The sequence below is a fragment of the Ensifer sp. LC11 genome, from assembly GCF_001695835.1.
In the GTDB taxonomy this organism is placed as follows: domain Bacteria; phylum Pseudomonadota; class Alphaproteobacteria; order Rhizobiales; family Rhizobiaceae; genus Ensifer.
This window is the reverse complement of record NZ_MBSO01000023.1, coordinates 230,687-288,357: the sequence shown is the minus strand read 5'-3', so window position 1 is coordinate 288,357 and position 57,671 is coordinate 230,687. Positions and strand designations below refer to the sequence as shown.

46 protein-coding genes (2 of these 46 running past the window's edge) are annotated in these 57,671 nt (G+C 61.4%); 21 read left to right on the top strand and 25 right to left on the bottom strand.

Annotated features, from left to right (window positions below):
- The 4 genes from BBX50_RS17555 to BBX50_RS17540 all read right to left on the bottom strand — a co-directional run.
- Positions 1-327, bottom strand: partial view of an adenylate/guanylate cyclase domain-containing protein gene (locus BBX50_RS17555; RefSeq protein ID WP_161490882.1) — the beginning only. Its footprint begins 1,494 nt before the window's first position; 327 of the gene's 1,821 nt are visible here — the first part of the coding sequence; it begins with the start codon at positions 325-327; the stop codon falls past the left edge of the window.
- Positions 328-444: 117 nt separating this feature from the next.
- Entirely contained in the window at positions 445-1,629 is a 1,185-nt protein-coding gene (locus BBX50_RS17550) for a cellulase family glycosylhydrolase (protein WP_065776604.1), read from the bottom strand.
- Positions 1,630-1,788: 159 nt separating this feature from the next.
- Entirely contained in the window at positions 1,789-4,176 is a 2,388-nt protein-coding gene (locus BBX50_RS17545; RefSeq protein ID WP_065776603.1) for a 1-deoxy-D-xylulose-5-phosphate synthase N-terminal domain-containing protein, read from the bottom strand.
- A 49-nt stretch (positions 4,177-4,225) separates the two neighbouring features.
- A complete protein-coding gene (locus BBX50_RS17540) occupies positions 4,226-5,245 on the bottom strand; it encodes a 1-aminocyclopropane-1-carboxylate deaminase (RefSeq protein WP_065776602.1) in 1,020 nt (339 codons plus the stop codon).
- Positions 5,246-5,388: 143 nt separating this feature from the next.
- Between BBX50_RS17540 and BBX50_RS17535 the strand changes: the two genes are divergently transcribed.
- Positions 5,389-5,865 carry an Lrp/AsnC ligand binding domain-containing protein gene (locus BBX50_RS17535; RefSeq protein ID WP_065776601.1) on the top strand — a complete coding sequence of 159 codons (477 nt, stop codon included), beginning with the start codon at positions 5,389-5,391 and terminating at the stop codon, positions 5,863-5,865.
- A gap of 83 nt (positions 5,866-5,948) precedes the next feature.
- On the opposite strand, the gene BBX50_RS17530 is transcribed toward BBX50_RS17535, so the two are convergent.
- Both BBX50_RS17530 and BBX50_RS17525 read right to left on the bottom strand, forming a co-directional pair.
- Positions 5,949-7,784 carry an ABC transporter ATP-binding protein gene (locus tag BBX50_RS17530; RefSeq protein WP_065776600.1) on the bottom strand — a complete coding sequence of 612 codons (1,836 nt, stop codon included), beginning with the start codon at positions 7,782-7,784 and terminating at the stop codon, positions 5,949-5,951.
- A 49-nt stretch (positions 7,785-7,833) separates the two neighbouring features.
- Positions 7,834-9,033, bottom strand: a complete 1,200-nt coding sequence (locus tag BBX50_RS17525) for an aminotransferase class V-fold PLP-dependent enzyme (protein ID WP_065776599.1) — start codon at positions 9,031-9,033, stop codon at positions 7,834-7,836.
- Positions 9,034-9,316: 283 nt separating this feature from the next.
- Between BBX50_RS17525 and BBX50_RS17520 the strand changes: the two genes are divergently transcribed.
- Positions 9,317-10,054, top strand: a complete 738-nt coding sequence (locus BBX50_RS17520) for an IclR family transcriptional regulator (RefSeq protein ID WP_083213733.1) — start codon at positions 9,317-9,319, stop codon at positions 10,052-10,054.
- Positions 10,055-10,069: 15 nt separating this feature from the next.
- Here BBX50_RS17520 and BBX50_RS17515 read toward each other — a convergent pair whose 3' ends face one another.
- The 5 genes from BBX50_RS17515 to BBX50_RS17495 all read right to left on the bottom strand — a co-directional run bounded on the left by BBX50_RS17515 (position 10,070) and on the right by BBX50_RS17495 (position 15,284).
- Complete coding sequence (locus BBX50_RS17515) at positions 10,070-10,561, bottom strand: RidA family protein (protein ID WP_244513193.1); 492 nt, start codon at positions 10,559-10,561, stop codon at positions 10,070-10,072.
- A 46-nt stretch (positions 10,562-10,607) separates the two neighbouring features.
- On the bottom strand, positions 10,608-11,819 hold the full coding sequence (locus tag BBX50_RS17510) for an amidohydrolase/deacetylase family metallohydrolase (RefSeq protein WP_065776596.1): 1,212 nt from the start codon (positions 11,817-11,819) through the stop codon (positions 10,608-10,610).
- Between the two features lie 3 nt (positions 11,820-11,822).
- The gene (locus BBX50_RS17505; protein ID WP_065776595.1) at positions 11,823-12,692 is read right to left on the bottom strand and encodes an ABC transporter permease; all 870 of its coding nucleotides are present in this window, start codon (positions 12,690-12,692) and stop codon (positions 11,823-11,825) included.
- Positions 12,692-13,633 carry an ABC transporter permease gene (locus tag BBX50_RS17500; protein ID WP_065776594.1) on the bottom strand — a complete coding sequence of 314 codons (942 nt, stop codon included), beginning with the start codon at positions 13,631-13,633 and terminating at the stop codon, positions 12,692-12,694. The genes BBX50_RS17505 and BBX50_RS17500 overlap by 1 nt, the downstream gene beginning before the upstream one ends.
- 121 nt (positions 13,634-13,754) lie before the next feature.
- Positions 13,755-15,284, bottom strand: coding sequence for an ABC transporter substrate-binding protein (locus tag BBX50_RS17495; protein ID WP_065776593.1), 1,530 nt, complete (start codon positions 15,282-15,284; stop codon positions 13,755-13,757).
- Positions 15,285-15,552: 268 nt separating this feature from the next.
- On the opposite strand from BBX50_RS17495, the gene BBX50_RS17490 reads away from it, so the two are divergent.
- Entirely contained in the window at positions 15,553-16,254 is a 702-nt protein-coding gene (locus tag BBX50_RS17490) for an aspartate/glutamate racemase family protein (RefSeq protein WP_065776592.1), read from the top strand.
- A 76-nt stretch (positions 16,255-16,330) separates the two neighbouring features.
- Here BBX50_RS17490 and BBX50_RS17485 read toward each other — a convergent pair whose 3' ends face one another.
- Positions 16,331-16,624, bottom strand: coding sequence for a hypothetical protein (locus BBX50_RS17485; RefSeq protein ID WP_065776591.1), 294 nt, complete (start codon positions 16,622-16,624; stop codon positions 16,331-16,333).
- Between the two features lie 261 nt (positions 16,625-16,885).
- Entirely contained in the window at positions 16,886-17,803 is a 918-nt protein-coding gene (locus BBX50_RS17480) for a LysR substrate-binding domain-containing protein (protein ID WP_065776590.1), read from the bottom strand.
- A gap of 147 nt (positions 17,804-17,950) precedes the next feature.
- Between BBX50_RS17480 and ycaC the strand changes: the two genes are divergently transcribed.
- Positions 17,951-18,577 (top strand): isochorismate family cysteine hydrolase YcaC, encoded by a 627-nt coding sequence (ycaC, locus tag BBX50_RS17475; RefSeq protein WP_065776589.1) that lies wholly within the window; start codon positions 17,951-17,953, stop codon positions 18,575-18,577.
- A gap of 75 nt (positions 18,578-18,652) precedes the next feature.
- Here ycaC and BBX50_RS17470 read toward each other — a convergent pair whose 3' ends face one another.
- Positions 18,653-19,831: an MFS transporter gene (locus BBX50_RS17470; protein ID WP_065776725.1), complete on the bottom strand. Its 1,179-nt coding sequence runs from the start codon at positions 19,829-19,831 to the stop codon at positions 18,653-18,655.
- 327 nt (positions 19,832-20,158) lie between these two features.
- Complete coding sequence (locus tag BBX50_RS17465; RefSeq protein WP_065776724.1) at positions 20,159-20,578, bottom strand: DUF2000 domain-containing protein; 420 nt, start codon at positions 20,576-20,578, stop codon at positions 20,159-20,161.
- Between the two features lie 128 nt (positions 20,579-20,706).
- Here BBX50_RS17465 and BBX50_RS17460 point away from each other — a divergent pair, with 128 nt between their 5' ends.
- Positions 20,707-21,192: an Lrp/AsnC family transcriptional regulator gene (locus BBX50_RS17460; protein ID WP_065776588.1), complete on the top strand. Its 486-nt coding sequence runs from the start codon at positions 20,707-20,709 to the stop codon at positions 21,190-21,192.
- A gap of 17 nt (positions 21,193-21,209) precedes the next feature.
- Here the strand turns inward: BBX50_RS17460 and BBX50_RS17455 are convergent, their stop codons facing one another.
- A complete protein-coding gene (locus BBX50_RS17455) occupies positions 21,210-22,115 on the bottom strand; it encodes a LysR family transcriptional regulator (protein WP_065776587.1) in 906 nt (301 codons plus the stop codon).
- 131 nt (positions 22,116-22,246) lie between these two features.
- Here BBX50_RS17455 and BBX50_RS17450 point away from each other — a divergent pair, with 131 nt between their 5' ends.
- From BBX50_RS17450 to BBX50_RS17435, 4 genes are all read left to right on the top strand, one after another.
- Positions 22,247-22,726, top strand: a complete 480-nt coding sequence (locus BBX50_RS17450; protein WP_065776586.1) for a carboxymuconolactone decarboxylase family protein — start codon at positions 22,247-22,249, stop codon at positions 22,724-22,726.
- Between the two features lie 58 nt (positions 22,727-22,784).
- Positions 22,785-23,537, top strand: coding sequence for an SDR family oxidoreductase (locus BBX50_RS17445; protein ID WP_065776585.1), 753 nt, complete (start codon positions 22,785-22,787; stop codon positions 23,535-23,537).
- Between the two features lie 51 nt (positions 23,538-23,588).
- On the top strand, positions 23,589-23,993 hold the full coding sequence (locus BBX50_RS17440) for a cupin domain-containing protein (RefSeq protein WP_065776584.1): 405 nt from the start codon (positions 23,589-23,591) through the stop codon (positions 23,991-23,993).
- Between the two features lie 79 nt (positions 23,994-24,072).
- Positions 24,073-25,083: a mechanosensitive ion channel family protein gene (locus BBX50_RS17435; protein ID WP_065776583.1), complete on the top strand. Its 1,011-nt coding sequence runs from the start codon at positions 24,073-24,075 to the stop codon at positions 25,081-25,083.
- Here the strand turns inward: BBX50_RS17435 and BBX50_RS17430 are convergent.
- Positions 25,066-25,554, bottom strand: coding sequence for an Rrf2 family transcriptional regulator (locus BBX50_RS17430; protein ID WP_065776582.1), 489 nt, complete (start codon positions 25,552-25,554; stop codon positions 25,066-25,068). The two genes, BBX50_RS17435 and BBX50_RS17430, sit on opposite strands and share 18 nt — an antisense overlap.
- A gap of 120 nt (positions 25,555-25,674) precedes the next feature.
- Between BBX50_RS17430 and BBX50_RS30285 the strand changes: the two genes are divergently transcribed.
- On the top strand, positions 25,675-25,815 hold the full coding sequence (locus BBX50_RS30285) for a hypothetical protein (protein ID WP_161490883.1): 141 nt from the start codon (positions 25,675-25,677) through the stop codon (positions 25,813-25,815).
- Positions 25,816-25,927: 112 nt separating this feature from the next.
- Here the strand turns inward: BBX50_RS30285 and BBX50_RS17425 are convergent, their stop codons facing one another.
- A complete protein-coding gene (locus BBX50_RS17425) occupies positions 25,928-27,199 on the bottom strand; it encodes a GGDEF domain-containing protein (RefSeq protein WP_065776581.1) in 1,272 nt (423 codons plus the stop codon).
- 199 nt (positions 27,200-27,398) lie between these two features.
- Here BBX50_RS17425 and BBX50_RS17420 point away from each other — a divergent pair, with 199 nt between their 5' ends.
- Positions 27,399-27,962, top strand: coding sequence for a methylated-DNA--[protein]-cysteine S-methyltransferase (locus tag BBX50_RS17420; protein ID WP_065776580.1), 564 nt, complete (start codon positions 27,399-27,401; stop codon positions 27,960-27,962).
- A 215-nt stretch (positions 27,963-28,177) separates the two neighbouring features.
- Here the strand turns inward: BBX50_RS17420 and BBX50_RS17415 are convergent, their stop codons facing one another.
- Positions 28,178-29,167, bottom strand: coding sequence for a sugar-binding transcriptional regulator (locus BBX50_RS17415; protein WP_065776579.1), 990 nt, complete (start codon positions 29,165-29,167; stop codon positions 28,178-28,180).
- Between the two features lie 340 nt (positions 29,168-29,507).
- Between BBX50_RS17415 and BBX50_RS17410 the strand changes: the two genes are divergently transcribed.
- Positions 29,508-31,556, top strand: coding sequence for a bifunctional aldolase/short-chain dehydrogenase (locus tag BBX50_RS17410; RefSeq protein WP_065776578.1), 2,049 nt, complete (start codon positions 29,508-29,510; stop codon positions 31,554-31,556).
- A gap of 479 nt (positions 31,557-32,035) precedes the next feature.
- Here the strand turns inward: BBX50_RS17410 and BBX50_RS30830 are convergent, their stop codons facing one another.
- Positions 32,036-32,338, bottom strand: coding sequence for a hypothetical protein (locus BBX50_RS30830; protein ID WP_065776577.1), 303 nt, complete (start codon positions 32,336-32,338; stop codon positions 32,036-32,038).
- A gap of 313 nt (positions 32,339-32,651) precedes the next feature.
- On the opposite strand from BBX50_RS30830, the gene BBX50_RS30280 reads away from it, so the two are divergent.
- The 3 genes from BBX50_RS30280 to BBX50_RS17390 all read left to right on the top strand — a co-directional run bounded on the left by BBX50_RS30280 (position 32,652) and on the right by BBX50_RS17390 (position 36,197).
- A complete protein-coding gene (locus BBX50_RS30280; RefSeq protein ID WP_065776576.1) occupies positions 32,652-33,065 on the top strand; it encodes a TolC family protein in 414 nt (137 codons plus the stop codon).
- 288 nt (positions 33,066-33,353) lie between these two features.
- Positions 33,354-34,478, top strand: coding sequence for a hypothetical protein (locus BBX50_RS17395; RefSeq protein WP_065783791.1), 1,125 nt, complete (start codon positions 33,354-33,356; stop codon positions 34,476-34,478).
- A 402-nt stretch (positions 34,479-34,880) separates the two neighbouring features.
- Complete coding sequence (locus BBX50_RS17390) at positions 34,881-36,197, top strand: hypothetical protein (RefSeq protein WP_065776574.1); 1,317 nt, start codon at positions 34,881-34,883, stop codon at positions 36,195-36,197.
- 247 nt (positions 36,198-36,444) lie between these two features.
- Here the strand turns inward: BBX50_RS17390 and BBX50_RS17385 are convergent, their stop codons facing one another.
- Entirely contained in the window at positions 36,445-38,055 is a 1,611-nt protein-coding gene (locus BBX50_RS17385; RefSeq protein ID WP_065776573.1) for a pentapeptide repeat-containing protein, read from the bottom strand.
- A 527-nt stretch (positions 38,056-38,582) separates the two neighbouring features.
- Here BBX50_RS17385 and BBX50_RS17380 point away from each other — a divergent pair.
- The 6 genes from BBX50_RS17380 (at position 38,583) to BBX50_RS17355 (ending at position 51,562) form a co-directional block, all read left to right on the top strand.
- Positions 38,583-41,060, top strand: coding sequence for an N-acetylmuramoyl-L-alanine amidase (locus BBX50_RS17380; protein WP_065776572.1), 2,478 nt, complete (start codon positions 38,583-38,585; stop codon positions 41,058-41,060).
- 41 nt (positions 41,061-41,101) lie between these two features.
- A complete protein-coding gene (locus tag BBX50_RS17375; protein ID WP_065776571.1) occupies positions 41,102-43,804 on the top strand; it encodes a serine protease in 2,703 nt (900 codons plus the stop codon).
- A gap of 283 nt (positions 43,805-44,087) precedes the next feature.
- Entirely contained in the window at positions 44,088-45,980 is a 1,893-nt protein-coding gene (locus tag BBX50_RS17370; RefSeq protein WP_244513177.1) for a cytochrome c, read from the top strand.
- 59 nt (positions 45,981-46,039) lie between these two features.
- Positions 46,040-48,034 carry a hypothetical protein gene (locus BBX50_RS30825; protein WP_244513178.1) on the top strand — a complete coding sequence of 665 codons (1,995 nt, stop codon included), beginning with the start codon at positions 46,040-46,042 and terminating at the stop codon, positions 48,032-48,034.
- 162 nt (positions 48,035-48,196) lie between these two features.
- Positions 48,197-49,822: a peroxidase family protein gene (locus tag BBX50_RS17360; protein ID WP_065776570.1), complete on the top strand. Its 1,626-nt coding sequence runs from the start codon at positions 48,197-48,199 to the stop codon at positions 49,820-49,822.
- 192 nt (positions 49,823-50,014) lie between these two features.
- Positions 50,015-51,562: a DUF2235 domain-containing protein gene (locus BBX50_RS17355; RefSeq protein ID WP_065776569.1), complete on the top strand. Its 1,548-nt coding sequence runs from the start codon at positions 50,015-50,017 to the stop codon at positions 51,560-51,562.
- 300 nt (positions 51,563-51,862) lie between these two features.
- Here the strand turns inward: BBX50_RS17355 and BBX50_RS17350 are convergent, their stop codons facing one another.
- From BBX50_RS17350 to BBX50_RS17335, 4 genes are all read right to left on the bottom strand, one after another.
- Positions 51,863-52,744 (bottom strand): hypothetical protein, encoded by an 882-nt coding sequence (locus BBX50_RS17350; protein ID WP_065776568.1) that lies wholly within the window; start codon positions 52,742-52,744, stop codon positions 51,863-51,865.
- Positions 52,745-53,088: 344 nt separating this feature from the next.
- Positions 53,089-54,354 carry an alkyl sulfatase dimerization domain-containing protein gene (locus BBX50_RS17345; RefSeq protein WP_065776567.1) on the bottom strand — a complete coding sequence of 422 codons (1,266 nt, stop codon included), beginning with the start codon at positions 54,352-54,354 and terminating at the stop codon, positions 53,089-53,091.
- Between the two features lie 104 nt (positions 54,355-54,458).
- Positions 54,459-57,515: an AsmA family protein gene (locus tag BBX50_RS17340; RefSeq protein WP_065776566.1), complete on the bottom strand. Its 3,057-nt coding sequence runs from the start codon at positions 57,513-57,515 to the stop codon at positions 54,459-54,461.
- 141 nt (positions 57,516-57,656) lie between these two features.
- A protein-coding gene (locus BBX50_RS17335; protein WP_065776565.1) for a DUF817 domain-containing protein crosses the window boundary here: on the bottom strand, positions 57,657-57,671 show its end. It continues 933 nt past the right edge of the window; the window shows 15 of its 948 coding nt (coding positions 934-948); the start codon falls outside the window, past its right edge; it ends in the stop codon at positions 57,657-57,659.

The window sequence follows — 57,671 nt, the reverse complement described above, 5'->3', positions numbered from 1 at the left end:
TGCCGCCAGCGCCCCGGACATCACACGCTCCAACGCCAGCGGATCGGCCGGGTCGAGACGTCCGGCCGCCACCTCCCGCGCGAGGTAAGCGAGCTGATCCTCGACCGGCGTGAAACGGCTGCCGATCCTCGTCTGGACGGCGTCCAGCCCAAGGCGGGCGGATTTGGCCAATAGGTCGCGGGTCGCTCCCGCCGACATGTACCAGACGACGGAGAGGATGACGGCAGCCGTCAAGGCCACCAGCCCGGCCATCACGACGGCGAGCGTTCGCGACAGGCGTATGGTTCGATTTCGTGTGCCGGCGTCAGCCGCCTTGGTCGTCTGCACGAGCATGCCTCATGTTGCAGCGGGTGCTCGCAATTCGCGTAGCCCCGCAAGGAATGCACCGTCTTCTAGCCGTTTTGGACTTTTTTCCAAGCGCGTGGCGACCTTTCCCGACATGCGTCAATCTGTCCCCTGCAGCCGCTTGCTGATCGGGGCGAACTCCGGCGTCGCTTTTCGCGGCGTCGTGTCGCGCTCGTTGGCCTCCATCTGCTGCCAGTACTTCCAACCGACTTTCTTCGATCCGAGTTCGTAGTCCATACCGTCCCACGCGTCCTCGCGGAAGCTGTAGAAGGCCCAGTGCAGATCATCCTTGTCGAGCGCGGTCAGCACATCCTCGAGATAGGTCTTGCAGCCGGACCAGAGGCGCATGCAACCGAATTCGCCGGCGACGAGGCGGTTCAGCGGCACGCCCTTGTCCCTGGCCCATTGCACCGGCGCTGCGAGATAGCCTGTGACCCGCGTCCGGTCCCAGGTCTCTTCGCCTTCGCCGAACGGCACCCTGCCGGGGTAGGCGTATGGCCTGTCGCGTTTCATGTTGGGCGCGCTCGTCGCCGCATAGGGCTCGTACATGTGGAAACTGTAGAGCACTTTCTGGTCGGTGAGACCCGATGGCCAATAGGAAAAGGCATCGGCCGCTGCATACCAGCCGGCATCCACCATAATGGGGGTTGCCGCGTCGACCTCGCGAATGGCTGCGATGACTTCATCGTAGAAGGCTCTGAGGTCCGAAGCGCTGCCTGTCTTTTCCTCGTACCAGGCCTGCATCGCTTTCGCATCGGCGTGTTCCGCGAGGCCGTTCTTCTTTTCAGGCGCAGGTTCGTTGACGATGTTGTAGGCGGCGACCGCCGGATGGTCCTTCAGCTCGCGCGCCAGATCCCGCCAGAAGCGTGCCGCCTGGCCCCACCAGGCCTTGTCCTGCCAGAGCCGGCCGTCGAACCTGTTGCCGTTGTTCTGGGCCCAGCGCATGCCGGGCAGCGACAACGGCGCGATGACGACCTTGAGGCCGGCCTTGTCAGCCCGGTCGAGGGTTTCGCGGAGCGTCTTTATATCTGCGGCCGGAATGCCCTCGTATTTGTCGGCGTCGCCGATCAGATAGTCGCGCTGGGCCGGCTTCCATTTGTCATAGGAAAGGCGCACCCAGGTGGCGCCGTAGCCCGCCAGCGCCTTGAAGTAGGCTTCGTCCGGCGGAAGCCTGTTGAAGCTGTTTCCGCCATGCTGCGGCGTGTCCCAGAAGGAGATGAGATCGGCGGCACTGGCTGAGCCCGCAAGGCTGAAAGCGAGGAGGGCGGAGGCAATCAGGCGCATGCGGTCGGTCCTTCTGGGTTCCTGGCCATTCGGGCCTTGGTTCGGCGCGGCCAACCTACCGGCGCATTGCGTCGCGGATGTTCCCTGGGGAACAGCTTCAGGGTTAACGGGTAACAGCTGCAGCTTCTGCATGATTTGATGCGGGGCTGCGGACCGTCGTTACGGAAAGAGCAGCGCTTCCTGTTCTGTCGGGGCACGCCTGCCGGCCGTCAGCGCCGCGACCGAGGCCGCGATGGCGTTGCGGTCGAGCCGGAAGTGGCGATAGAGGTCGCCGATCGTGCCGGTCTGGCCGAAATGCTCGACGCCGTGCGGAATGGTGCGGTGGCCGGCGACCGCGCCGAGCCACGAAAGTGTGGCCGGGTGGCCATCGAGCACGGTGACGATGGCGCAATAGTTGGGCAGCGGATCGAGCAGCCGTTCGATGTGGCTGCAGGCCCGTGGGTTGCCGCGGGCGCGCTCGCGCTGCGCCGCCGTCCAGCCGGCGTTCAGGCGGTCGGCCGAGGTGACCGCGAGCACGCCGATGTCGCGGCGGACCTCTCCGATCATGCCGGCCGCCGCGATCGCCTCGTCGGCGACAGCCCCTTGGTAGGCGATGACGACGGCGCAGTTCGGTCCGGGCTTCTTCAGCCAGTAGGCGCCATCGATCGCGCCCTGGCGAAAGTCATTGTCGACCCGCTTCAAGGGTTGCTCGAGCGGCTTGGTGGTGAGCCGCAGATAGACCGAGCCGCCGGTCTCGTCGCGCAGCCAGGTGCGCTCATCCGGATCGTTGTCGCCATCGCGCTGCAGGTAGTCGAAGGCCCATTCCATGATGACGGCAAGCTCGTCGGCAAAGGCAGGCTCGAAAGCTGCGAGACCATCCTGGCTCATGCCGATCAGCGGTGTGCCGATCGACTGGTGCGCGCCGCCTTCCGGCGCCAGCGTCACGCCCGAGGGCGTGCCCACGATCATGAAACGGGCATCCTGGTAGCAGGCATAGTTCAGCGCATCGAGGCCACGGCAGACGAAGGGGTCATAGACGGTGCCGATCGGGATCAGCCTTCTGCCGAACAGCGAATGGCTGAGGCCGGCGGCCCCCAGAAGCAGGAACAGGTTCATCTCGGCAATACCGAGCTCGACATGCTGGCCTTCCGGCGTGAATTCCCACTTTGCCGTCGAGGCGATGCGGTGCTCGATGAAGGCGTCGGCGAGCGGCTGGCGCGCAAAGAGCTTTCGCCGGTTCACCCAGGCGCCAAGGCTGGTGGTGCCGGTGACATCCGGCGACGTCGTCAGGATGCGTTCGGCGAGGTCTGACCTGCCCTTGGCGAGATCATCGAGGATTTTGCCGAAGGCCATCTGTGTCGAGATTTCGCGCTGCGTCTCGACGGCGATCTGCGGTACTTCCAGCTGGCGATCGCCATGGCGGCGTGTACCTTCGGCAAAGAAGGGCACCGTGGCGAGAAACGCCTCCAGCGCCTGGGGATCCGCCACGCCGGCGAGCGGCTCCCATTCCTCGCCGGGTGCAACACCCATATGCGCCTGCCATTCGGCGAACTGCGCCGTCGTCATCAGGCCGCCGTGATTGTCCTTGTGGCCGGCAATCGGCGTGCTCCAGCCCTTGATCGTGTAGGCGAGGAAGCAGGTCGGCCGATCGTGGTCGATCGCGGCGAAGGTCTCGGCCATGGTCTCGACGCAGTTGCCGCCGAGGTTCTCCATCAGCGCGGAGAGCTCGGCGTCGCTGCGCCGGTCAATGAGCGCCGAAACGTCGCCCTGGTCGCCGAGGTCATCGGCAAGCCGCCTGCGCCAGACGGCACCCCCCATGAAGGTCAGCGCCGCATATTCCTGGTTGGAGCAGCGGTCGATCCAGTCACGCAGCTTCTGGCCGCCGGGCTCGGCAAAGGCCGCGCGTTGCAGGACGCCATACTTGACCCGCACGACGTCCCAGCCGAAGGCGTCGAAGATCTTTTCCACCCGTTCAAACAGGCCTTCGCGAACGATGCCGTCGAGCGACTGCCTGTTATAGTCGATGATCCACCAGCAGTTCCTCAGATCGTTCTTCCAGCCCTCCTGCAGCGTCTCGTAGACATTGCCCTCGTCAAGCTCGGCGTCGCCGACGAGCGCTACCATGCGGCCGAGCTTGCCGCGGCCCCAGTCCTTGGCGCGGACGAAATCCTGGACGATCGAGGCAAGCGCGGTGATGCCGACGCCGAGTCCGACCGAGCCGGTCGAAAAATCCACGTCGTCGACATCCTTGGTCCGGCTCGGATAGCTCTGCGCCCCGCCAAAGCCGCGGAAGTTCAGGAGCTTCTCGCGCGTCTGGCGGCCCATCAGATATTGCATCGCGTGGAACACCGGTGCCGCGTGCGGCTTCACCGCGACACGATCCTCGGGCCGAAGCGCCGAGAAATAGAGCGCGGTCATGATCGAGACGACCGAGGCCGAGCTTGCCTGGTGCCCGCCAGTCTTGATGCCGTCGATCTTCGGCCGGATGTGATTGGCGTGATGGATCATCCAGTGCGAGAGCCAGAGCAGGCGCTGTTCGATGGTCTTGAGATGGCTTGTGTCGGTCATCGCCGGGTTCCGATGGAGAGGACGAAAGGTGACAGATTGTGGCCGGGACTCAGCCGTCCTTGTAGTAGTAGCTGTAGCCGTTCAGCGCCGGCGCGCCGCCAAGATGAGCGTAGAGGACGCGGGACCCCTCGGGGAAGAAGCCCTTGCGGGTGAGATCGATCAGCCCCTGCATGGATTTGCCCTCATAGACCGGATCGGTGATCATCGCCTCGGTGCGGGCCGCAAGCCGGATCGCCGCGTTGGTTTCTTCCGATGGTACGCCATAGGCAGGATAGGCGTAATCGGGATTGATGACGATCTCATCCTCACGGATCGTCCTGCCGAGCCGAACCAGGTCGGCGGTGGAATCGACGATCTTTCGAACCTGGGCGCGCGTCTGTTCGAGCGTGCCCGACGCGTCGATGCCGATCACCCGATCAGCGCGGTCCTGGGCGGCGAAGCCGACGATCATGCCGCTTTGCGTCGAGCCGGTGACGACGCAGACGATGATGTAGTCGAAGGTGAAGCCCAGGTCCTTTTCCTGTGCGGCCACTTCCTCGGCAAAGCCGACATAACCGAGCGCGCCAAACTTGTGCACCGAGGCGCCGGCCGGGATGGCATAGGGCTTGCCGCCGGCATCCTTCACCGACTGGATCGCATCCTCCCAGCTCTTGCGGATGCCGATGTCGAAGCCGTCATCGACCAGGCGGCTGTCCGCGCCCATCAGCCGGGTCATCAGGATGTTGCCGACGCGATCATAGACCGCATCATAGTGCGGCACCCATTTTTCCTGGATGACCACGCATTTCATGCCGATCTTGGCGGCGGTGGCCGCGACCATGCGGGTGTGGTTCGACTGCACGCCGCCGATCGAGACCAGTGTGTCGGCGCCGGAGGCGATGGCGTCCGGCACGATGTATTCGAGTTTCCGGAGTTTGTTGCCGCCCATGGCGAGGCCGGAATTGCAGTCATCGCGCTTGGCGTAAATCTCGACTTTTCCGCCGAGCGCTGCCGTGAGCCGCGGCAGACGCTCGATCGGCGTCGGGCCGAAGGTGAGCGGGTAGCGTTCGAATTTCTCAAGCAGTGACATTGATCCAGGCCTCCGTGTGAAAATTGTAGGCGAAGGATAGGTGAAGTCGCATGAAAGGTGCTCTCTAATTTGCTATTCAGTTTACCTTGGATAAGATAAATCATTAGCAGTATGGCTGTTATCTTCGAATTGGTGGCTAAAAAATGAAAGATTCTTCCGCAGAGGATTTCGACCGGATCGACCTCAAGATCCTGCGTACCTTGCAATCCGAGGGCCGGCTGACAAATGCCGACCTTGCCGAGCGCGTGAACGTCAGCGCGGCCACCTGCCACCGGCGGACGCAAAGGCTGTTTGAGGAAGGTTATATCACCGGTGTTCGGGCGGAAATTGCGCCTGCGGCCGTCGGTCTCGGCGCACTGGTGATGGTCGGCGTCGTGCTCGACCGGTCCACCCCGGAGAGCTTTGCGGCCTTCGAGGGCGCGGTGATGGAGATGAAGGAGGTGCTCGACTGCAACCTCGTCGCCGGCGACTTCGACTACCTCCTGAAGATCCGGGTCCGCGACATGGCGGATTTCAACAAGCTGCATGGCCTGAAGCTGATCGCGCTGCCGGGCGTACGCCAGACGCGCACCTTCTTCGTGATGAAGGAAGTCAAGGAGAATGCGCGGCTGCCGTTCTGACGACAGTCGACCTTTGGCCACCGGCACAGAAAGGTGTTTACGCGGCGCGCCCGCCTTGAGCGGGCCGAACAGTCGCAGCCCCGCTAAACCTGCACGAAATGATCCTCTGCGACCTGATGGTAACGCCGTTCGACTGGCACATAGTCGGGCGCGCGCAAGGGGCTCTTGAGCTCGTCGCTGGCAACGCCACGGCGCGCATGGCGGCGGGTCGGGTCGGCGATCGGTACGGCGGCGATCAGCTTCTTGGTATAGGGATGCTGCGGGTTTTCGAACACCTGGGCGCGCGATCCAATCTCGACGATCTCGCCGAGATGCATCACCGCAACCCTGTGGCTGACGCGTTCCACCACGGCCATGTCGTGGGAGATGAACAGATAGGCAAGGCCGAGGCTCGCCTGCAGGTCGAGCAACAGATTGATGACCTGCGCCTTGATCGAGACGTCGAGTGCCGAGACCGATTCATCGGCGACGATGACCTTCGGATCGAGCGCTAAGGCACGTGCGATGCAGACGCGCTGGCGCTGGCCGCCCGAGAACTCATGCGGGTAGCGCGCGGCCATGTCGGATTGCAGTCCGACACGTTCGAGCAGATCGGCAACCTTCTCGCGCGCCTGTTTGGCCGTGCCGAGCTTGTGTTCGAGATAGGGTTCGGCGATCGCAGCCCCCACGGTCATGCGCGGATTGAGGCTCGCGAAGGGATCCTGAAAAATCATCTGCATGGTGCGGCGCATGTCGCGCAAGCGTTTGCGGTCCATTGCCAGCACGTCCTGGCCGTCGAGCACGACGGAGCCACTTTCCGGCTCGATCAGCCGCATGATGGCGCGACCGGTCGTCGACTTGCCGCAGCCGGATTCGCCGACGAGCGACAGCGTCTCGCCCGGCTGCAGGCTGAAGGAGACGTTTTCGATCGCGTGCACGCGGCCCTTGAGCTTGCCGAGCAGGCCGGCGTGGATGTCGAAACGCTTGACGAGGTTCTTGACCTCGAGGATTGGCTTGCGGCCGGATTGCACCGTGTCTGTCGCTTCAGCGACGGCGTTCGGAAGACCTGTTGTCGCGTCGATAACGGGGAAACGCATCGGCTGGCTTTCGCCCTTCATCGAGCCGAGCATCGGCACGGCCGAAAGCAGCGCGCGGGTATAGGGATGTTTCGCCCGGAAGAAGATGTCTTCCGTCTGGCCGGTCTCGACCGCATCGCCGCGGAACATCACCACGGTTCGGTCGGCGATCTCGGCGACGACGCCCATGTCGTGGGTGATGAACAGTACCGAGGTGCCTTCTTCCTCCTGCAAGACCTTGATCAGGTCGAGGATCTGGCCCTGGATCGTTACATCGAGCGCCGTCGTCGGCTCGTCGGCGATGAGCAATTTTGGGCGGCTCGCAAGCGCCATGGCGATCATCACGCGCTGGCGCATGCCGCCGGAGAAGCGATGCGGATACTCGTCGAAGCGCGATGCGGCCGAGGGAATGCGCACCTTTTCGAGCAGCCGAATGGTTTCGGCGCGCGCTTCTGCCTTCGACATCGGACTATGGCAGAGCAGCGCCTCGGAGATCTGGTCGCCGATGGTGAACAGCGGATTGAGGCTGGTCATCGGCTCCTGGAAGATCATGGCAACGTCGTTGCCGCGCACATGCCGCATCTCACTCTCGGGCAGGTCGAGGATATTTCGCCCACCCATCATCACCCGTCCCTCGACGCGGCTCGTTTCCTTCTGCAGCAGCCGCATGATCGAGAGCGAGGTGACGCTCTTGCCCGAGCCGGATTCGCCGACGATCGCAACGGTCTCGCCGGGTCCCACCTGGAAGGAGATGTCGCGCACGACGGGCTTCCAGGCGCCATCGACCAGGAACGAAGTCGTCAGGTTCTCGACGGAGAGAACAGGCGTGGCCGAATGGCCCCTGGTGATTGCGGTGTCAGTCATGTCGGCTCCTCCGCCTGTTGCTATGCGTCTTGCTGTTTTCGGTGTCCGCTCAGTCGGGCCAGCGCAGCAGGCCGGCGAAGCGCCGGGCGTTGCGCTCGCTGAGCGAGGTCGCGATGATCTCATTCGAGGCGTGCGCCCTGTCGAGCTCCTCGGCGAGACGGCTTGCGACCACCTTCTCCTGGCCCGGATGCAGGTTGCACGGGTCGAGGTAGAAGTAATTGTGCTCGGCCTCGTGGTCGCGCACGATGATCGGCGCCGCGCCGCGGGCGAGCGCGTCAGCGAGGTCCCAGGCGGTGATATGGGCGTCCTGCGGGTTGATGTTGACGCGCAACCGGTCGAGCGGGTTGTTGGTCGGATCGGCCTCGATCACCGGCGTGATGCCGGGCCGGCCGCTGAGGGTCTCGTGCCAGAGGTTGAGGTAACCCGTTTCACGTTCGCGGATGCCGGCGTGATCGCGCTTCTCCCAGGCTTCAAGCGCTGCCATTACGCCAAGCATGCTTTCCTTGCCGACCTTCATGCCGCGGCCGATGCCGAGGTTCTGCAGGAAGGTGTTGCGGACCAGTTCCTTCTTGCCGGCGACGATGCCCGACGTCGGGCCGCCGAGGAACTTGTGGCCGGAATAGAGCACGATGTCGGCGCCCTGCTCGAGGAAGATACGCAGATCATATTCCGAGGCTGCGTCGACGATAACCGGCACGCCCTTCGCGTGGCAGACCTCAGCAAATTCCTTGAGCCCCAGAAGGCCGTATTGCACCACGTGGTGGGAGACGACGTAGACGGCGCAGGCGGTGCGCTCGTTGATCGCGCCTTCCAGGTGGTAGCGATAGGCCGAGGTCGCCTGGCCGACAAGCACCGGCTTGGCGCCGGCGATGCGGATCGCCTGGTCAACAGGTGCGCCGTAGCTCACCACATGGCCCATCTGGATGACGACCTCATTCTTGAGGCCGTTGATATCGGGTAGGCGCTCGATGGCGGCAAGGTCGCTGCCGGTGATAGTGCCGGCGACCGCAAGGCTGATGCCGGCGGAGCAGGAGGCCGTGACGAAGCCAGCTTCGGCACCCGTTAGCCGCGCAATCACCGGGCTCACCTTGCGCTGCAGGTCGTTGATCTCGACGAACTGCGGCAGTATGCCTGTCATCGCAGCAATGGCTTCCGGAACCACGATCGACGCGCCGAGGCCGGTCATCGTGCCGGAGACGTTGATAACGGGACGAAGTCCGAGAGCTTCGCGAATGTCACGGTCAGGCATAGTGGTCTCCATGTGATTGTCTGGCAGGCGATTTTCTGGCAGTCGCAACGGATAGACTATTCCGTTTTCGCGGAATATCTACCATAGTAATGAAGTATTGAGGCTCTCTGTCGCGTCGTCCAGCCGCTTCCAGCGGATCGGCGAAGACGGGGCCTGGCATTTTCCCGTAGGTGCGCGAACAGGGCCGCGCAGGAGTGGACCTTTGGACAAGACGACGACCGGCGCCGAGCCGAACGACGACATCGAAACCGCCGGCAAGCCGCGCCGCTCGCGCGTGAGCGGCATGGACCGGGCGCTGCAGGTGCTCGATTTTCTGTACGAGACCGGTTCTCCGAGCGGGGTCTACGCAATCGCCAAGGCGGTCGGCGCGCCGCTGTCGACGGCCTATGTGATTGTCGACGACATGGTCGAGAAGAACCTGCTCAGCCGCGATGCCGATGGTCTCGTCTGGCTTGGCGACCGGCTCTATCATTATGGCCTCGCCTACGCGCGATCGCTCGATTTCCTCGGCGTTGCCACCCGCGAGATGCACGATCTCGGCCGCGAGGTTTCCGAAACGATCCAGCTGTGCGGTCGTGACGGCGACTACATGCAGGTGCTCGCCATGGCCGACGGTCCCGGCCACTTCCAGGTGACCTCGCGCGTTGGCACGCGTGTGCCGCTCAACTGGACGGCCTCCGGTCGTCTGCTTGTCGGCCATCTGCCGGCCGATGAACGGCTCGAACTCTTCCGCCGCTGCGCCCGCACCTCGCCGACCGGCAGGGCCGACATCGATCCCGCCGCCCTTTCCGCCCAGGCCGAGAGCGCGCTTGCAGCAAGGCTGTCCATCCAGGCGGGCGAATCCGACTATGCGGTCGCCTGCGTCGCCGCGCCGATCCTGGACGACAAGGGCAATTGCGCCGCCACGATCTCGATCGTGCTGCCGGAACAGAAGATCCTCGACGACCGGGCGTTCTACGCCGACCACGTCAGGGTTTCCGCCGAGCGGATCGAGAAGATGATGGGCTGGCGCAGCCATTGATCCGACCTCCCGTCGTCACTCGTGAAGAGCGACGATCGCCTCGATTTCGACGGTGATGTTTCCGGGCAGCGACCCGAAACCCACCGCCGAGCGCGCATGCTGACCGGCCGCGCCGAAAACATCGACCATCAGGTCCGAGCAACCGTTGATGACGCGTGGATGTTCCTCGAAATCCGGCACCGCATTGACCATGCCGAGCAGCTTGACGATTCGCTTGACGCGGCCGAGGTCTCCCAGCGCGTCATGCATCACCGCAAGCAGGTTGATGCCCGTCAGCCGCGCGTGCCCATAGGCGCTTTCGACGTCGACATCGGCGCCAACCTTGCCGGCATGCAGATGCCCGTCGACTTCGCGCGGGCCCTGTCCGGAGAGGTAGAGGATGTTGCCCTCCTGAACGTGGGTGACGAAATTGGCAATCGGCGGCGGGGCCGGCGGCAGGTCGATGCCGAGGGCCTGAAGGCGTTGGTAAGGCGAGACGGCGGCAAGGCTGTCTTTCTTCTGATCCAGACTGTTCACGCGATGTCCTGTCATTTCTATGTTCTGTCGCCTTGCCTCAGCGGTAGCCGTAGCCATGGCTGTGGTCGGGGCATTCGATATGCTGCGGCTGGTAGCGCTTGGCTGCGACCACTTCGATGTCCATCACCGCATAGCGCGGCTCGAAAAGGCGATTGAGATGGGCCTCAGCGCCGAGTGAATCGAACACCCTGAGTTCGCTATCGACGAGGTCGAAGAGGGTGAACTCGGCGCGGGCGCCGACGCGCAAGAGATTGTCCATCGGCAGGCGGATCACCGAGGCTGGCGCCTGGGTTACGGCCTCGACCACCTTGTCGAAGGGCATGCCGACGCTGAGGAGTTTCGACATGGTGGTGCCGAGATCCCAGACGGACTGGTTCATGCTGCGCAGATGCACGTCGGTGGAGATCGAGAAGGGCAGCAGACCGCGGGCGATCGCCACTTCGGCGACGCGGAAGGAGAAGGAGGCGCCGCCGTGGCCGATGTCGAGGCGGATGCCTTCGCCGGCGCAGCGTTCGGCGAGCTCGAACAGGTCCTCGTCCTCGATGATGCTGGAGCCGGCCTTGCCGTTGAAGCAATGGGTGACGATGTCGCCGGGGCCGAGGATTTCAAGCACCTCGTCGTAGAGCGCCGGCGGTTCGCCGACATGCACCATCATCGGGATCTTCAGGATCTTGGCGATCTTCTTGCCGAGCTTGACCGGCGTCACGCCCCAGGACCCGGTAATCACGTGGCTGGCCCGCACCTTCAGCCCGACGATGTGCTCGCGGTTTTCCTGGTAGCAGGCGATGATGCGGTCGATGTCGATCGAGCGGATGTCCGAGAGCTCGCTGACGCGGTTGCAGGCGACAAGGCCGATCGAGCCGAGATTGAGGAACGCCTTGATGCGCTCGCGCGACGGCTCGATGATGTATTCGCGGAAGCCGTGGAAATTGGCTTCGCCTGCCGAGCCCGCGTCGACGATGGTGGTGACGCCGCGCTCCATGCCGCAAAGCTGCGGGCGCACGGAAATGTCGGTGCCGCCATGCCAGACATGGGCGTGAAGGTCGATCCAGCCGGGCGAGATCCAGGCGCCATTGCCCTCGACGCGACGCACGCCGCCAGGGGCCTCCAGGTTCGGACCGAGGGCCGCGATGCGGCCTTCGCCGTCGACGAGGATATCGATGGTGTCTGCCGGTGCGGCCATGCCGAAGGCGACGGGCTTTACCTGTCGGATCAGCACCGGACCAGCACTGTTTGTTGCGTTCGTCATGACTTACAGGTCCTTTCTGAGGCGGGGATCGAGCATGTCGCGCAGGCCGTCCCCGACCATCTGTAGCGACAGCACCGAAAGCACGATGGCGATGCCGGGAAAGAGCGTCACCCAGTCGGCTTGGCCGATATATTGGCGTCCCGAGGCAATCATCGTGCCCCAGGTGGGGATTTCCGGGCTGACGCCGACGCCGAGGAAGGAGAGGCCGGCTTCGGCCAGCATCGCATGGGCAAAGAGGAAGGTGCCCTGCACGAGAACCGGTGACAGAAGATTGCGCAGCACATGCCGCGTCATGATGTGCGGTGTCGAAATGCCGAGCGCCCGGGCCGCCTCGACGTAAGGAAGCTCGCGGATCACCAGCGTCGAGGCGCGCACCACGCGGGCAAGTCGCGGCGCATAGACGATGCTGAGCGCGATGATGACGGTCGTCAGCGACGGTCCGAGAGCGGCGACCAGCGCGATCGCCAGCAGGATGTCCGGGAAGGCCATCATCGCGTCGATGACGCGGGCGATCGGCGTGTCGAGCTTCGGAAAGAAGCCGGCGAGCAGGCCGAGCACGATGCCGATCACGGTTGCGAGCGTGACGACGGCAGCGCCGACGAGGAGCGACAGCCGGCCGGCATAGATCGTGCGGGAGAAGACGTCGCGGCCGAATTCGTCGGTACCGAAGAACCATTGCATGCTCGGCGGCGACAGCCGGTTGACGATCGACAGCTTGCCGGGCGCATAGGGCGCAATCAGCGGCGCGAAGACGGCCAAGAGCACGAAGACGGTGAGCACGATCAGGCCGAAGGCGACGGTCTTGCGCTTCAGCAGTCGGCGGACGAATTTGCGGCCCTCGCTCTCGGAGGGGGCTGATACGGTGATGGCCATCAGTAGCGAACCCTTGGATCAACGAGGAGATAGAGCATGTCGATCGCGAAATTGATCAGCACGTAGAGCGCGGCGATGACGAGCAGCGCACCCTGGATGACAGGATAGTCGCGGCGAAGCACGGCGGAGACGACGAGATTGCCGACACCCGGCAGGCCGAAGACGGTTTCCGTGACGACAGCGCCGGAGATCAGCACGGCGGCGGTGAGGCCAATGATCGTCAGGATCGGGATCAGCGCATTTTTCAGCGCATGCTTCATCACCACCTTGCGCTCGCCGAGGCCCTTGGCGCGGGCGGTGCGGATGAAATCATCGCCGAGCACATCCAGCATCGAGGCGCGGGTGAAGCGCAGGATCAGCGCGGAGGAGACGACGCCAAGCGCGATCGCCGGCAAAGTCAGATGATACATGCGCTCAATGAAGGAGGAGCCGGGGCCGCCATAGCCGGAGACCGGGAACCAGCCGAAGCGGACCGCCAGCACCTGGATCAGGATGAGGCCGAGCCAGAAGCTCGGTATGCTGGCCGCCAGCATGGCGAGCGTGGTTGCCGCCTGGTCGACGAAGGATCCGCGCCTGTAGGCGGCGTAGATGCCGATCGGCAGCGCGATCGCGCAGGCAATCAGGATCGAGAACAGCGTCAGGAAGAAGGTCGGCTCGGCGCGCTCGGCCAGCGCCGCGGTCACAGGCTGGTTGAGGAAGATCGACTGGCCGAGATCGCCCTGTATGAGCTGGCCGATATAGTAGACATATTGCAGACCGAGCGACTGGTCGAGGCCGAGCCGCGTGCGCAGTTCAGCGATGTCTTCCTGGGTCGCTTCCGGACCGAGCATCACCGCGGCCGGGTCGCCCGGGGTTACACGGACGATGACGAAGACGATCGTGACGACGATCGCCATGACGACGATCATCCCCATCAGCCGCTGGAAAATGTAGCGTAACATGGTGGCCTCGAAACTTTCCTGTGCGCCTCAACCGCTGGACCAGCGTGAAGACGGCGCGCCCTTCAGGCGGGCGCCAGGCAAATGGCCGGGCGCCCGCCGAAGTCCCTTGGGAGGTGGGAGCTTACTTCTTGATCGAAGCGTTCCAGAAATACGGCCACGGCGCCGGCGAGACGCCGTCGAGCGACTTCGACCTCGCCGAAAGCGCGTTGAAGTCACCGATCTTGATGAAGGGCACTTCCTCGAAGATCACCTTCTGCACGTCGGCCCAGAGCGCTACGCGCTTGGCCGGATCGGACTCGGCGTTGAAGGCATCGACCGCCTTGGCACGCGCGGGTGTATCCCAGTTGCCGGGGGCTTTGGTCGACATCATGCCGATGAGGGCCGGTTCCGGCAGGAAGGGGCTGTGGGTGATGTAGATGTCCCAGAGCGTCGGGTCGGCGCGGCGTTGCGTAAGCGTCGCCCAATCGACCACCTGCAGATCGACCGTGAAGCCGGCGAGCTTCAGATATTCGGCCGCGACCTGCGCCATCTTGTAGTGGGACTCGTACTGGCGGCTGGTGAGGATGCGCAGCGGCTCGCCCTTGTAGCCGGCGGCCTTCAACAGTTCGCCGGCCTTTTCCGGATCGGCGATGTTGTAGGCGCCTTCGGTGCCGGCATCGGTGCGCCAGGTGAACTGCGACGGGTAGAGGGCGGCGTCGAGTGCATAGAAGTCGGTGGTGCCGAAGGCGGCCGCCATCATGTCTTCCATGCTGAGCGAGGCGCGGATCGCCTTGCGCAGATCCACGTTCTTGGTCATGCCGTTGCCGGAGTTCAAGACGAAGACCGGCCAACCGAAGGGCTGTAGCATGACAGGATCGGAGGCGCTCGAACCCTTCACCCGCTCGAAGGACTCGACCGGCAGCGAATCGACATAATCATACTGGCCGGAGACGGCGGCCTCGACGCGGGTGTTCGGGTCCGGCACCGGTACGAAGCGGATCTCGTCGGCATACTGGTGGCGGGCGCCGCCGTAGCCGTTGGCTTCGCCTTCCGGCGATTTGTAGGCGTCGTAGCGGGTCAGCTGGATATACTGGTCGGCCTTCCGCTCCTTCAACTGGTAGGGGCCGGTGCCGACGAAATCGGTCATCGGCTCGGCCTGCTTCTCAGACGGAAGCACGATCGCTGCCGAGTTGTTGAAAGCGAGCAGCGAGACGAGCGGCGCGTAAGGGGTGTTGAGCGAGATCTTGACCGTCAGCGGATCGACCGCCTCGATGCCTGAGATCGTCGTTGCCGTCTGCTTGCCGCGCGAGGCGACCTTGGTCCAGCGCTCGAGCGAGGCGACGACATCCGTGCTGTCGAGATCGGTGCCGTCATGGAACTTGACGCCCGCGCGCAGCTTGATCGTGTAGGCCTTACCGTCGGCGCTGATCTCAGGAAGTGCTGCCGCCAGGAGCGGGGTCGGCTTCCAGTCCTTATCGAAGGTGTAGAGCGTCTCGAAGATGTGCTGCGAGACGATGCCGACGAGGTCGGCGGTCGAGGCCATCGGATCGAGCGTCGGCGGTTCGCCGACGGTAGCCACGTTGATCACCCCACCCTTCTCCTGGGCAAAGGCAAACGACGCCGAGGCCACGAGTGCCGTACCGACAAGCAATGCAAATTTAGCTGTTTTCATATCTGCTCCTCCTCATATTCCATAGTTATGCTATGTCATTCTTTATTTTGGAATATAAAAGAGCACGAAGGCGGAAATGTCAACCGGGTGTCGTTGTCGCGTCATGGAGTTTGGCGCAGAGCCGGGACGCACCAACGGGCACGAATGACGATCGCGAACCGGTTTCGTCGCCGGAAATCCCTTGTTTGCCAAAGAGCTGCCGGCTGCAGGCGCTTCCGTCATCGCCCGTGATTTGTTAGTTCGGGGTGGCTGGAAGAGGAGGCGTCAGGTGAAGGTCATTGGGCTGATTGGCGGCATGAGCTGGGAAAGCTCGGCCGAGTACTACCGCATCATCAACGAGGCCGTTCGCGACCGTCTCGGCGGCGTGCATTCGGCGAAATCGCTGATGTGGTCGATGGATTTTGGTGAAATCGAGCGGCTGCAGCATCATGGTGACTGGCCGGCACTGACGGAGGAAATGATTGCCGCGGCCCGTCGGCTGGAAGCAGGTGGCGCCGATTTTGTGATGATCTGCACCAACACCATGCACAGGATGGCCGATGACGTCTCCGCGGCCATCTCCATCCCGCTTCTTCATATCGCCGACCCGACGGCTGAAAAGATCCGGGCTGCAGGCATTCGAAAGGTCGGCCTGCTGGGGACGGCTTTCACCATGGAGCAGGACTTCTACAAGGGGCGCCTGAGCGAGAAGTTCGGCCTCGAGGTGCTGGTGCCGGAGGCCGACGATCGCGCCAGGGTGCACGAGATTATCTACCGCGAACTCGTTGCCGGCATCGTGAAGGACAGTTCGAGGGACGCTTACCGTGCGATCATCTCCCGCCTCGTCGACCAGGGAGCGGAGGCGGTAATCATGGGATGCACCGAAATCATGCTCTTGATTTCACAGGCCGATAGCCCCGTCCCGGTCTTCGATACCACGGAGATCCATGCGCTGGCTGCGGTCGATTTCGCGCTCGCCGACGCGCAGTAAGCGGATGTCGTTCGACAGGCCGACGGCAAAGATCGCCGTCGGCGCGGGTGATGCGTTGGCCGCCGAGCCGCAAGGGTCAGTGCAGGGTGTTCCTGTTCGGTTCGCCCTGAAACAGGCTGAGCAGTGCGATGCCCTGTTGCAGTAGCAGCTCGGCGGCTGGCAGGTCGCCGACCACCAGGTCGTCGGCACAGCTGATGATGATGTTGGCGAGGCTGATCGAGTTCTCTGCGAACTTGTCGTCGCCGATCTCGTATGCCTTTTCGGCCGTCGCCTCGAGGGCGTCCGCGACCAGCGCCATCATGTTCGAGCGCTCGTGAAGCGTCATGGCCTCGAGTGTCTTGGCGTCGAGTGACTTGTCTGACTGCTGCATGATTGCCTTCCCTGTTGTTCAGGTCGAAACCGGCCGCGCCGGCCAAAAGCCGGGGGAGACGTCTACGACTGTGATTGGATCAATGAAGGGAGCCGGCGTCGAACGCGGCTTCTGCACTTATAGATCGTCAAGTCAGGTGCCGGATGCAAGGTATGGCTTCCATGCGCCGGATGCATGGGTCGAAAGCGTCCCGGCTCGACCGCCCGGCGCAGCCACGACAGGCGAGGAAGGCAGGCGGATGCTGCCGCGCCGCATTGTTCGTCATGCAAGGCTCCTGTCGATCGCGAGGCGTTCGGCGGCACACTCCTGCACGAGAAAGTCGATGAAGGTACGAACGGAGGGCAGCAGCCCGCGCCTGGATGGAAAGACGGCGTGCACGACGCCGGAGGCTGGCCGCCATTCAGGCAGTACCGGAACCAACGTGCCGGCGGCCAGGTCTTTCCAGATCATCATCGTCGGCAACTGCACGATGCCCGCGCCATCGAGCGCTGCCTCGCGCAGGGCCGCCATATCATCCGTCAGGAAGCGCGGCTCGTGCCGAACGGCCGTCCGTTCGCCGCTGGTGCGCTCGAGGCGCCATTCGTAGGTGTTCGTGGCCGAGGTCCAGGCAAGGCTCGCCAGTCCCGCCAGTTGCTCCGGCGCCTGGAGCGGCGCCTTGATAAATCCCGGCCTGGCGACGAGATATTGCGAACTGTCGTCGAGCTTGCGCATGACGAGCTCGCTTTTTTCCAACGGCGGAAACCGGACGCGGATTGAAACGTCGAAGCCCTCGGCGATCACGTCGACGCGGCGGTTCGTGCTTTCGAGCTGCAGACCGATCTTCGGATAGGTGGTCATGAAGCGCGCGAAGAGCCGGCCGAACTGAAACGAAATCAACGCCGTTGGGCAACTGACCTTGATAACCCCCTGCGGCTCGCCCTGATGCTGCGCGATGAAGGCGTCGGCCGCTTCGGCTTCAATCAGCACCGCGACACAGCGTTGATAATATTCGCGGCCGACATCGGTGACGAAGAACCGCCGCGGCGATCGCTGGATCAGCCGGACGCCGATCCGCTCCTCCAGTATCGCGATGCGCCGGCTCAGTCGGGATTTTTGCGTTCCCGTCGCCCGTGCCGCCGCCGCAAAGCCGCCGTGCTCGACGACTTGGACAAAATAATAGAGGTCGTTCAGATCGTACATCGTTCTATTTGTAGGACGCTGCGTCGACTTTAGCAATCTATTGCGCTTCAGCGTCCTGCGATAACTTGCTTTCAGTCACAGCCGATCAGGCAGCCGCGAACGCGCTGCCGGCGGTGATCGAAGCCAAAGCCAAGGAAGGATTTTCCGATGACCAAGCCCTATGTACGCCTCAACAAGGATGATGTTGCCGTCCTGCTCGTCGACCATCAGACCGGCCTCCTGTCCTTGGTGCGCGACTTCGATCCGGACAAGTTCAAGAACAATGTTCTGGCACTCGGCGATCTCGCCAAATACTTCCAGCTGCCAACGATCCTGACGACCAGCTTCGAAGACGGTCCGAACGGCCCGCTGGTGCCGGAGTTGAAGGAGCAGTTTCCCGAGGCGCCCTATATTGCCCGTCCGGGCCAGATCAACGCCTGGGACAACGAAGATTTCGTCAAGGCCGTGAAGGCGACCGGCAAAAAGCAGCTGCTGATCGCCGGCGTGGTAACCGAGGTCTGCGTGGCGTTTCCCGCACTTTCGGCCATCGAGGAAGGCTTCGAGGTCTTCGTGGTGACAGACGCTTCCGGCACCTTCAACGAGGTGACCCGCGATTCTGCCTGGTCGCGCATGACGGCAGCCGGTGTGCAGCTCATGACCTGGTTCGGTGTTGCCTGTGAACTGCACCGCGACTGGCGCAACGACATCGAGGGCCTCGGTACGCTCTTTTCGAACCATATCCCCGACTACCGCAACCTCATCACCAGCTACAACACCATGGCGGCCCGCAAGTAAGGCACTCCGGCCGATGAACGAGAAAGCCCCGGCCGCATTCGGCCGGGGCTTTCTCGTTGCACATCGCGGTGGCCGTTAGGCGCGGCTGGCGGCTTGTTGAGCATCCTCAGTGATTGCGCGAGCGGCAGGCTTCAGTCGACCGGTCAAAAGCAGGCTGATGGCAAGGAAGGGCACGAGCACGCCAAGGCCGAAGCGCATGTCGCTGTGCTCGGCGATAAGACCGATCAGCGGTGGCCCGAGCAGGAAGCCCAGAAGCGCGATGAAGGACAGGATGGCAACGCTCGCGGCGGCCGGACGATCCTTCTGGTCGGCCGCGGCAGTGACGGCGAGCGGGAAGCCGACCGAAACGCCGAAACCCATGGCGGCAAAGCCGAGAAGCGCTGCCCAGGCGGCGGGGCTCGCGGCCACCAGAAGCAAGCCGGCGATGCTGGCGACACCGCAGGCGCGTGCCACGGCAACCGGTCCATAGCTGGCTTTCAGCCGATCGCCGGCGAAGCGACCCGCTGCGACCATGAAAGCGAAGATCGAATAGCCGAAGCCGGCACTGGCGCTGGAGAGTCCATAGACATCGCGCAGGAAGACGGCCGACCAGTCGGCGACAGCCCCCTCGGTCATGGTGATGCCGAAGACGAAGAAGCAGACGCCAAGCAGCGCAAAGCTCGGAAGCTTTCCTTTGGACGGGGCTGCTTCCCCGCCTTTTGCTTCTGCGGACTGCAACAGCGGCAGCTTCATTGCGAAATAGACGCTGATCGGAAGCATCACGGCGGCGGTCATCGGCACGGCCCATTGCGGTGCGACGTTGAGCGCGGCGAAACCGACGCCGATCAGGCTGCCGGTCATGATGCCGAGGCTCCAGAAGCCGTGGCAGGTGCTCATGATCAGCTGGCCGGAATGCTTTTCGATCGCGTCGGCCTCGACGTTGAGGCCAAGCTCCAGGGTCGCCAGCGCCACACCGACGATGGCAAGCGTCACGAAGAGCACTTCGATGCTTGGAGCCCATGTCGGCAGCCAGACGAGTGCCAAAAAGACGACGAAGCCATAAAGGATGGTGGCGCGACCGCCGATCCACGCGACGAAGCGTCCGGCAAAGGGCAGCGTCAGCAGAATGCCGACCGGCATCCCGAGAAGTGCTATCGCCAGTTCGGCCGGCCCGAGGCCGAGCCTCTGCTGAATATCGGGAATGCGCGGCAGCCAGGCGCCGAAGGCGATCGGCTGAAGGAAGAAGATCAGCATGATGAGCCGTTGATTGGTCATGCGCATTGCTCCCCGATGTCGTCTCGTCACGCGTCGGCCCCCGGTGGTGAGCCGCATGCCGGTATGGTATTTGATGGAATCCTGATATTCTGAAAATGATTTTCAAAGCTTGGCGCGCGCTGCAGGTGGCGTCAAGCTGGGAAACGTCGGGACTACCCGGAAAAATACTGTTCTTCTGTAATAAAGAGGGAAGTGTTGCGAATGTGTCGTTGCCCTTCTGTGCGAAGGCTCAATTCAATATGAAAAAAATATACATATTGCATGAACGGCGGGACCGCGCCGTTCGCTTGCGGCTTGCCAGCTTACCGGCGCATCGATGCCATCGCATCACCGCAGCAGCTTCAAGGACCCGGTCAGCGATTTGATCCATTTCGAAGGGCCGGCAAGGCCGACGCCATCGATCGATTCCTCGGATAGGTCGCGTTGCGGAAACTGCGCCTCGTAGTCGGCATAGCTGTGCAGCGAGCGGGCGAAGGTCGGAAATGGCACGACGAAGCGCCCCTCCTGCTTCGGCAGCGCCTTCAGCAGCAGCGCGCCGATTGCCTGGCTGTCGGCCTGGAGGATCGGGATGGGCTGGTTGGAACTGATGTCGATGGTGTTTTGCCTGGCATCCGTCAGGCGTTGGTTCCCCAATGCGGGTACTGCCGAGCCTATGCCGATGGAAATCGCCGCGATCGTATTGGCGAGGTGGCCTGCCGGCAGTTCGGGATTGACGATGACGGCGAGGCGGATGTCCTGATTCACGATGGGCTGGTCCTTCCGTTTTCTTCGAAGGGGAGAATAAATGGAGAAGAGGGGTAAGTCCTTTCGGATATTGTGCACTCTCGATCATTTGCGGTAGGATCTACCTGATTTGACCAGATATGAGATTGATTATGCCCGCAGCTCTCACCCCCACAGACGTAAAGATCCTCACTGCGCTGCAAGGTGACGGGCGCCTCAGCAACCAGGCGCTTTCGGAGGAAGTCGGCATGTCCACCTCGCCCTGCTGGCGCCGGGTGCGGCAGTTGGAGGACGATGGTGTCATCGAGGGCTATAGGGCCGTCCTCAACCGCCGGGAAATCGGCCTCGGCGTGCTCGCCTTCATCCGGGTAAAGATCGACAGCCATACGGAGGTGGAAGCCGATGCTTTTGCTGAGGAAGTGATGAAGCTCGACAGCGTCGTCGCCTGCTACAGCATTGCCGGCGACGCCGACTTCCTGCTGCAGGTGGTTTCGTCCGACCTCGATTCCTATTCGGATTTCGCCATGAAGGTCGTACGCCGTCTGCCCTGCATCAAGGAAATGCAGACGACTTTTGTCCTGAAGGAAATAAAGCCCTACAGCGGTCTGCCCTTGCGCGTGACAGCCGGCCATCGATGAGGCCGTGTCGTCGGTCGTCAGGAAGCGGAGGCCATCAAAGGGTCTTCCCGGACTGCCTGCACCAGGAAATCGAGAACCGTTCTGACCCGCAGCGGCATGTTTCGGCGCGACGGGTAGACAATGCTGATCGGCAGACGTGCGGGCGGAAATTCCGGCATCACATTCACCAGCCGGCCCGCTTCGATGTCCGGGCAGGCCAGGATGTGTGAGAGGATCGCCAGGCCGCTTCCCGCAAGCGCGGCGCGATGCACGGCCACCGCGTTGTTGGCGACAAGGCGCGGTGCGATGCGCACGAACACGTCGTCGGCCCCATCGGAAAAGGCCCATTGGCGCTCGTCGCCGGCGCGGCTGTAGCAAATGCACTCGTGGCTGCTGACGTCGCCGGGGGTTTCGGGTGCCGCTCGTCGTTCCAGATAGTTGGGTGCGGCAACGAGAAAGGCGGTCGTCCAGCCGATGCGCCGGCACACCAGGCTGCTGTCCGAGACCGGGCCGAGCCGCACCTCCAGGTCGATGCCTTCGCCGACGAGATCCGACGGTTCCTCGCGAAAAATCAGATCGACCGACAAGCCCGGGTGTTGCTCGAGAAAGGCGGCCAGACGGTCGCTGACATAGAGGCCGAGCGGCGCGGGAAGCGTAAGCCGCACGCGGCCCGTTGCCATGGCCGGTTCAGTGCAGGACGCCTCGTTGAGCGCATCGACCGCCTCGATCACCCGAAGTGCCACCGGGATCATGTGCTCGCCTTCGGCGGTCAAGGCGAGCGCGTTGGTCGTTCGGTGAAGCAGGCGTGTGTTCAGATGCTCTTCGAGCGCCGAAACCTGCCGCGAGACGGCCGGTTGCGTCAGGTTGAGGTCGACTGCGGCGGCGGAAAACGAGCCCGTCTCGGCCACGCGCACGAACGCTCTGAGCGCAGAAACGATATCCATTCGGCCCCCCCCACACGTTTCGACATAAGCCTTATGCGTTGAGTTTATGCCCGAAGCGCTTTACTGTCCAGCTATTACGGATATCTTATATCCATAAGGATAAATGATATCCTTAATAGAGGAGCAAAGCCATGACACAGCGCCTGAACTACGCCCAGCACTCTCCCGAATTCCTCAAGAAGATGACTGATCTGAGCCTCAGCCTGAAGGATAGCGTCATCGAGCAGAAGATCCGCGACCTCGTGAACATCCGGGCCTCGCAGATCAACGGCTGCGCCTTCTGCCTTGACATGCATGTCAAGGAAGCAAAGATTCACGGCGAGAGCGAATTGCGCCTCTACCACGTCGCGATCTGGCGTGAATCGAACCTGTTCATCCCGCGCGAGCGCGCAGCACTTGCCTGGGCTGAGGCGGTCACGAAATTGCCCGAAGGCGGCATTCCGGACGAACTTTACGAGCGTGTACGCGGCCAGCTTTCGGAGAAGGAAATCTCCGACCTGACCTTTTCCATTTCGGTCATCAATGCGTGGAACCGTCTGAGCGTTGCGTTCAAGAACGTGCCGGGCTCGGCTGACAAACTCTACGGTCTCGACAAGGCCGGGCTGAACTAACCCCTGTTCCAGAGTGATCGGCAATGCGGCGAAACGGCCGCTGTGATTGGAGGATTCCATGAAAATCGTCATCATCGGCGGGACCGGCCTAATCGGTTCCAAGACTGTCGACCGCTTGCGCAAGCAGGGACATGAGGTGATCGCCGCTTCGCCGAACACCGGCGTGAACACGATCACGGGCGAGGGCCTGGCCGAGGCGCTCGCCGGTTGCGATGTCGTCGTTGACCTCGCCAATTCGCCCTCCTTCGAGGACAAGGCGGTCCTCGAATTCTTCGAGACCTCCGGCCGCAACCTGGCGGCAGCGGAGAAGGCAGCCGGCGTCAAACACCATATCGCGCTTTCGGTCGTCGGGACCGAAAGGCTGCAGGAAAGCGGCTACTTCCGTGGCAAGCTTGCCCAGGAAAAGCTGATCAAGGCCGCCGGCATCCCCTATACGATCGTGCATTCAACGCAGTTCATGGAATTCCTGGGCGGTATCGCCCAGTCCGGAACCGTCGGCGACACGGTGCGTCTGTCGCCGGCCTATGTGCAGCCGATCGCTTCCGACGACGTCGCCGATGCCATGGCGGAGGTCGCGCTCGCATCCCCCATCAACGGCACGATCGAGATTGCCGGGCCCGAGCGTTCGCGCCTCAGCGATCTTGTTGCTCGCTACCTCAAGGCCATGGGCGACGGTCGCAAGGTCGAGCCCGACCGGGAAGCGCGTTACTTCGGGGCTCGCCTGGACGACGGTTCGCTCGTCTCCGACAAAAATCCCCGCCTCGGCCGCATCACCTTCGAGCAGTGGTTCGCGACGTTTGCTCGCAAGTGAGCGAACGGCGCGCCTGCGGCGCATCATCCAGTTCCTGAAAGGATTTTCGACATGATCAAGTCACTCATCTCCACTCTTGCGATCACCGTAACATTGATCGGTACGGCCGCGGCCGGCGATGCTGCCAAGGTCGCGCTCGTCTACGAACACGAACTGCCGAACGTTCCGGGCAAGAGCATCAAGGGCGTGCTGGTCGAATACGGACCGGGAGGCTCTTCTGAAGCGCACACCCATCCGAGCACTGCCTTCATCTACGCAACGGTGCTGGAAGGCTCGATCCTCAGCCAGGTCAATGACGGGCCGGTGAAGGAATACAAGGCCGGAGAGAGCTTTTCGGAGATGCCCGGCGACCGTCACGGCGTCAGCGCGAACGGCAGCAAGAGCAAGTCTGCCAAGCTGCTCGCGGTCTTTGTGGTCGATACCGCCGAGAAGGAACTGACTTATCCGATGAAGTAGTCACTGAGACAGGGCCGGGAACAGGAGCGGGTGTCGGCTGCGCACCCGGTCCTGTTCCCGTGTACCGTTGGAGCATGCCATGTTCGCCGACCACCTGCCCTTGCCGCTCGTTCTGATCAATCTCCTCGGGATCGCCGGTATCGTCGTCTGGCACTTGCAGGGTCGTGGCCGCCCGATGGCGAGATTGATCGTCCAGATCCTCTTCTTCTTTGTCATGACCGCGGCCCTTGTTTCCGCCGGAATCATGCCGCACCGGGGGGAGGGCAATCATCTGCAGGGTGCCGCGACGTTCCTCGCCACGTCGGCGCGCGTTCTGTGGTGGACCCACCTTGCCTGGTCCCTCATCGGCTTCGTGCGCATCTACATCGTACTGGAAAGGCGGCCGCGGGAGGCCCGCCTGCTGCAGGATCTCATCGTTGCCGTCGTCTACCTTGGCGTGACGCTGTCTGTCCTGGCCTTCGTGTTCGGCGCGCCGATCGGCACGCTCGTTGCCACTTCCGGCGTGGTCGCCATCATCTTCGGTCTTGCGCTTCAGAACACGCTTGGCGACGTTTTCTCGGGCATCGCGCTGACACTCGGGCGACCCTTTGCCATTGGAGACTGGATTGCGCTCGGCGACGGGACCGAGGGCCGCGTTATCGAGAACAACTGGCGCTCAACCTTCCTGCTCACCAGCGCCAACAACGTTGTCGTTCTGCCAAACAGCGCGCTCGCCAAGGTCGGGCTCACCAACTTCAATCGCCCGGACCAGACGCACCAGATCCTGGTGCTTATCCGTGTCGCGGCAGACCATCCGCCGCAGCGCGTCGAGGACGCCATGCGCACCGCGTTGCAAAACTGTACCAGGATCGTGCACGATCCGCCGCCGGTTGTCGCACTCAAGGCAATTGACGCCGTGGCGACCGAGGTTGAATTGCAGGTTCGTGTACGGAGCCCGGCAGAGAGGACGCCGGCGCGAAACGAAGTGCTCACACGTGCCCACGACCAATGCCGGCAAGACGGTCTTTCGCTCGCGCTGCCGGCGCAGGCATATCCTTACCCGCCGCATATCGAGACGAAATTCGCATCGCGCTCATCCGGCGCGCCCTAGCACCCACTCGAAACTGCTCTTCCAGAGCTCTGCCGGGATTTCCTTCGACAGCGCCTCGATCAGGTCCGCCAAACGGACGCTGCGCAGTTTCTGGCGCCAGGCTTCGTCCGCCTCCCACATGATGCGGGCCACCGCGCAGGGACTGCTCTCGCAATAGCCTGCCGGCCGGCAGGGATTGTTGGCGCGGATATTGGTGCAGACGAATGTCCGTGCTGTGCCTTCGACCGCCTCGACGATATCGAGAAAGGTGAGCTCGGCGGGGTCTTTCGCCAGTCGATATCCGCCCGAAGGTCCAAGCGTCGTGTCAACGAGGCCGGCCTGGGAAAGGCCCTGTAGTGCTTTCGACAGATATTCCTTGGGAAGCCCATGGAATTCCGCCAGCGCTTTGGTCGACAGGTAGCGGCCTTCAGGCAGGCCGGCGAGAATGGCACAACAATGCAGCGCCCATTCGACTTGGCTTTTGAGGATCATGTGTTCGTCCGGCAGATGCCAACGTGCATCTATTAAGGATAAAAAATATCCCTATTTTTCTATTGTGTAAACAGTACCTAGATGAAGGCGGTTGCACGTCTTGCGGGCAGGGAAGGTCTCATGATCGCAATTGTCGGTTTTCTCTCCGTCCCTTTCGTCCTTCTGCCGCTCGCTTTCAGCTGGCGCCTCTGGCGGCTCAATCAGCCGACGCGTCTCGGCTGGCTGCCGGTGCTTGCGAAACCGTCGTGCTGGTCTGCCTGATCCTGCTCCTCGGTCGCTGGGACATCGCGGGCCTCGGCTCGGCGCGACGGAAGCGAGATGGTGAGACGGGCCAGCTGACAGCGCAGTTGGTCGAGGGGAATGCGCCCGGTCGTCAGGGCGCGCTCGGTTGCCTCGATGCCGCACTGCCTCGCGATGGTCTCAGCGAGATCATGGCAGTCGCCTGCGTGTCGTTGCGATAGGCGCCGGCTGCAAGTTGCGGCACGCCGGAGCCATCGATCGACCAGACGGCGTTTCGGCCGCCCGCCTTCGCCGCATAGAGCGCGGCGTCGGCCGCTGAAATGGCGGCGTGCGAATCCCTTTGCTCTTCAGTCAAGGCAATGCCGATGCTTACCGTCGCAGACAGAACACCCTTGGATGTACCGAGCCGGCAGGTTTCCAATGCGGCACGAATGGTTTCGGCGATGGCGATCGCCCCTGGGCGGTCCGAGCCAGGCAGGCAGGCGGCAAACTCTTCGCCGCCCATGCGCGCGATGAAAGCGTCGCGGGGTACGGTCCTTGACACAATCTCGGCAAATTCGACGAGCACCTGGTCGCCGGCTGCGTGTCCGTAGCGATCGTTGATCGACTTGAAATGGTCGACGTCCATGTAGAGCAGGGCACCTTCGCTCGGGGCTTCGGCCAGGAAGGTGTCGAGTTGCGTCAGGAAGGCGCGACGGTTCGGCACGCCCGTCAGTGCGTCGGTTTCCGAAGCCAGCTTGTAGCGCTGCTGCGTTCGTTCCATCACCAGCGCGAAGAAGGCGAAGCCGCCGGCCAGGCAATGCAGGAACAGCTCGAAGGTGACAAACTGATACCACACCGGCTGCTCGGCGCCCGAAGCGGTATTGCCGGCGAGTGGCCATAGCAAGATCAATGGAATCCGGACCAGATAGAATGCACCATGGCTGCCAAAGACGAAGGCGACGATGTAGGAGCTTGGCAGCTTGCGGAAGTTCTCCGATTTGAAGATTTCGAGAGCGACCAGAGCGGAATAGACGAAGATCAGCACGGAATAGAGAACGATCCTGCTAGTGACGCTCTCCCGGAAGTGATCGGAGAAGAAGGTGATCGCGATCCACAGGGCCGGCCCTGCCAGTGCGGAAACGATCTTGAGGGGGCGGTTGTCGAAGGCGCGCAGGCCAAGCCAGATCATCGCGAGGGCCAGAACCGCAAGCGCGTTGCCGAGCGATATCGTGAGGAATTGATAGCCGTCACCGCGGAAGGCAAGCAGCACGAAACCGAGCGCCCCGGTGAAGAAGGCGGATGACCAGAGCATGAGTTCGACGCTCTTGCGGTCCTGCCGCCAGGCAAGGCCAAAGAAGACGCCGAAGATCACCAGCGTCGCAAACGAGCTGAACATGATCGTCGGGGTATGCAGGGTGTCCACAGTCACCTCCTGGTTGCGGCGCGAAGCATTGCCCGAGAAGCGTAAAGCTTTCGCAAATGGCGAATTCGCTGCGACAGCGATAGCCGGACAGAAACGGCAGCGCGGCCGGGCGCTTAGGCATCGTGGAGGCAGGAAACGGGTTGAATTTGGACCCGGGAGAGACGATTTTTGTGGTAGACGCACAAGCGGAGGCTAGGAAATGGCGCAGGCAGAACATCGCTATTTTATCTTCGATACTGCGGCCGGGTTCTGCGGCATCGCGTGGAACGATGTCGGCATCACACGGTTTCAGCTTCCGACCCGTGCGGCCGACGCAACCGAGCGGCTGTTGCTGCGGCGGCTGCCGGCCGCCGAGGCAGCTCACCCGACAGCTGAGATCCGGGAAGCGGTTGATGCCGTGCAGCGCTACTTCGAGGGCGCTGAAGTCGATTTCTCCGGCTTCACGGTTGATCTCGAAGGCCAGGATGAATTTTTCCGGCGCATCTATGCCGCCGCGCGTGCGCTGCGCTGGGGGCAGACCACCACCTATGGCGCCTTGGCAAAGGAACTGGGCGCTGGACCTGAAGCCGCCCGTGATGTCGGTCAGGCCATGGCCAAAAACCCCGTGTCGCTGATCATACCCTGCCATCGGGTGCTTGCTGCCGGTGGCAAGATCGGCGGTTTTTCCGCGCCAGGGGGGTCGACCACCAAGACGCGGATGCTCGAGCTGGAAGGTGTTCACCTGGAACCGCCGCCACCGGCACAGCAGTCCTTCGGCTTCTAAGGCCTGTACGCGATCACCGCTGCGTCACCTGTAACAGACCAACGGGCGCGCCGTGACAGCCGCTCAAGCTTGCTCACGCATCCGCGCCACTCGTGGCGACGGGCCTCGGTTCCGACGTCGGCATCACCTCTTTCGAGGCGACGCTCGACTTCATGAAAACTGCACGCGTCGAGACCAACGGATGCCGCGTCCCGAGGGCAAGGCTCCCGAGCGCCTCAGAGGCGCTCGGCCAGCAGCATCTCGGCGGTATCGACGTCGGTGACGAGGTGGGTGGCGTAACCGCCATTCATCGTCGCGCGGATTGCCGCGATCTTGTTTGCACCACCGGCAACACAGATGCGGCTGGGAATACGCACCAGTTCATCGAGCTCGATGCCCACCATGCGGTCATCGAGTTCGCCGTTCACCTGACGGCCCGCTTCATCAATGAAACGGCAGATCAGGACGGCGACGGCGCCGTGTGCCTGATAGGAATCAAAGTCCTCCTGGTTTGCGACATTGGCCGATCGGATCAGCGTATCCGGGCCGATATCGCCGACACCGAAGACCAGGATATTGGTGGAATGGATGAGTTCGAATTGCTTGACGAGCACCGGTTCGGCCAGCAGCCAGCGCTTGAGTTCCGGCGTCGACAACAGCGCAGGCGCCAGCAGGTTGACGCAGCGGGCATGAATGCGCTGCGACATCAGCGACGTGCAGAATTCGGGCGAGAACTCGGGATTGGCGATCGAGCTGCCAGACACTTGCACGACGGTCAGACCGCCGAGCGGTTCTGGCAGCGAGATCTGGTCGGCAACGGCAAGGACGGTTCGGCCCCAGGCAACGCCGATCGTGTCGCCCTCCTTCACCATGTCGGCCAGAAGGCGGGCTCCTGCCTCGCCGAGCCTGGTGACCAGCGCGGTAGGTTCCCCTGCGGGAATAACCAGTGCGCCTTCAAGTCCGAACGTCTCTTTGAGCTTCCGCGCAACAGCGACACGTCCGCCGACGTCGGTGTTGACGCGGATCGACACGAGGCCCCGCTCGCGTGCTTCCTGCAGGTAGTTGACGATGGTCGCGCGCGACATGCCGAGGATCTTGGCGATGTCGCTCTGGGTCAGCTGGTCGACGTAGTAGAGCCACGCGGCCCAGACGACCCCGTCATCGAATTCGGGCGGCAGTGACTTGCCTTCGCCGATCATCGAACTTGCCCGCGCGCCATCCGTCATCCGTCACTCCGCCTGACACCTTTTCCGCCACCTCAAACCGGAAAAACCTCGGCCGTCAAACAAATTCGAAAGCTCGATTGACATTTGACACTATGTGTTGTCATTTGTTGATACGCCGTTGCAACGGGCAACCGAGATCGGGTTCTTGCTTGTGTGCAAGGAGACCGCGGCAAGCCGAGGATCGAACCGGATCCGTGGCGCGGTCCGCACCGGTTGCCGATCCCAGGCGCACCATCGCCCGCCAACCGCTTTCGGTTCGGCGGGAGAGGTTTCGCCACCTAAATTTTCGTCCGGAGCCGTCGCGGAGGACGCCCGGGCACCGGCTGCAGAGGAGCCTTTCATGAAATCGAGATGGTCTGAAACCGACTATGCCAATGTCGTCGACGCCTATGTGCGCAACGGCGTCAATCGCGATCTCGCGATCCGCACCTACACAACGCGCCTTCTCGGGTCTGATCCGGAACTCGTCCTGCATGGTGGCGGCAATACCTCGGTGAAGACCACGTTCGTTGACCTCGACGGCTCGGAAATTCCTGTACTTTGTGTCAAGGGAAGCGGCTGGGACATGGGGACGATCGAACCGGCCGGCTTGCCGGCCGTCCGCCTGCAACCGCTGCAAGCCATGGTCGCCTTTCCGACGCTCAGCGACGACGACATGGTCATGTTGCAGCGCCGGCTGTTGCTTGATCCCGTTGCGCCCAACCCGTCGGTTGAGGCCATTCTACACGCAAACCTGCCGTTCAAGCATATCGATCACACGCATGCCAACGCGATCGTGTCGTTGACGAACCAGCCGCATGGCGCGGAGATCATTCGGGAACTCTTCCCCAATTCGATCATCGTACCCTATGTTATGCCCGGTTTCGATCTCGCCAAGGTCTGTGACCGGGCCTTCCGTGCCGATCCGACAGCGGATGGCATGATCCTTCTGAAACACGGCATCTTCACATGGTCGGAAGATCCGCGCGATTCCTATGAGAAAATGATCGCCGCGATCGACAAGGCGGAGCGCCGCATCGCGCAAGGCAATGCCCGCCCCTTCGTTCAAGTGACGCCGCCGACCGACCTCGCGACGGCGGCAGACATTGCGCCGATCCTGCGGGGCGCGATTGCGATGGATACCGGCATCGAAGGCTGCCCGAAACGGTTTGTTCTGGAGCATCGCGCAAGCGAGGCCGTGCTTGAATTTTGCAATGCGGAGAATGCCGTCGACCTTGCCCGCCGCGGCAATGCGACGCCGGAGCACGTCATCCACATCAAGCGCTTTGGCCTTGCCTTGCCAGCCCCGGTCGCCGGCGAAACAGTGGCCTGGGCCGAGACAGTGCGCACGGCAATTGCGGCTTACGCCGCCGAGTACCGCGCTTACTTCGAACGCAACAATGCCCGCGTTGGCGGCAACAAGAAGATGCTTGATCCCATGCCCCGCGTCTTCTACGTCGCCGGCGTTGGTCTGTTTGCGGCCGGGCCGACCAAGAAAGCTGCAGGCGTGGGTGCCGACGTTGCCGAGGCGACGATCAACGTGATCCGCAATGCCGAAGGCATCGACAGCTTCGAGGCGCTCTCAGAGGCAGATCTGTTCGATATCGAGTACTGGTCACTCGAACAGGTCAAGCTGACGAAACAGGCGGAGAAGCCGCTTGGCCGTCAGGTTGCGGTCGTCACCGGCGGCGCCGGTGGGCTGGGCCTGGCGATCGCCGAGGCACTGCGCGCCGACGGCGCTGAAATCGCCCTGCTCGACCTTTCAGAATCGGCGTTGAAAACAGAAGCCAGGCGCCTTGGCGGTGTCGGGATCCTATGCGACGTGACCCGCCCGCAAGCCGTTGATGCCGCTCTTGCCGAAGTCGCCGTGCATTTCGGCGGTGTCGACATCGTCATCTCCAATGCGGGCGCAGCTTTTCAGGGCGCCATCAGCGAGGTTTCCGATGAGCTCTTCGAAAAGGCGTTTGCGCTCAACTTTTGGGGACACCACTACATTGCCCGCCGCGCGGTAAAGATCATGAAGGCCCAGGGCACCGGTGGCGCCCTGGTGTTCAACGTCTCCAAGCAGGCGGTCAACCCCGGTCCGGACTTCGGTCCTTACGGGACATCGAAAGCCGCTCTGATGGCGCTGATGCGGCAATATGCGGTCGAACACGGTGCTGACGGGATAACGTCGAATGCCGTCAATGCCGACCGCATTCGCACCGGGTTGATGACTGACCAAATGGTCGAAGAGCGCAGCCGCGCCCGCGGCATCACGCCGGAAGCTTACATGCGCGGAAACCTCGTCAATCGCGAGGTCGCCGCCAAGGATGTCGCCGAAGCCTTCGTTCATCTGGCAAAAGCACGCACCAGCACAGGCGCTGTCATCACCGTCGACGGCGGCAACGTCGCGGCCATGATGCGATAGCGGATGCTCGGCACGCGCGCGGCGAGCGTCGCTGCGCTCGTGTTTGTCACGGGAGATCCTCCGCCGGCACGCCGACAGAACAGCATTCGAATGCAAACCGTTTCTCGACACAACCAGACGAGCGTCCGCGCGATTTTTGCACCGCGAGCGTGACCGATATCGCCACACAGCGACGGGGCTTGGGACATCGCGGTCCGCCGATGGAGACCTCGCTCGATGAAACGATTGACAGCCGCTTTTACACTGCTCGTTGCCACCATTACTGCGGATGTGGCGAAGGCTGAGCCGCTCTCAAGTGCGCTTGCAAAGGCCCATCGCAACAACCCGACGCTCACCGCAGCCAGGGCCGGGGTACTGGTGAGTGCGCAGGACGTAGAGATTGCCAGATCTGCCATGCGCCCGACAATCAAGTTGCGCAGTGGCATAGGCTACAGCTCCGTCGTCAGCGCTGACCGCGGTACCTTTGGCATCGTTCTTGATCAAACCCTCTTCGACGGGCTGCAAACGACGAACACGTCTCGGTCAACAAGGCGCGATTGCGGGCTGCGGAGGAAAACACACGCAACACCGAACAGAATATCCTGTTCCAGGCGACCGAAGCCTACATGGACGTGATCCTGGCACGCCGTATGGTGGGCTTGCGCAAACAGAACCTTGATTTCCTGAATGAACTCACGCGATCCGAGAGAGCCCGCCACGGAGCGGGTGAGCGAACACGAACCGATGTCGCTCAGGCGGAGGCGCGACGGGCAGCCGCGCAGGCGGAGCTTGATCTTGCCCATGCTGAAGTCAAGCGCGCGCAAGCCAATTATAGGCAGGTCATCGGCGATGAACCGGGAAAGCTCTCCGGCGCCAGGCCTCCGTCTGAAAAACTACCCTCCAATCTCGACAAGGCCCTGGCTATCGCGGCAAAGCGCCACCCAGCACGGCTCGCGAAGCGGCACCTCGCAGAGAGCGCAGTGTTCGGCGTTGCTGCCGCCGAAGGAAAGCTCTTGCCCGGCGTCACCGGTTCGGTCGGGATCGGGCGCGGGCAGGGCGGCAGCGCGATCGACGCGATGGCCTTTGATGCAGGCGCGACCTCGAGAAAGATCGGCGTTGGATTTGAAGGTGCCTGTCTACGAGGGTGGAAAGGTTGCTGCACAGGTTCGCCAGGCCAAGGAAAAACGCGGTACTTCGCACTTCGAGGTCGATATTCAGGGCGCCGAGGTTCAAGCCAAGGCGGCTGCCGCCTGGGCGCAGTACCAGGCTGCGATCGCGACCGCATCCGCCAACCGGGGAGCCGTGAAAGCGGCAAGAATGGCGATGGACGGCGTGATGGCGGAACGTGCGATCGGTCAACGCACGCTTCTGGACGTTCTCAAAGCGCAGGCCGATGTCGTCAAAGCGCAGGTGAAACTGGCGAACGCCGAGCGAGATATGGTCATGGGCGGCTACAGGATACTGTCCGCCATTGGCCGGCTCGGCGCCAGGGACCTGGGGCTTGTGGCCGCTCGCAACCGCAGGCCCTGAAGCTTTGGAGGCGCATTCGACGGGGGCCCGTGGGCGAGCCGCTGGTCGCGGTGCCATGCACATCCGCCTTCAGCCAATCCGCGGAAGGAAACATGTCGGCGTGTCTGTTGTTCTTGCTTGAATCCGTCCGACGCGCCGGCGGCAGCCGGTCGAAGAGCGAGTTACAAAGTGCATATATGAGGAGGGTGACCTAGACGGCTGTCGCTGTTGCGATCTAGTGTAAGCAGTCTTCATCCATTGAAGCGCGCGCGATCATTTTTGTTTCGCAGTTCGAATTTGGTAGACCACATGAGCGTCGAGCGTTCTCCAGATGAGATGGTGGCAGCCGCCGCGCAGGCTATGCGCAGTGCATTTGATGGCACTTCAACCGCCCCATCGGAGGAAGAAAAACGGCAGGTTTTCAACACCTACATAGAGCTTGAGAAATCTCGCCAGGAACGTCGCGAAGGCTCCAGGTCGCGCTGGAGCACGCCGCTCGCCGTGGCGTTGACCGGTCTAATAACCCTCACTGGCAACTTCATTTTCGACTACCTTCGAGCTGACAATCAAGCTTCAATCGCCGCGATTTCCGCCCGTCAACAGTTTCAGTACAAGATTCTTGAAAAGGAGCTTGCAGACAAGAAGACCGAGGTTGAGCGCGCGAAAGTCTTGCTGTTCCTGGTCCGGATTGGGGTCCTGGACCAATTGAACCAGCCTGAGATAGAGAAGATCGCCTTGGCTGCACTGCCGCCAGATTCTCCCGTCGGCATCCCGAGTCTTCGATCAGGTGAGGTCCGGCAATACCTCAACGCTGTCGGCAGAGCGGACATTGCCGGCCTTCTGTCGGACAGGGCCATCGAGTTGTTCTTCAAACACGAGGCAATGACCGAGAGCAGCTACATCAGGACGACAAGAAACGGGCCTCGGAAAGACTTTTTTGGAAGCGTGTCAATCGGCTTCGGGTATAGTTTGTTCAATGTGACGCGCCAGAAGTTCGAAGCCGACTGGGGAGACATTCTCGATGATGACGTCGTCGAAAAATTGGTGCCAGCGCTCGGCTTGAGAGGCGATGCCGTTGATGCATTTTTGGCATCCGACGCCGGAAAGGTCTCGATCTCCTATGCCGAAGCGAAGGACAATTTCATAAGAACGACTTTCGGACCGTATGCCGGTCGCCTGTTGACATCTATACCTCAGGCGCGGGAGCTCAGTCCCGACTGTTTTGGTGCCGTCATGTCTGTTGCCTATTTCAAAGGGTTTACCTTTGATAGCAATGCGGTCCGGAACGAAGGAATGCGGTCCCTGAAAAAGGCGATTGAGGAGAGGGATTTGGGTTCGATCCCGGGCATCATTCGGTCCTTGGATACAATGAGAAGATTGCCTGGCGTACAGCAGCGCCTTGATGAACTGGCGAGCCTCTGCGAGGCACCATAGCCCCGGAAGATTCCAGCTCCAACCGGCGAGCGCCCGGCATGAACACGCTCAAAATGATAAGACAGCACAAAGGCGAGCGCGCCCGCAGGAGGGTGGCGCGCGCCCACTGTCCGACTACAGCCCCAACGCCCGCGTAAATTGTATTATTGCTTTCAATATTTCTAATATAGGCGCATACTCGCCTTGCGATCAGGGAGAGCAGGGCGACTATCGGCGGAAAAATCTCTGCTTCGCATCTTGTGACCACAGCGATTTGTCCCGAAAGGGAGCAGGGCGAAGGTTTGTACCGTCGCCTATGGGCATCCGTTGCGTCCAGCTCCAACCAGTTGGTCGTTGGCGCTTCACTTCGAGATGTGGCGGGTTTCGGCCTCGCGCTCGCGAGCCTGTCTGGGGGATCTGGATATGGGAGCGAAATCGACAGGCAAGACAGCTGCAGCCGGCGCCGCGTTGGCGGTGACGTGGTTTGTGCTGCTTTTTGTCGTCACGATCGTCGTGGCAACGGTGACGCTTTCAGCCAGCCAGTTGCAGGGCAGATTGCTGGCGTTTTCTCGCGCGGATGTTCCTTTTTCCGTGTGGCAAATTGACCGGCTTCGCAAGCAATGGAACACACAACAGGATGGGATTGCCGCGCAATCCGCGAAAATCGACGATCTCCGCAGGCAGAGGGACGAGGCAGCCAATAAATTTCACGAATTGCAGGTAAAATATTCTGCGGCCATCGATGACTACAACGCCTCGCGAGACGACGTGGTTGCCAAGCTTCGACTTTACGTCCCCTTGTCCTTCCCGGACAACGTCTTGGATATGGGCGACCAGGAACTGCGGGCGAAGATTGACGGGGCAATCGAAGATCTGGAAACGGCGCTCCACGCTTCGACCAAAAAGGCAGTAGACGATCTCCACGGCATTTATCTGGCGAGCTTGCGCGAGAAGAATGAGACCCTGCAGACCGCGCGGGAAGCGGAGGCGGCGGCGGCAAATGCCCGGGGTTCCCTGGAGCGGGAAGACGCAATCCTCGTCGAGGCGGAGAAGAAAATATCGAAGGTGATAGATCCCGACGGAACGATGAAGCCGGGGGACGTTGCCCGCATCTACGACCTCATCTCTGAATTTACGTTTATTGAGAGGTTTGCTCTCGGCACCCTGTACAGATTTGCGATCCTTCCAAGTGAATTCCTGAGCATCGTTTTGGTAATTGCCATGGGAATTCTTGGAAGTACGGTCCAGCTGACAAACGAGTATTATCGGGATGGCGGTATCCCAAAGAGCAGCCATTTCCTGATCCGCCCAATGTTGGGGGCGATCATCGCAATTGTCGTGTTTGTTCTTCTGAAAGCTGGCGTGCTTGTCGTAACCGATTCCGCCAAGCTTGGAGAGGCGGCGCCCCTCAATCCGTTTTTCATTGCCTTTGTGGGGATCGTTTCGGGGCTGCTGTCCGAAAACGCGCTCGAGACGGTACGTGGCGTCGGGCAAACATGGCTGCGTGGAGGGACGGTCGAGCAACGCCCGCGTTGGGCAAGCGGCGTCAAATCACATCTGTCCGAAACGAAGACGATTGCCGAGCTCTCGGGCAAAACGGGGATCGACGTGCAATCCCTGGAGAGATGGGTCGAACAGCAGGCGCCGGTGCCGCCCGACATGCAGAAACTGTTCGCAGTCTGGTTGGACAAGGACGTGCGTACCCTTTTTACCGACCTCCCGCCGCAACCGGCAACATAGAGTCACCTACCGTAAGACACGCACCGGTGCGTGGCGATGGCAGTGAGGAGGCAGTTACAGGCTGCGCCGATCCGGCATTCGGATGCTCTGTACTGCAGCGCCGCGCGCCTTATTAGACTTAGGCGTGCGAAGGTCGTTGTGGCACCTTGAACTCCCGTCTGTTTTTCCTCTAGTCGGCCACGGTCAAAAGGAAACATGCGGCAATCTTCGAGGTCTTCGCAGTTCAAAGGGCGAACGTGAGGCTCCATCAATTGCGGACGGGTTGACCGCCTGGCCAGCCACAGTCCGAGAAAACCGAGTACTTCAGCTGACTTGTGGGCGCAGTGGAGTTCGGCGATTGATGCAAGATCTGGGTTGTGCCGAGTATTTTGGGAACGATGACAGCAATCAGGCTGAGCGGTGCTCCGGGCCGGCTTTGCCGACGTTCCTCAAGTAGTGCAAAACGTTCCAACTCCCGCATCATTGGAAGCGGTTTGGGGGTGGAAGCAAATGTCGAAGTTTGTCGATCGAAACGGGACACCATCGAAACCGCCAGACAGAGCCGTTCAAGGAGGTCGTCCTTGGCAGAGGTTTCAACAAAACGGATGCCGCCAAGCGCGTTGCTGTCGGCAAATGCGGCTGTGAACGGTCCTGAAGAGGCAGCGCCGTCGCTGAAGGATTGAATGATGGAGCCATCGAAGTAGACCCACGAAAGTTTACTGCCACGAAAGTTGATCCCCGAAATATGGGCGCTCTCGAACGACACCTTGTCCAGAATAGCATCTTGAAACTGCGCCCCCGGAAGACGTGAGAAACTGAGGTCTACGCCTTTGAGGACAACGCCGCGCAGATATGCGCCCGGTATGTCCGCGTAGCGAAAGTCTCCGCCACGCTCATAGATTTTCGATATGTCTACGCCCGCAGCATGAAGGGAGATGAGCAGTTGGCCCCTCTCTGGGCTAGCAGGAGCGCAATTGAGAGCAATCTCGGCTGGGGTTGCGGAACTGCCGATCACACCCGTCATCAACCGATCCAGAAGGCTTAACCCTTCTGATGCAGCGAAATTCGAGGTACCGGAGACGGTGAGGGAAGCACCACTTTGGTAAATAGCTGCGATTTCCTGTTTCATCACATCCGACCGACGAAGGCGCGCGTCCTCTTCCGGCGATTGGTTCTCAGCCCGTCTGAAAAGTGTTCGAGTTTCCGCGAGCGTTTGACTTGAAATGTTTTGCGGACAGATCTCGCGCTGATCCTCAGCGCCGATGAAGCGGTACGGTCTCGCGTTTTCTACGCTAAGATACCTATAGGGCCTCAGCGCCTGAGTGAGGGCAGCAATTCGGCCGACAGTTGCACGTGACGGAATGAAGAGCTGGGAACCATTTTCGGCGACATGCCAACACAGGTCCCCGTCCGCTGAGGGAGGACATGAACGTCCAATAGCTTGCTTCTTTTCTTCGTCCAGGATCGCAAAAATGGCGGTGGACTCATACAAAAGACCAGACCGCCGTTGCGCTTCGGAGAGTAGGTTCTGTATCTCGATCTTGTCATTCTGGGATGACAGGAGACGAGCCTGCTGCCACGCAAGTAGCAGTGAGGCGATCGCGACAAATCCGATCGTCGCGGTGCTGGCTCGCGGCACCAGACACCAGGCGATTGCGGTTAAGGACGCAGACAGGCGTTCACGTCGACTATCGGCTTTCTTGTTAAGTATCGTGCGAAACAAGGTGCCAAGGGAAGATACGAGCCGGTGGTCCTGCGCGCTGAGAGCGATCTCTCTTGCTGATTTTTCCGCTGCAACACGCCGGTCGAGCTCTGCCAGGATACGCTTCTCAAGCTCTGCGTCGTTTTCCCCGGCGTCTTCCTCTTTGACCTGTTCCACTCCAACCTCCGACCCCTTACTTCCCAAAGCCGATGTTATGACTGCCCATCAGGGCAAAGAAGTCCAAAGTGGCGCTCGCTTCGTATGAATGTTCAGTTCTACCCGGCGTGTTAGCGAATCCGGTTCTTGTGCTCAGGCCTTGCTGTAAATTCACGTTGCGGAAAACCAAGCGCGATCGATAGGTTAGCAACCTAGCCGTTAGAATTGCAATCATGGATCGGCTTTTTGATTTACATATACAAAAAACAGAATATACTCACATGATGGGTTGTAGCGAGCCTGCGCGGCCGTCTATGCCTGGGGATTCCAAGTAATAGAATAGTAACGTTGGTGCGATCTTCGCGCCGGCGCGCATATTTACTTGAAAGTATCGCCGAAGACGTTCGTATCCAATTCTGGTTGGAATTTTGGGTGGCGCTCTCGGCACCGTTGTATCCATTCTACTTCCGGACCACGGTCTATGCCCACGCGCATAGTTCGCTCGTTGCTGCGCGTGGTTTCCCGGGCGTCCATTTTCGGAGGGCGTGATGTCGATTGCCGCGGAAATTCAGAGAAGAATTGACACCGCAGTCGCCGACGGCGACGAAGAAGCGCTTCAGAAGCTCTTGAGCGAACTCTACGAGCCGGCTGAGCAAACGGACAAGCCGTTTGATGCGGCCATTCAGCTGAAGCCCGAAATCAAGCGCGAAATCGCTGCCGTGGCCGTGGAAAGCGACGCGGCCATGAATTGGGCCAACCGGATCAGCCGCGCTGCCCGCTGGCTGGCATACAGGCGTAAAACCTCCGCTGGGTTCGCTGGGCTTCGTATTGTCGAGGAAGGCGACAGCTGGTTCCAGTACCCGTTGTTGCTCGATGATACTATCGACCAACTCAGCCGCGACGACGACAAGGCAATTTTCTCGCTTAGTGGTGCTGGCGATCTGTTGGGAGACATGGCCGAGCGACGCGAATACCTCGCGGCGCTCGAGCAGACGGCGGCCCAGGTCATGCTGTTGTCTGGCGGTGGCAACGATATGCTCGGGGGCGGGCGCTTTGCGAGCTTCCTGCTGCCCTATGCTGAGGGAAAGAAAGCCAAGGACCTGCTGAACACGCCGCTCCTCGAAGTCGAGCTGCGCAGGGCAATAGCGGCCTATCGCCAGATCCTGACCGAAGTGCGCCAGCAGTTCCCGACGGTTCGCGTCCTTGGTCACGCCTATGATATCCCGTATCCGCACAGCGCCGGCCGCTGGATCGGCGGCCCTCTCGCCGAACGTGGTATTCCGCTCGACATGGGACGTTCCATCATCGAGCTGGTCTTAGGCCGGTTCGCGGAGCAATTGCTTGAACTGCAGCGAGAGTTCACCAACTTTCGGCTTGTCGATCTGCGTGGCAAGGTGGACCGCGGACGATCGAGCTGGTTCGACGAGTTGCACCCCAAGAACCAAGGCTATGGCCGCGCGGCTCAGGCATTCCGCGACGCGATTGACGCCTTGGCGTCTGAGGGTGCAGTCGAGTTCGCAACGCCAATACGCGCCGGGGCGCCGGTTCCGATGACGCGTATGGCGCCTGGGGTGAGCCTGCCGGCGCTCGAGGCCGCCGGTCGCGTCATCGTCCTCGATCCGGGGCACGGCGGTTCGCCACCGCCCGTCAAGGTCGGTGGGTCGAGTTGGAACAACGCCATCGGCCCCAACGGTACACTGGAAAAGACCCTGACTTTCGACGTCGCGACGAGAGCCAAGGCAATTCTTGAAAGTCACGGACACCAGGTTTTCCTGACCCGCGCTGGCGACGTGAACCTTTCGCTCGCAAAGCGGGCAGAGGTGGCGCGGAGCCGGAACGCCGCGGTCTTCGTCTCGGTCCACTTCAACGCCTCGACGGGGCACAACGCGCAGGGCACCGAAACCTTCGTTCATCCAACGCAAACCGCCGCCTCGCGCCGACTGTGTGTTGCCGTGCAGAGAGCGATGGTGGCTGAGCTTGGCTTGCCTGACCGCAATGCGAGCCATCCAGGTGGTGTAAAGGAGGGTGCGTTCGGCGTCATCGACGGCAACAGCCATTCGGCTGGCACGGCCGCAGTCCTGCACGAGGTTAGTTTCCTCGACCGGGCGGACGAAGAGCAGAAGCTCGGGCAGGCGGCCTATCGGGACCGGATCGCTCGCGCCCTGAGTAAAGGCGTCGAAGCCTATCTTGGCGCGGGTCTGGAAGTCTTCTCGTTCGAGGCCGCGTTGGACGAGATCGGTGACGCCATCGAATTGGGGGCGTCGGAGGCCGGCCAGAGCGTACCGGTTTATCTCGGCATGGCGGAAGCCGCACCCGTCGGTTGGGTGGGTGGCCACGCGCTATCCTTTGAGGCGAGCGTCACGCCCGCCGCCAACGGTGCCGATTTCGCTCGACAGATCGCCGAGAGCCTGGCGCGGGACGTGAGCCGTCCGTCTGACGGAGGTGGAAATGATCTCTATGAGTTCGCCCACCTCGACCCTCGTCCAGGTTTTAACGTGTCGGGTATGGGGCGAAACGTCGAGGCGGACACAGGGGCACTCGGAACGATCTTCGCCGGCGTCGAAGCCGATGGGTTCGATATGAACCGATATGAAGCGTTCATTCGGCGGCTGGGCCTCAGCCACTTCGCGCCGGCGGAATTTCTGTTCCTGGGCAACAGCAATGCGTCCGGTGGCAGTTGCAGCCGCAAGAACGCACTGCCGCCTGAGCATATGTGGGACAACATTGCCCGGACCGCGCGGATGCTCGACGAGATACGCAAAAGGCTAGGCTCTCCTGTTCGTATCCTGTCCTGCTACCGCAATCCGGCCTACAACGCCTGCGTTGGAGGGGAGCCGAACAGCCTGCATATGCAGTTCAAGGCTATCGACTGGCACTGTGACTCCGGTTCGGTTGACCGGTGGCATCAGGCTGCGCTGGAAGTCCGGCGTTCAAACCCTGAATTTGCTGGCGGCGTCGGGCGCTATTCCTCCCGCGGCTTTATCCACGTCGATACCCGCGGGTCGAATGCTGACTGGACCGTCTGAATTTCACTTCGCAGTTCTGCGGCAGGTCAGGAGAGTTCGCTATGGTCACCACAATTCCTGCCAGGCGGTCGCGCAATCAGCCGGAGGCTGGCGCCGTGCCCTTTATCTCGGATTGGCACGATCTCAGTCCTTTCGCCGACATCCCGGCCAACGCCGGTGTTACGAACGCCAAGGAGATGCTCGAAGGGTGGACCGCCACCCGGCAAAAGGCGTTGGGCGAAACGGAGCTCGAGGCTGAGGTTGGCGACTGGAACACCGTTCCAGCGAGCCTTCTGGAACTCTTGTCGCAGCACAGGCGCGCTGTCGCACGGATTGTCGTGCCTGGTGGACAAATCGACTTTCAAAATGTCCGCAACGACAGCGGCTGGACAGGCACCGGGTTCCTGGTTGGGCCGAATCTCCTGCTGACCAACCACCACGTCCTGAACAGCGTGGCTGTGGCCGGCGTGGCGACGGCCGAGTTCGACTATGAGTGGCCGAGCGATAAGCTGTTTGCGAACGTTGGAACGACCGAGCCGCCATTGGTGCGCTTCGAGCTGTCGCCCACGCGCCTGTTTGTGACCAGCCCGGTGAGTGGCGGGCTGGATTATACCTTTGTCTGGATTTCAGAGAAGGCGGCCGAGCGGTTCGGGACGATCCGGATGGAACGGGGGTCGTTCATGATCAACCAGTACGAGCCGACCTTCGTCATTCATCATCCAAGAGGGCGCCTGAAAGAGGTGTCGCTTGACGACACCGAATTGCTTGCGGTCAACTCGCTCAACATTCTGTACGCCGCCGACACCGATTTCGGCTCCTCTGGCGCCTGTGTGCTGAACCGGAACGGCCGATTGGTCGCGCTGCACCACGCTCGACAGAGCGGCGAGGCGTTGACGAGGCTCTATCCAGAGGTCGCGCAGTATCTGTCGGACGGTCGCCGCGTAAGCGTCGGCAACGAGGGCGTGAAGCTTTCTGCGATCGCGCTGGATCTTGAGTCGCGAACGCGCGGTGGCGATAAGAGTGCCGAAAGCGCCGCCGAGATCCTGGAACACATTCAAGGGTCGGATACGCTGACGGGGCTCTTTGGTGCTCTCGGGCGGCGCAGCACATCGACCAGCGACGCGGAACGCACGCGCGAGATGTATCTGGGGTCCGCTCAGGACATCGACATCGGCTTCTGGTGCCTCCACTGGCTGCTGGACGGATCGGCAGGGCCCGTCAGGGTCGAAGACGCGGTGACCGCGATGGCGGATCTCAACCAGGACCTCTGGTGTCTGACCGATGTGCCGCCCCAGGCTGTGGTCGAGATCGTGAACGGCTTGGGCGAACGGTTCGGAGAAAAGTTCCAGGCAGAATTCAGCGAACCCGATGCGCAACTGCGCCAACTCGCTACGGCGGTCATCTGGCGACCAAAGACGGTGTCGTGCACGAAAGCGGAATGGCCGAGCGCGGTTGCAGAGGCCTGGACCCGTATCGTGCCGGAGCTCGACGGGCGGGAGGGCGTCTTCAAAGCGCCGCCTGGGTTGTTTCAAGTTGCTTCACCGGACAGCGCCGACGCCTTGTTAAATCTCGTCCCGATCACTTTACGAGCGATCCGCTCCAACGAAATGCGGCGGCGCTTGGCCTCCAAGCTGCTGGTGCGTTCGATAGATCAGGTTGTTGCTGCAGGTGGAAAAACGGTCGACTGGATCGTCGGCGGCGATTTCGAGCCTCCTTTGGACCACGAGGATTCCACCGTGCTTCGGACCCGGGACTACGAGCCGATGGCGGCATCGGACAACCGGAGAGGCAGCGCAGTCAACTACTTGCGCTCACCGACCTCGGGCATCCGAAACGTTTTCGTCACCTCGGACCTGACCCTGCTTGACAACCAACGCGACTTCTTCGAGGTGGTTCAAAGCCGTACGGTTGATAGGTTTGTCCGCAAGGTGGCCGACAATCGTCCCGTCGTTTTGAGGCTGTCGCTGGACGAGGTGAACGAGCAGACGTCCGAGCAACGGCTGAAAGAGATCCTGGACAGGACGCTGGCTCCTTCAGATACGGCGCACCAGAGGTCACAGCGGCAAGAGGCGACTGAGGTTGGGGCGCCGTTGGTGCCGCCATGGTCCGACGGATTGAGCTGGCGCGGCCTGGACAAGACGCGCTTTCTCTCCGCCAATCGGTCCCCTCTCTCGCGCTTGCTCGCCGAGATTGCGACAGGGCAGGGGCGTAAGTACTCCGATCTCTCGCCGCTGACCGAGGCTGATCTCTGGGTCATCACCTTTTGCGAGGCGGGTTTGGGCCGCAACGGGGTCGATCCGGGCTTCCGCCACTCCAACGGTGAAATCGGCCTCTTCCCGCTGCCTGCGAACATCGATTTCTGGATCGGCTCCGGCGCCCCACCCTGGGACCAGCCTATGCCGATTACGACAAACATCGAAAGCTATGCCCTCTATCTCGGCGAGATCCGCAACAAATCCGTTGCGACCGTCGGGGGCAGGACGCTCTATCGCGACCTCTTTCGCGCCCCGGAGATTGCCGGAAACCCCGAGCGGCAGGCGCGCCTTCTGGCGGGGGTCGTTCACGGCTACTTCGTCAAGGCAAATTATCGGAACCGGCCCGTTCCTTTCGACAGACTTCTTCGCGGCTTTGCCAGTGATGAAGCGGTCGATCGGATTCTGGCCGGAACCGGCTATGTCCATGACGGGACCACGATCCTGAGCAACCGCCAGCGCAACGTTGACGCTGCCATTGCTGCATTTCGGTCGGCAGTCTCAGGCCGATGAGTTTGGGCTGGGTGGTCAATTCTTCAAAGCCGCTCGCTGGACTGGTGTGGGTCTAGTGGGAAAAGCCGGCGGCGCGCCCAGGGCATCCTGCCTTCAACGCCTGCATAACCTGCATCGGCCGCCGCCAGGAAAGCGCATTTTCAAGTCCCGTCCTGCGTGCTCATCGACCGCAGGTTTAGTGTTAGATATCTCATATAGACACCATCGTCAGGATGTGGCTAATTCATTGCGGACTACAACCTTCATTGCGGACTACAACCATGAATTTTCGTCGGGGGGCGTGATGATGGTTACGTCAAGGCAGCACTGTTTCAGCGTAGTTCTGTCAATCGTTGGCGTAACGATGTTGCTGTCGGCCTACACGACGAATGCCGAGGAGGCTGGAGGCCAGCCCTCGTTGGAATGTACGGCGCGCTATTCGCTTGCGGCCGCGATTGCAGTCCGGCCAACGCTAAATTGGGCGGATATCCGGGGGGCGTGCGACGCCGCCCTCGCAAAGGCCAAGTCTACCGATCCGATCGGGCATTCGTGGTTCGTCAATGCCGGGAATGGCTTTGTCGGTGTTCCACTGGTCCTGCTCAAGGTTTTGCCGGATCTCTCGCCCGAGATCTGGGGGCCTCCTGAGGAGTTCTATTCGAGGTTTGGCCTCTTTCCAGACCCCGATCTGCCTCAGCGCATCCTGCCTCGCGGGCTCGGCATCACGGGCGCGGCAGGTCGGCCGCTCGATCATGGTGGGCGGCCGACAGGTGAGATCGACTACAACCAGCCCCAGCCGCTCTTCGTTACCCTTGCCTGCGGCGCCTGTCACACGGGGAAGATCGATCTCGGTGACAGGCAGATGGTCATCGACGGCGCGCCGAATACGCAATTTGACGTTCGCAAATGGCGCGCTGCGTTTTCCACACTAAGAGAGAGCTACCTGGCGGACGCGCAGGTTGGAACGACGGCAGCGCCGGGAGACACCACCCGAAAGCTGATAGAATTGATCGAGTCGAAGCCGAAAGGCTTCTTTTCCCGCGGCTTGCCGAACATAGCGGCAGCTCAGATTGAGCCCGTGGATGCGGCTCAACGGGCCATTTTCACACGAAATGCCGTGCAATTTCTCACTGGTCTCGCTCAGAGCACCGCCGTTCGGGCGGCTGCCGTGGCACTGCAGGTTCGCTCCGGCTCGAGCTACGGACATGATAACCGTTCGCCGGGGCTGGCAGGATTTAGTGCCGGTCAATCGGATGGCAGTGGTGACCTGCTGGCTGATCTGATTACCGATGCGGCAGCACGGGAAGGAAAGCTGCAGGAACTGCTGAAAGGCCCGCTACCGGAGGCCCTGCCGCGTTTTGCGACCGTCACCGATGCCCCTGCGGTCTGGAACCAGGCCGATAGGGTCGTCGGCCAGTGGGATGGCAGTGTGCTTGAGCCCTATTGGCGCAACATAGCCGCGCAATTGCCGATTGTCGGACAGCCCCAGAAAGTCGACCTGATGAATGCAGGCATCGTTTCCAACTTCCTCATGGGCTTGCCTGCGGCGCCCTATCCATTCGACGTGAACATGACGAAGGCGGTCAGGGGCGAGGCCATTTTTGCTGAGAATTGCGGCGCGTGCCATCGCCCTCGCAACGAACAACGGTACCCTCAAATCGGCACCGACATGAATCGGGCTCAAGTGTTGAACACGGCTGGCAGCGCGATCTTTCTAACGGCCTTCAAGGCCGCCTGCCACGACGCAAGCTTCCGCTACACCGACCCCTACGGTCGCCAGATCCAACCTTGCGCGATGCCGGACTTTCGTATCCTGCGTGATACGACTGAAGTGACCAACCAGGGTTACCTTGCTTCGCCGCTCGACGGCATCTGGGCGCGCGCACCTTATCTCCACAACGGTTCCGTCCCGACGCTTGCGCATCTGTTGCAGCCTGGCAGTCGCCCCGAGACCTTCTTGCGCGGGGTCATCGAATTTGACCCCAAAGTCGTTGGCTGGGTGTGGGATGCGGCGAACCTAAAGACCTACTCGCTAAAATACCCCACCGTTTCCGTTCATGACACGAAGCGCGATGGCTGGAGTAATCGAGGTCATGACCGCGACCTCGTGATCGAGGGCAAGTTGCATCGCTTGGACTGGAGTGACCCTGCGCGCGCCGGGGACTTCGACGCGCTGATCGAATACCTCAAGACGCTTTGAGGCGTCGCCCGACGACCGCACGTTCCGGAAATGCATCGCTATCACCGAGGAGTGAGCAGGTGGACCAGACCAGCATCCAAACTGTTACAGCCATCCAAATCGGGATGATGCGGGCCACCCAGCCCCACGTCCGTGGACAGCACTCCAAGATGCATGGCTGTCTGAACGCAGTGGTCGATGTTTTGCCGGTCGATGCCGGATACCGGCATGGTCTCTTTGCCTCTCCTGGCCGATACGAGGCTTTGGTGCGCTTTTCGAACGGTAGGGAAGCGGACGACCGCAATCCCGACATTCATGGCATGGCGATAAAGGTGTTTGGCGTTTCGGGCGACAAGGCACATGTGGATGGACCGGAGGGAGAACAGGACTTCATCCTTGCCGACAACCCGGTCTTCTTTATCCGGACTGCCGAAGATTATGCGATTTTCATGCAGTCCTTGGCGCAAAACGCGCCCCAGGGCCGGCCGCCTGTCGAATTCATCGAACATCTCTCAAAAGCGCATCCGGAGGATATTTTGGTCCTCCAGGCCTTCAACAAGCATCTACAGACCAGTCCACTGACCGCAGCGTATTGGGGACAGGTGCCCTATGCGCTGGGTGCAAGTATCAATACTGCTTGCCGCTATCGTGCGGTCCCGCAGTCCGGAATTGAGGCGGGGGTCGCCGGTGACAGCCACGACTATTTGCGCGAACGCATGGCTTCACGCCTCGCGCCGGAGGCAGCCCCGGTGGTCTTCGACTTCCAAGTCCAGGTGCGGCACGATGCGAGCGCCGAGGTCGTCGACAATCCTACCGTTGAGTGGGACGCTGCGTTTGTCTCCGTGGCAACCATAACCATCCCGCCGCAGATCTTTGACACGCGGGAGCGCCACAGCTTCGGTGAGAAATTGAGGTTCTCGCCCTGGCATGCGCTGATGGACCATCGCCCCCTCGGTCAGGTCAACGAAATCCGCAAGGTGGTCTATCCCGCAAGCCAGGTTGAGCGCGCGCGCATCGCCCCGATCGGTCAGGACAGTCTCCGGCTGACCATGGAGGAATTGAGGGCGAATATTGACGACGATTTCAAGGCGGTGATCGACAGGCTGAGCCGCACCTTTGGTTATCTGTCCCACACCAAGCGTGGCCGCGGCACGCACACCTGGGGCGTGGCCGGGCGCGGGACGGCCCGCTTCATCGTGGACCCAAAATTCCCTGCGAACGACTTCTTTTCTGCGGGCAGGGAACTGCCGGTGATCCTTCGCCACTCATCGCCCGGTGCGCGCGAAGATGACCGCGCCCGTGACGGGGTGGCCGCGTCGATCAAGTTCTTTCCGCAGGGGAATGGTTACGAGGGGTCGGGTGTTCTCGACATTCTGATGAACGCGGGACGCCAGCTGTTTGTCCGCTCGATTCAAGATTTCAGCACCTTCGTGCACGCCAGCGCGGAAGAGCGAAAGGAGCTGGTCAAGCAGGGCATCATGATGGAGCCGGAACTGATCGAGGCTTACCGGATCCGTGGCTCGTTTCTCGACAGCCGGTATCACACTTGGCAGTGCTTCGAGTTCTTCGACCTTGGGGGCGCGCGATCATTTATCAAGTTCCGGTTGATCCCCGGCGACAGGGGCGCTGATCGCGGCTTGCCGGAACCAGGTTTTCGCGCGGAAGGCGCGCCCTCGATGGATCCTGAACCCGACGATCCCAGAGCACCCGATTTCCTGCGTCAGGAATGGATATACCAGGTGAGACACTCGCAGGTTCGCTACATCCTCCAGGCTCAGCTTCACCCCGAGCCCGAAGACGTGAACCCGAACCACGAGGTACTCAATCCGGGGCGGGCCTGGGATGAACATCAATATCCCTGGCTGGATCTTTGTGAGATCGGCATAAGCGAGCCAATCATGGACAATGATCTGGTCAGCGCCCTCGATATGACGCCCAACCGCAGTCCGGCCTGTATCAAGATCCCGTTGGCGACGTCGCCGACGCAATATGCCTCGCTCGGTCATGCCCGCGCGCTTGTCTATCCGGGTGCCCGGGCTGTCCGCGCCGCCTCGGCTCCACCGCAGAACAACTAAAATCACCTGCCGGCGGTTCGCGAGTAGCAAATGCGATCCGGCTTTGGAGACAAGGACGAAATGGTCTTCGAATTCTGCATCGACCCGGACGGGTATTCATAGCGCGCGGTTCTTTCGCCGGCATTCAATCACGCGGATATCTTGCGCTTTAGGGAGCGACCTATGCAAAACCTTCGTAGTAAAAGCGCCGATGGCTTCATTCGCCGTTTGCGCAGCTATGTGCTGCAGCGTTTCGAGCCCCTGTGGGCGTTTGCCGCTCGGGTCCCTTTCCTCGCCAAGATCGTCAACCGCAGCATCATCAATACCGCCGTCAACACGACGCGGAGCCGTCCGCACGTCTATTCCACGGTTTCGCCTTATACCTCATGGGTGTCCCTGACGGATAAGACCTATTTCGCGCGCCATCTCCCGGCCCGCGACCCACAGCCTCAGTTGCCAGATCGGGAAAAAGTGCTCGCCCTTTTCCAAAGGCCGGAAAACGGTGAAAGGCAGTGTCCGAAATCCACCCTCCTGTTTCCGGCCTTTGCGCAGTATCTGACGGACGGTTTTCTTCGCACCGAGATGTCAGCGAGAAGCCGAACGACATCGAACCACGAGATTGATCTGTCGCCTCTGTACGGCCGGACCTGGGCACAAACAGATGTGTTGCGGACCAAAAGTGAAGATCCCCTTTTGCGTGGACGGCTGAAGGTCCAGCAGATACTCGGCGAGGATTATCCGCCATTCCTGTTTGAGGAGGATGGCCGCACCTACAAACGTGAGTTCACCGATGCAAACCGCGCGCTGATACTCGATCCTCCGCTCGGGCTTAAGTCCGATGTCGACGGGGCCGCGCGACAGATTTTTGCCGTCGGTGGAGACAGAGTGAATGCGACACCTTTTGTATCGATGATGAACACGCTTTTCCTGCGGGAGCATAATCGGATAGCCGAGAACCTGGTGTCGAGGAACACAGACTGGGACGATGAACGGATCTTTCAAACCGCGCGAGCGATCCTGATTGTCGTCTTCATCAAAGTCGTCATCGAAGATTACATCAATCACATATCCTCGGTCTATTTTAGGTTGAAAGCAGATCCGTCCGTTGCCTGGCCTGCGAAATGGAACCGGCCCAACTGGATGACGGTTGAGTTCGCGCTGCTTTATCGTTGGCATTCGATGATCCCGGACCAGGTCGCTTGGGCTAACGGCGATGTTGCCTCCGCGAAAATGTTCTTGGACAACAGCTATTTGACCAATGTCGGGCTCTTGAAAGCTCTGAGCCTCACCAGCGAGCAAAGGGCCTGTGCTTTGGGTCTTTTCAATACGCCGGCCTTTCTGGCGGAGGTCGAAAAGCGAGCGATCGATCAAGGTCGAGACAGCAAGGTAGCGAGCTACAATGACTACCGAAAAGCGATGGGCCTACGACCTGCCGACGACTGGTCTCAGTTAACCGGTGATCCGGCTCGGCGGCGGGCTCTGACTGCCGTCTACGGGTCGCCCGAGCAGCTTGAATTCTATGTCGGCTTGTTTGCCGAAGACGTGAACGCGAACACGCCGATGCCTCTTCTCATCGGTACCATGGTCGCGCTTGATGCATTTTCTCAAGCGCTCACCAATCCGCTCCTGTCCGAGCACGTGTTCAACGCCGGCACGTTTACCGAATGGGGCATGTCAGAAATAGAGAAACCGCAAAGCGTTCAGGAGATCGTTCGCCGGCAAGCGGGTCGCCAAGCTCTCGACGAGGCTTCGGTCGCAAAAATACGCATGACCCGCCCGGATTGGGAGCGGACGTTCGACCGTTTCTAAATCGGCCGGAGTAGACGTCACTGGAGAGAAAAGGATCGGACCTTCAGCGCAGAAATGTCGCCTCGAATCCGGGAGGGTTTGGCGACCTATTTGACTTTTTTGCACATCTTAAAGTCGAAAGATAATCGCGCGTAAATTGTGAAGCCGCTTTGTTTCCAGACTTATTTTGCTGAGCATATGGGGGAATGGGAGATGCATCTAATCGTATGCAGCGACGGAACATGGAACACGCCGGACCAGGTCGAAGCCGGGTTGCCCGCTCCGACCAACGTCGTGAAATTTCGCAACGCGCTGGCGAGCGTGGATAAGGACGGCCAGGAACAGAGACCCTATTATCATACCGGCGTTGGAACCGACGGCGGATTGTGGGATCGCGTGGCAGGCGGCGGAATGGGGGAGGGGCTCGATAAGAACATTATGAGCGGCTACAACTGGCTTGCCCGCAACTACGTGGACGGTGCGGCGATCTGGCTATTCGGCTTTAGCCGCGGGGCTTACACAGTGCGCAGTTTGGGCGGCATGATATCGCGTTGTGGGCTGCTGAAGGCCGCGGACATGGCGGAAAAGGATATCTGGGTGTCTATCGAGGCGCTCTTCCAGAACTATCGCTTGCCCGAAAAGGATGCCAAACCTGTCACCGCCAGCAAGAAATTGCCCTTCCACGGCGTGAAGGCGGGTGAAAAGAGCAAGCGTTCAATCCCTATTCACTTTATCGGAGTCTGGGATACGGTTGGTGCTTTGGGCATCCCGGATGACCTGGCGCTGCTCAACTTGCTGGATGACCCTGCCAAGCATAGCTTTCACGACACGGACCTTAGCCCGATCGTCACCAATGCCCGACATGCCATTGCGATTGACGAGAAGCGTCAGAGTTTTGCGCCGACCCTCTGGACGAATGTCGAAGACCGCCCGAGCGTGAAACAGATCTGGTTTCCCGGCGTCCATGGCGATGTCGGAGGAGGCTATGGCCGGTGCGGCCTTTCAGACGGCGCACTGCGCTGGATGATTGAAGAAGCACGGGCCCTTGGTCTCAACTTCAGAGAGAACATTGAACTGCAGCTTGCGGACGACCCGCTGGGGCAGCTGCATGACTCGGTTACCGGTGTCTTCAAATCTCTAAGGACACGGCCGCGTGACGTGCCCCTCTTCTCCGATGACAGCGCGGTTTTGCACACGTCCGCGAAGGGCCGTCACAACACCCCGCCCTTGTCGCAGGGCGACTACTGGAAGACCAAACGCCTTGATGACGGGCAGGAGGTGACGATCGACGTCTTTGCGCGGGAGCGATGGAATTTCACCGGCATCTTTCTCGAAGCCGGCAAGAAGTACGGCTTCAAGGCGAAGGGCGAATGGATGGATAGCGACATAACCTGTGCCGCCAGTGGAGCCGATGACGGGAAGTTCCACCTCGGCGAGGCGGTTCAAATGGTTTCGTCGATCTGGGAGAAGGGCGAGCCGCTTTTTGCCAAGTTGACCGGCAACCACCAGGTCGACTTTTGGTACACGAAGCGCGAGCGGGATTCGCCTTGGTTTTCGCTTATCGGCGTGGTGGCCAACGGCGTGCTGCCCGACGGGAAGGCGGAAGACAAGTTGAGCTTTGCACCACATGAAGTTTTCGAGATTGGCGCCGGAGCGACATTTACGCCCAAGAAGTCCGGCTATCTCTACGCGTTTGCCAATGATGCCTGGCAAACCTATGACAACAATCGCGGCAGCGTGAAGCTGACGGTTAGCCGGTAGCGCTTGCGATCAAGGCGCTGATCTGCCCGCGCGGCCTCGTCTTGTCGCGGGCCGCGCGAGGGTGTTGCGGAGCTGTCAGAGCTCTGATCGGCCTTGCCTGTACGAAGGTCGATCACAATCTTCGGCACCCGTGGTGTGCCGTCGTCCTACGGGCCGCGTCTTATCCGACGCGCAAAGGTCGCTGTAGCGTTTTGAATTGCTGCATGTTTTTGTCCTTAAAGAGGAAACATGCTGTAGTCGGCGAGAACGCATGCTTCGTCACAACAGCTGCAGCAATCGCCGTTTGCCGAAGGAGACAGCTCAGCCTCCGCACCCCTTCGGGAGCGCCAGCGCCGTCTTGCTGGTATTTTCAGGATCAACGATATCTGCCAGCTGGTTCTGGAGTTTTATGAACAGATCGTAGGCGTCGCGGGCTGCCTTGCCCGGCATGTTTCCGTTCTGGGTTTCGCAGGTATAGGAGAGTTCCGCGACGCCTGGCTTGGCTTCAGGCGTATCGAAGCACCAAAGGCTCAACGCGAATATGCCATCGATGTTATCACTGAACTTTGCCTTGGCCTTTTTGAATGCGTATTCGTGGCTGACTGATCCGCTGACCAGGTCTTCGTTGGTCGCCAGATCGCCGATCAGTTTCTTCGCCCCCGGGAATTTTTCAAGAACATCGGCGAGCCTTGTGGGACGCCGTTTCGGGTCGCTCTCTATGGTCGTAGAGAGGGAAAACCGGTTTCTCGTCGACCTCTTGACGGGAACAATGACGCGAGCCCCTTCGCTCGCCCGTGGACTTGCAATTTCGAGCGGACCAATGTCTTCCTCGAACTTCGTCTCCGTATTTTCATCGTTTTTACCGTCGTCCACCAAAGACGTCGAAGCGACCACGAACTGATCGGGCATACGCAGCTTCAAGGTTGTCTCTAGTTTGCCGGCCGAAACGAAATTCTCATCCATCTCTTCTCGCGTTCGCAGGATGAGGTCGTGTTTCGACAGGACGCAGTCTGCGGTGTCCCAGAAGCGGATGACTCTATGGACCACCCTCTTGAACGGATCGGGACGGTTGTCGATCGTCGAGACAATTCTCTCGATCCGCGACGCCCAGAACTCGTTGGCGGATGGTAGCGTTGGCCTTGCCTGAAACTCACTCGGCTTGAGCAGTAGCTTGTATTCTCGCGCAAGAAGTACGTGTCCCATGATCCCATTCCTCCCGGAATTCGACAACCAAGGATTTCGCCCCCTATAAGCCCACGCACAGATTGAGGCTAATTTAGCTATAGCGCAAGTACAATCTGCGGCTTCCATCTCGTAGGAATTGCACCGCCGGTGTGAGGGAAACCCGGCGTGAGTTAGATCTGCAGCTCAGAGCAAATGGTGTGAGAACTGCTCAAGATCTGTGCGGTCAACGCTTGCTTGACCCGGGATTTCTGATGATGGCTGCGTTGCGACGACAAAGGCATTCCGTTGAGCAATACAACACCGCCAGGCGAGCCTGAGAGCGCCTTCAACGCAGACACCATTTGAGCGCGGCCTCAGCCCGTTCAGCTCTTGGATCGCTGCTCCGCCTCGCGTTCAAAGACGGCAAGAAATGCTTTGCCCATCAGCGAGTTCTCTCCATCGATGCATTTTCGCAGAACGACAGCGCGGGTGGCCTGAATGCTGCGGTCATCAGGCGCGGCGGCGCTGGCGAACTCGACGAGTTGTACGGCGAGGCGGGATTGGCCGGCCGCTGACAGAGTGGCTGCCCGCTCGGCGAGCCTTGCAGCACCGCCGGCAAGTTTGGCCAGTTCCGACGCAAGCTCAAAGGTTGGCGCTGGCTTCAGATGTGCTGGGTTGCCGTCAAACCAGCCGGCGTAGAAATGGTAGATGGCGCGAACCAGAAATTCCGGGTCATCATATTTTGCAACCAGATAGGGCTTGGTGAGATATTCTTCCGGCACCCTTGCGGAACGTAGGACCTCGTCGAGCGTGGCGCCCCTGTTGATCAGCGCGAGCGTCTGGCGCACCAGGTGCTCAAGCGCTTCGGCGCCATCCCGCAGCATCTGAGCCGCGCGTTCCTCGCCAAAGACAACGGGGCCGTGGCCGGGGATGAGGGTTGCCGGAGCGAGCTGCTCCATCTGCCTCAGCGCTGTCGCCCATTCCGCCGCGTAGCGCTGCACCTTGCGTGGATTGCCGGCGTTGGGAAACACCCAGATGACGAAATCGCCGCTTGCCAGAACGCGCTGGTCCGGCAGCCAGACGAAGGTGGCGTCGTCCGTTTCTCCGCGGCCATGCAAGAGCTCGATCCGCTCCCCGCCGATCAACAGCGAAAGAGTGCTGTCATAGACCTCGTCGGGCTGCCTTTGACCGATTGGGTAGACGTAACCGGGCTTGTTGAACTGCTGGCCCTGCACGATGCTGTTGAAACCGTGGGATGCCTCATAGCGGTCCATGCGCCGCTTGACGTTGCGATGCGCGATGATCCGTGGCCGCGGCAGTCCTCTCGCATCCGCCTCCTCGTCGATTACGGTGATGCCGCTCGTGTGGTCGATATGGCCGTGCGTGAAGATGACGGTGTGGATCGGGCTGTCGTCCCAGGAACGAACGATTTCGAGGGTCTGCCTGGCCGTGTCCGGCTTTGCCGTGTCGATCAGCACCAGCCCTTCGGCGGTGCGTATCGCCGTCACGCTGCCGCAGAAGTAGGTCGTGTGGACCGTGATGATGTTGTCGCTGACATGCGTAATGGCGCCGTGCGCAACCGCAGCGGTCCATTCTTCCATCTGGGCACGGCCGTCCCAGAGGCGTTCGAATAGGGGGTCATGTCGCATGGCATTCCTCGAAGCAAACCGCCGATACGTTTAGCAGCCCTGGCAGTGATTGGAAGCGCGCGCGAAGCCTCGGCGCGCGCTGTGCCTTGAGTTGCTGCCGGGCGCTACTGAAGAAATTCGAACAGTTTTCCCAGTGTGCCGCCTTCCTGCTTCGAGGGCTCGGCTTGCGGTTGCTGCTGCTGGCTGGGCTGCACGACCTCCGGCGCCGGCTGCTCTGTGGCGACGTCGGGCGTTGCCTCTCCGCCGGCCGCTGAGGTTGGAGGCGCCTCGCCGCTCTCTGGCGCACCGCCGCCGATGATCTCCTCGATGGAAAGCTCGTTGTCTTGGTCCTTCGGCGGCTTGCCGATGGCGCCACTGATGATGTCGCGGATCGCACCTTTCTTGCCTTCGCCCGACAGCAGCTCGTCGAGCCGCAGCTTGTCGGCCGGCAACCCAAACTTCTTCAGCGTCGCGAGCGCAGCGTCGGGATTTTTCAGAAGTCCCGAAAGGTCAGGATAGATGCGCGGAGCGGCAAAGGATCCCTCGACCATGACGGGCACTCCGATGCCCTCGGTCGCGATATCGGCGCCCTGACCTTGCAATGATGCGACCACGCGTGGATCAAGCCGGAAGTTCAGTTGATCGTCGGGAACGTTTGCTTCGCCGCTGCCGCTCATGCGCACCAGCGGGCCGATCAGTTTGATGTCTTCGGTGCGGGCCACACCGTTCTCGATGACGAAGGAGGCGCCTAGCTCGGTGAAGCCGGTCGCCTTGTTTTCGTTCTGCTTGAAGCCCGACGACATCAGGCCGACCAGGTTGTTGTAGACATCGGCGACATCGATCCCACGGATGGCGCCATCGGAGAACCGGACGTTGGCGGAGCCCGCCAATGACCGCTTGAGCGCCCCCGTCGTACTGCCAGCGCCCGCTATGTCGAACTGAGCTTGCAGGGCGCCTTCGAGATGCTTGAAATTTGCAAGGTCAGTCAGAAGCGGGGCGGACGAAGCCCCGGATATGGAGGCCTTCAAGGCGATCGACGGCTCGGAGCCGGAGGCATCCGCCCGCAGGCTCGCCGCTACCTGGCCGCCATAGAAGGGGCTTTCGGGAACATCGAGGCTCGCGACCCCCTCGGAAACGGCGATAGTTGTCGCAACCGGTCCGGCAAAGACGCGGCCATAACCAAGCTTCTCGGCATCGACCTTGATGGATGCATCGATCGACCGAAGCGACGACAGATCCAATGGAACGTCCGGAGCGCTACCGCTCGCCCCACCGCTCCCCTTGGCTTTCGATCGCTGCGCTGCGGACGGAGCGCCCGCAAGCCGCGCCAGATCCAGTTCCTTAAAATGGAGGGCGCCTGATATTTTCAGCGGTACCCCAAGTTGAACCGCCCCGTTGCCGCTTCCCTCGACGCCGTTGACGGAGATGGTGGCTTTTTGAAACGCGACGCCTTCAGGGCCCGCGTTGACATTGCCGTTGAAGGCGAACTGGTCGACGCTATCGGCGCCACCCTGGCCGACCCAGGCAAGCAGCGAACGCAGATCCGCCGCCGCGAAGCTTGCCTTTCCGGCGTAGCTGCCCGCAAGCGCCGCCTTGCCGTCAAGGGCAAGCGTCGCCTCCTTCATCCGCAGATCAAGCTTCAACGGAATTTCGCCTGCGCCGGACTTGGCGCTTAGAAGGTCGTGGATGGGTACCTGCAGGTCGACATCGGCCGATTTTCCGCGCCAGCTGAGGTTCCCTGCCAGGCGCAGCGGCTTCGCGAGACCATCGATTTTGAGGGCAAGCGTCCGTGCCTTTACCTCGCTCGCTGACGGATCGGCAAAGCCGGGTACGGTAAAGGTCGCATCACGCAGGCTGGCGCTGCCGGTGACGTTGATTGTCTTGCGCAGTGCGCTTGCGCTCAGTCCGCGAAACGCAAACCCGGTATCCATCGTCAAGGTGCCGGCCAGCGGCACCGATTGCCCTGCCAATGCCGCGAGCCTGGAAATGTCGAGCCCCTTGCTCACGACGCGGCCTTGGAAGGTCGGTTCGTCATCGCGGATGTCGGCAACCAGATTGGCCGCAACATTGCCGGCGTCGATGCCCAGATGATCGAGCCGGGTCGTCAGCAGACCATCCTTGAGCGTTGCCGTCAGTGCAACGTCAGAGGCTGAAATGTCGCCGAGGGTGAGAGCGGCCACGTTGGCGCTGATGTCGGCATCGAACCCAGCCAGCGCCTCAAGGCCCGCTGACCCTGTGGGCGTTTCCGATTGGCCCGTCTGCCCCGCCGATTGCGACGATGCAGCGGTGCTGCCCTCGACAAACGCACTGAAATCCAACCGGTCGGCGTTCAGGTCGGCGAGAAACCGCGGGCGACTGCCCGGTATGAACAGCGCGTCGAGGCCAAGCGCCTCCTCTCCCAAAAGCAATTTGCCGCCGCGGATCTGGTAGCTGCCGTTGGCATTGAGCGCCACTTGTCCGCTCGCCTTCAGTTCGGCGAGGCCCGGTGAGAGCGCGGGGTCAGCTTCCAGAGAGAAGCTGAGTTCGGCCGGCTTGCGTTCGAGCAGCGGGCGGAGCGGCGAAACGGTGAGCGTGACCTCATAACGCCGGCCCTCGACGCCGGCGCCGGCCGAAAGCGACAGTTCGCCGTCGATATCGGGAACCGCAAGGGTAAGATCGAGGTCGGTCAGCACCTGTGCTGCGCCGGCAGCATCTTCCTGTCTGAGGGTTCCTTCAGTGATCGAGATGGAATCGATGGCGCTCCGCTCGAGGAAGGCGACCAGGACCGCGAGCGGGTCGCCCGCCTTGGCCTGCGTTTGGCCGCCGCCTTGTGTTTCTGCGGCGGCGTCCGTTGTGGTATCCGGCGTCTGTCGCACGGTGATGTCCGGGCGCGCGAGCCTTACCTCGCGGACGTGCAAGCGGTCGGACCAGAGCGACGGGAAAGTCACGGAACCGGCGATTTCGCCGATCTTGGCAGTCACGCCTTCGGCATCGAGCGAGACGTCCTCGGCCACCACAGCCAGATGCGGAACGACCGAGAGCCTGACAGGGCCGTTCAGCGCGATCGAACTGCCCGTCGCGCTCGAGAGTTGTCGCGCGAGTTCCGCCCGCATCCAGTCACTCGAAACGAAACTTGGCAGGACAACGAGAGAAACGGCAATGAAGACTCCGAGCGCGAGCAGGCAAAGAAAGAAACCCCGCATGTGTCTCTCCGTTGCAAGAGCGATTGATTCGGTATCGTTTTCCAGCAACGGCCGATTTGCAACTCTTGCCGCGCGCCCCTCGTGCGCGTCGCGGCTCGCAGAGGCGCGCCGTTACGAGAGCTTGAGCGATCGTCGGTGCGTCTATCCCGCGATTGT

Coding starts and splice junctions, on each gene's coding strand:
- BBX50_RS17550 (WP_065776604.1), bottom strand. CDS start 1,629: ATGCGCCTGATTGCCTCCGCCCTCCTCGCTTTCAGCCTTGCGGGCTCA.
- BBX50_RS17545 (WP_065776603.1), bottom strand. CDS start 4,176: ATGACCGACACAAGCCATCTCAAGACCATCGAACAGCGCCTGCTCTGG.
- BBX50_RS17540 (WP_065776602.1), bottom strand. CDS start 5,245: ATGTCACTGCTTGAGAAATTCGAACGCTACCCGCTCACCTTCGGCCCG.
- BBX50_RS17535 (WP_065776601.1), top strand. CDS start 5,389: ATGAAAGATTCTTCCGCAGAGGATTTCGACCGGATCGACCTCAAGATC.
- BBX50_RS17530 (WP_065776600.1), bottom strand. CDS start 7,784: ATGACTGACACCGCAATCACCAGGGGCCATTCGGCCACGCCTGTTCTC.
- BBX50_RS17525 (WP_065776599.1), bottom strand. CDS start 9,033: ATGCCTGACCGTGACATTCGCGAAGCTCTCGGACTTCGTCCCGTTATC.
- BBX50_RS17520 (WP_083213733.1), top strand. CDS start 9,317: ATGGACCGGGCGCTGCAGGTGCTCGATTTTCTGTACGAGACCGGTTCT.
- BBX50_RS17510 (WP_065776596.1), bottom strand. CDS start 11,819: ATGACGAACGCAACAAACAGTGCTGGTCCGGTGCTGATCCGACAGGTA.
- BBX50_RS17505 (WP_065776595.1), bottom strand. CDS start 12,692: ATGGCCATCACCGTATCAGCCCCCTCCGAGAGCGAGGGCCGCAAATTC.
- BBX50_RS17500 (WP_065776594.1), bottom strand. CDS start 13,633: ATGTTACGCTACATTTTCCAGCGGCTGATGGGGATGATCGTCGTCATG.
- BBX50_RS17495 (WP_065776593.1), bottom strand. CDS start 15,284: ATGAAAACAGCTAAATTTGCATTGCTTGTCGGTACGGCACTCGTGGCC.
- BBX50_RS17485 (WP_065776591.1), bottom strand. CDS start 16,624: ATGCAGCAGTCAGACAAGTCACTCGACGCCAAGACACTCGAGGCCATG.
- BBX50_RS17480 (WP_065776590.1), bottom strand. CDS start 17,803: ATGTACGATCTGAACGACCTCTATTATTTTGTCCAAGTCGTCGAGCAC.
- ycaC (WP_065776589.1), top strand. CDS start 17,951: ATGACCAAGCCCTATGTACGCCTCAACAAGGATGATGTTGCCGTCCTG.
- BBX50_RS17470 (WP_065776725.1), bottom strand. CDS start 19,831: ATGACCAATCAACGGCTCATCATGCTGATCTTCTTCCTTCAGCCGATC.
- BBX50_RS17460 (WP_065776588.1), top strand. CDS start 20,707: ATGCCCGCAGCTCTCACCCCCACAGACGTAAAGATCCTCACTGCGCTG.
- BBX50_RS17455 (WP_065776587.1), bottom strand. CDS start 22,115: ATGGATATCGTTTCTGCGCTCAGAGCGTTCGTGCGCGTGGCCGAGACG.
- BBX50_RS17450 (WP_065776586.1), top strand. CDS start 22,247: ATGACACAGCGCCTGAACTACGCCCAGCACTCTCCCGAATTCCTCAAG.
- BBX50_RS17445 (WP_065776585.1), top strand. CDS start 22,785: ATGAAAATCGTCATCATCGGCGGGACCGGCCTAATCGGTTCCAAGACT.
- BBX50_RS17440 (WP_065776584.1), top strand. CDS start 23,589: ATGATCAAGTCACTCATCTCCACTCTTGCGATCACCGTAACATTGATC.
- BBX50_RS17435 (WP_065776583.1), top strand. CDS start 24,073: ATGTTCGCCGACCACCTGCCCTTGCCGCTCGTTCTGATCAATCTCCTC.
- BBX50_RS17430 (WP_065776582.1), bottom strand. CDS start 25,554: ATGATCCTCAAAAGCCAAGTCGAATGGGCGCTGCATTGTTGTGCCATT.
- BBX50_RS30285 (WP_161490883.1), top strand. CDS start 25,675: ATGATCGCAATTGTCGGTTTTCTCTCCGTCCCTTTCGTCCTTCTGCCG.
- BBX50_RS17420 (WP_065776580.1), top strand. CDS start 27,399: ATGGCGCAGGCAGAACATCGCTATTTTATCTTCGATACTGCGGCCGGG.
- BBX50_RS17415 (WP_065776579.1), bottom strand. CDS start 29,167: ATGACGGATGGCGCGCGGGCAAGTTCGATGATCGGCGAAGGCAAGTCA.
- BBX50_RS17410 (WP_065776578.1), top strand. CDS start 29,508: ATGAAATCGAGATGGTCTGAAACCGACTATGCCAATGTCGTCGACGCC.
- BBX50_RS30830 (WP_065776577.1), bottom strand. CDS start 32,338: ATGGGCAAGATCAAGCTCCGCCTGCGCGGCTGCCCGTCGCGCCTCCGC.
- BBX50_RS17395 (WP_065783791.1), top strand. CDS start 33,354: ATGAGCGTCGAGCGTTCTCCAGATGAGATGGTGGCAGCCGCCGCGCAG.
- BBX50_RS17390 (WP_065776574.1), top strand. CDS start 34,881: ATGGGAGCGAAATCGACAGGCAAGACAGCTGCAGCCGGCGCCGCGTTG.
- BBX50_RS17380 (WP_065776572.1), top strand. CDS start 38,583: ATGTCGATTGCCGCGGAAATTCAGAGAAGAATTGACACCGCAGTCGCC.
- BBX50_RS17375 (WP_065776571.1), top strand. CDS start 41,102: ATGGTCACCACAATTCCTGCCAGGCGGTCGCGCAATCAGCCGGAGGCT.
- BBX50_RS17370 (WP_244513177.1), top strand. CDS start 44,088: ATGATGGTTACGTCAAGGCAGCACTGTTTCAGCGTAGTTCTGTCAATC.
- BBX50_RS17360 (WP_065776570.1), top strand. CDS start 48,197: ATGCAAAACCTTCGTAGTAAAAGCGCCGATGGCTTCATTCGCCGTTTG.
- BBX50_RS17355 (WP_065776569.1), top strand. CDS start 50,015: ATGCATCTAATCGTATGCAGCGACGGAACATGGAACACGCCGGACCAG.
- BBX50_RS17350 (WP_065776568.1), bottom strand. CDS start 52,744: ATGGGACACGTACTTCTTGCGCGAGAATACAAGCTACTGCTCAAGCCG.
- BBX50_RS17345 (WP_065776567.1), bottom strand. CDS start 54,354: ATGCGACATGACCCCCTATTCGAACGCCTCTGGGACGGCCGTGCCCAG.
- BBX50_RS17340 (WP_065776566.1), bottom strand. CDS start 57,515: ATGCGGGGTTTCTTTCTTTGCCTGCTCGCGCTCGGAGTCTTCATTGCC.